The organism is Streptomyces sp. NBC_01176 (assembly GCF_045039825.1).
Taxonomy (GTDB): domain Bacteria; phylum Actinomycetota; class Actinomycetes; order Streptomycetales; family Streptomycetaceae; genus Streptomyces.
In genome coordinates this window covers 2174736-2232406 of the sequence record NZ_CP108600.1, presented here as the reverse complement: position 1 = coordinate 2232406, position 57671 = coordinate 2174736, and the positions used below count along the sequence as shown (strand labels likewise).

General features: G+C 71.7%; 45 protein-coding genes and 2 pseudogenes (1 of these 47 only partly in view). 17 read left to right on the top strand and 30 right to left on the bottom strand.

From position 1 onward, the window contains the following. Both OG199_RS09410 and OG199_RS09405 read left to right on the top strand, forming a co-directional pair. Positions 1-152, top strand: partial view of a class I SAM-dependent methyltransferase gene (locus tag OG199_RS09410; protein ID WP_401806048.1) — the end only. The gene continues 838 nt to the left of window position 1, outside the view; 152 of the gene's 990 nt are visible here — the last part of the coding sequence; its start codon lies off the left edge, out of view; the stop codon is at positions 150-152. Further along, positions 149-1432: pseudogene (locus OG199_RS09405) on the top strand (lysylphosphatidylglycerol synthase domain-containing protein); the annotation flags it as partial. The gene OG199_RS09410 and the pseudogene OG199_RS09405, both read left to right, overlap by 4 nt. 137 nt (positions 1433-1569) lie before the next feature. Here the strand turns inward: OG199_RS09405 and OG199_RS09400 are convergent. Further along, a complete protein-coding gene (locus OG199_RS09400) occupies positions 1570-2373 on the bottom strand; it encodes a creatininase family protein (RefSeq protein ID WP_356799462.1) in 804 nt (267 codons plus the stop codon). Positions 2374-2422: 49 nt separating this feature from the next. Here OG199_RS09400 and ribA point away from each other — a divergent pair, with 49 nt between their 5' ends. The 5 genes and pseudogenes from ribA (at position 2423) to OG199_RS09375 (ending at position 7473) form a co-directional block, all read left to right on the top strand. After that, positions 2423-3151, top strand: a complete 729-nt coding sequence (ribA, locus tag OG199_RS09395; protein ID WP_356799464.1) for a GTP cyclohydrolase II — start codon at positions 2423-2425, stop codon at positions 3149-3151. Then, positions 3148-4134, top strand: coding sequence for an ornithine cyclodeaminase family protein (locus tag OG199_RS09390; protein ID WP_401806049.1), 987 nt, complete (start codon positions 3148-3150; stop codon positions 4132-4134). Before ribA ends, OG199_RS09390 begins: the two co-directional genes overlap by 4 nt. Then, positions 4131-5277: pseudogene (locus tag OG199_RS09385) on the top strand (NAD(P)/FAD-dependent oxidoreductase). Before OG199_RS09390 ends, OG199_RS09385 begins: the two are co-directional and overlap by 4 nt. Next, a complete protein-coding gene (locus OG199_RS09380) occupies positions 5274-6329 on the top strand; it encodes a saccharopine dehydrogenase (protein ID WP_405829016.1) in 1056 nt (351 codons plus the stop codon). The pseudogene OG199_RS09385 and the gene OG199_RS09380 overlap by 4 nt, the downstream one beginning before the upstream one ends. Then, entirely contained in the window at positions 6319-7473 is a 1155-nt protein-coding gene (locus OG199_RS09375) for a saccharopine dehydrogenase family protein (protein ID WP_405829015.1), read from the top strand. The genes OG199_RS09380 and OG199_RS09375 overlap by 11 nt, the downstream gene beginning before the upstream one ends. Positions 7474-7479: 6 nt before the next feature. Here the strand turns inward: OG199_RS09375 and OG199_RS09370 are convergent, their stop codons facing one another. The 3 genes from OG199_RS09370 to OG199_RS09360 are packed head-to-tail and all read right to left on the bottom strand — an operon-like array spanning position 7480 to position 10731. After that, complete coding sequence (locus OG199_RS09370) at positions 7480-8706, bottom strand: serine hydrolase domain-containing protein (protein WP_405829013.1); 1227 nt, start codon at positions 8704-8706, stop codon at positions 7480-7482. Next, complete coding sequence (locus OG199_RS09365) at positions 8672-10156, bottom strand: MFS transporter (protein ID WP_405829011.1); 1485 nt, start codon at positions 10154-10156, stop codon at positions 8672-8674. Before OG199_RS09365 ends, OG199_RS09370 begins: the two co-directional genes overlap by 35 nt. Beyond that, positions 10153-10731 carry a TetR/AcrR family transcriptional regulator gene (locus OG199_RS09360; RefSeq protein ID WP_356799481.1) on the bottom strand — a complete coding sequence of 193 codons (579 nt, stop codon included), beginning with the start codon at positions 10729-10731 and terminating at the stop codon, positions 10153-10155. The genes OG199_RS09365 and OG199_RS09360 overlap by 4 nt, the downstream gene beginning before the upstream one ends. 86 nt (positions 10732-10817) lie before the next feature. Between OG199_RS09360 and OG199_RS09355 the strand changes: the two genes are divergently transcribed. Next, positions 10818-11258, top strand: coding sequence for a PPOX class F420-dependent oxidoreductase (locus tag OG199_RS09355; RefSeq protein ID WP_356799483.1), 441 nt, complete (start codon positions 10818-10820; stop codon positions 11256-11258). A 689-nt stretch (positions 11259-11947) separates the two neighbouring features. Next, complete coding sequence (locus OG199_RS09350; protein WP_405829008.1) at positions 11948-12910, top strand: hypothetical protein; 963 nt, start codon at positions 11948-11950, stop codon at positions 12908-12910. A 161-nt stretch (positions 12911-13071) separates the two neighbouring features. Here OG199_RS09350 and OG199_RS09345 read toward each other — a convergent pair whose 3' ends face one another. From OG199_RS09345 to tkt, 8 genes are all read right to left on the bottom strand, one after another. Continuing rightward, positions 13072-13527 (bottom strand): tellurite resistance TerB family protein, encoded by a 456-nt coding sequence (locus OG199_RS09345; protein ID WP_401806059.1) that lies wholly within the window; start codon positions 13525-13527, stop codon positions 13072-13074. A gap of 81 nt (positions 13528-13608) precedes the next feature. Then, entirely contained in the window at positions 13609-14220 is a 612-nt protein-coding gene (locus tag OG199_RS09340) for a histidine phosphatase family protein (RefSeq protein WP_405829006.1), read from the bottom strand. Between the two features lie 8 nt (positions 14221-14228). Then, positions 14229-15107: a phosphogluconate dehydrogenase (NAD(+)-dependent, decarboxylating) gene (gene gnd, locus OG199_RS09335; protein WP_405834480.1), complete on the bottom strand. Its 879-nt coding sequence runs from the start codon at positions 15105-15107 to the stop codon at positions 14229-14231. Between the two features lie 15 nt (positions 15108-15122). Further along, positions 15123-16772 (bottom strand): glucose-6-phosphate isomerase, encoded by a 1650-nt coding sequence (gene pgi / locus OG199_RS09330; protein ID WP_405829005.1) that lies wholly within the window; start codon positions 16770-16772, stop codon positions 15123-15125. Then, entirely contained in the window at positions 16765-17700 is a 936-nt protein-coding gene (gene opcA / locus OG199_RS09325; RefSeq protein ID WP_401805066.1) for a glucose-6-phosphate dehydrogenase assembly protein OpcA, read from the bottom strand. The genes pgi and opcA overlap by 8 nt, the downstream gene beginning before the upstream one ends. Beyond that, the gene (gene zwf / locus OG199_RS09320; RefSeq protein ID WP_401805069.1) at positions 17697-19358 is read right to left on the bottom strand and encodes a glucose-6-phosphate dehydrogenase; all 1662 of its coding nucleotides are present in this window, start codon (positions 19356-19358) and stop codon (positions 17697-17699) included. Before zwf ends, opcA begins: the two co-directional genes overlap by 4 nt. Beyond that, positions 19355-20500, bottom strand: coding sequence for a transaldolase (gene tal / locus OG199_RS09315; protein WP_356809107.1), 1146 nt, complete (start codon positions 20498-20500; stop codon positions 19355-19357). The genes zwf and tal overlap by 4 nt, the downstream gene beginning before the upstream one ends. Positions 20501-20519: 19 nt before the next feature. Beyond that, positions 20520-22619, bottom strand: a complete 2100-nt coding sequence (tkt, locus tag OG199_RS09310) for a transketolase (RefSeq protein WP_405829003.1) — start codon at positions 22617-22619, stop codon at positions 20520-20522. A gap of 146 nt (positions 22620-22765) precedes the next feature. On the opposite strand from tkt, the gene OG199_RS09305 reads away from it, so the two are divergent. Then, complete coding sequence (locus OG199_RS09305; RefSeq protein ID WP_405829001.1) at positions 22766-23674, top strand: helix-turn-helix domain-containing protein; 909 nt, start codon at positions 22766-22768, stop codon at positions 23672-23674. A 68-nt stretch (positions 23675-23742) separates the two neighbouring features. Here the strand turns inward: OG199_RS09305 and OG199_RS09300 are convergent, their stop codons facing one another. The 10 genes from OG199_RS09300 to OG199_RS09255 form a co-directional block, all read right to left on the bottom strand. Then, complete coding sequence (locus tag OG199_RS09300; RefSeq protein ID WP_356809110.1) at positions 23743-25143, bottom strand: glycoside hydrolase family 16 protein; 1401 nt, start codon at positions 25141-25143, stop codon at positions 23743-23745. 177 nt (positions 25144-25320) lie between these two features. Further along, complete coding sequence (locus OG199_RS09295; protein ID WP_405834478.1) at positions 25321-26628, bottom strand: Ig-like domain-containing protein; 1308 nt, start codon at positions 26626-26628, stop codon at positions 25321-25323. Positions 26629-26873: 245 nt separating this feature from the next. Next, entirely contained in the window at positions 26874-27656 is a 783-nt protein-coding gene (locus OG199_RS09290) for an IclR family transcriptional regulator (protein ID WP_356805790.1), read from the bottom strand. A gap of 422 nt (positions 27657-28078) precedes the next feature. Next, a complete protein-coding gene (locus OG199_RS09285; RefSeq protein WP_405828999.1) occupies positions 28079-29749 on the bottom strand; it encodes a histidinol-phosphatase in 1671 nt (556 codons plus the stop codon). A gap of 20 nt (positions 29750-29769) precedes the next feature. Next, positions 29770-31629: a LamG-like jellyroll fold domain-containing protein gene (locus OG199_RS09280; RefSeq protein WP_405828997.1), complete on the bottom strand. Its 1860-nt coding sequence runs from the start codon at positions 31627-31629 to the stop codon at positions 29770-29772. Positions 31630-31673: 44 nt separating this feature from the next. After that, on the bottom strand, positions 31674-34592 hold the full coding sequence (locus OG199_RS09275) for a glycoside hydrolase family 2 TIM barrel-domain containing protein (RefSeq protein WP_405828995.1): 2919 nt from the start codon (positions 34590-34592) through the stop codon (positions 31674-31676). After that, positions 34592-35428, bottom strand: a complete 837-nt coding sequence (locus tag OG199_RS09270) for a carbohydrate ABC transporter permease (RefSeq protein ID WP_356805778.1) — start codon at positions 35426-35428, stop codon at positions 34592-34594. Before OG199_RS09270 ends, OG199_RS09275 begins: the two co-directional genes overlap by 1 nt. Before the next feature lie 12 nt (positions 35429-35440). After that, positions 35441-36406 carry a carbohydrate ABC transporter permease gene (locus OG199_RS09265; protein ID WP_401805086.1) on the bottom strand — a complete coding sequence of 322 codons (966 nt, stop codon included), beginning with the start codon at positions 36404-36406 and terminating at the stop codon, positions 35441-35443. Then, positions 36406-37692 carry an ABC transporter substrate-binding protein gene (locus OG199_RS09260; protein ID WP_405828993.1) on the bottom strand — a complete coding sequence of 429 codons (1287 nt, stop codon included), beginning with the start codon at positions 37690-37692 and terminating at the stop codon, positions 36406-36408. Before OG199_RS09260 ends, OG199_RS09265 begins: the two co-directional genes overlap by 1 nt. A 91-nt stretch (positions 37693-37783) precedes the next feature. Beyond that, positions 37784-38821, bottom strand: coding sequence for a carbohydrate kinase family protein (locus tag OG199_RS09255; RefSeq protein ID WP_405828991.1), 1038 nt, complete (start codon positions 38819-38821; stop codon positions 37784-37786). A 126-nt stretch (positions 38822-38947) separates the two neighbouring features. Between OG199_RS09255 and OG199_RS09250 the strand changes: the two genes are divergently transcribed. The 3 genes from OG199_RS09250 to OG199_RS09240 are packed head-to-tail and all read left to right on the top strand — an operon-like array spanning position 38948 to position 44125. Next, positions 38948-39715, top strand: coding sequence for a DeoR/GlpR family DNA-binding transcription regulator (locus tag OG199_RS09250; RefSeq protein ID WP_405834476.1), 768 nt, complete (start codon positions 38948-38950; stop codon positions 39713-39715). Then, the gene (locus OG199_RS09245; RefSeq protein WP_356805786.1) at positions 39712-41049 is read left to right on the top strand and encodes a 6-phospho-beta-glucosidase; all 1338 of its coding nucleotides are present in this window, start codon (positions 39712-39714) and stop codon (positions 41047-41049) included. Before OG199_RS09250 ends, OG199_RS09245 begins: the two co-directional genes overlap by 4 nt. 28 nt (positions 41050-41077) lie before the next feature. Next, positions 41078-44125, top strand: a complete 3048-nt coding sequence (locus OG199_RS09240; RefSeq protein ID WP_405828989.1) for an alpha-mannosidase — start codon at positions 41078-41080, stop codon at positions 44123-44125. Between the two features lie 78 nt (positions 44126-44203). Here OG199_RS09240 and OG199_RS09235 read toward each other — a convergent pair whose 3' ends face one another. Beyond that, the gene (locus OG199_RS09235; protein WP_405828988.1) at positions 44204-45892 is read right to left on the bottom strand and encodes a carbohydrate binding domain-containing protein; all 1689 of its coding nucleotides are present in this window, start codon (positions 45890-45892) and stop codon (positions 44204-44206) included. A gap of 243 nt (positions 45893-46135) precedes the next feature. Then, a complete protein-coding gene (locus OG199_RS09230; protein ID WP_356807147.1) occupies positions 46136-47326 on the bottom strand; it encodes an ATP-grasp domain-containing protein in 1191 nt (396 codons plus the stop codon). A gap of 289 nt (positions 47327-47615) precedes the next feature. Here OG199_RS09230 and OG199_RS09225 point away from each other — a divergent pair, with 289 nt between their 5' ends. Then, positions 47616-48524, top strand: coding sequence for a metallophosphoesterase family protein (locus tag OG199_RS09225; protein WP_401805101.1), 909 nt, complete (start codon positions 47616-47618; stop codon positions 48522-48524). Then, on the top strand, positions 48472-49359 hold the full coding sequence (locus OG199_RS09220) for a 4'-phosphopantetheinyl transferase (protein ID WP_405828985.1): 888 nt from the start codon (positions 48472-48474) through the stop codon (positions 49357-49359). Before OG199_RS09225 ends, OG199_RS09220 begins: the two co-directional genes overlap by 53 nt. Positions 49360-49520: 161 nt before the next feature. Here OG199_RS09220 and OG199_RS09215 read toward each other — a convergent pair whose 3' ends face one another. Further along, positions 49521-49763, bottom strand: coding sequence for a hypothetical protein (locus OG199_RS09215; RefSeq protein WP_356807141.1), 243 nt, complete (start codon positions 49761-49763; stop codon positions 49521-49523). 218 nt (positions 49764-49981) lie between these two features. On the opposite strand from OG199_RS09215, the gene OG199_RS09210 reads away from it, so the two are divergent. Beyond that, positions 49982-51028, top strand: a complete 1047-nt coding sequence (locus tag OG199_RS09210) for an alpha/beta hydrolase (RefSeq protein ID WP_356807139.1) — start codon at positions 49982-49984, stop codon at positions 51026-51028. Positions 51029-51268: 240 nt separating this feature from the next. Here the strand turns inward: OG199_RS09210 and OG199_RS09205 are convergent, their stop codons facing one another. From OG199_RS09205 to OG199_RS09190, 4 genes are read right to left on the bottom strand one after another with little or no spacing between them, the layout of a single operon-like run. Continuing rightward, positions 51269-52729, bottom strand: a complete 1461-nt coding sequence (locus tag OG199_RS09205; RefSeq protein ID WP_405828983.1) for an FAD-dependent monooxygenase — start codon at positions 52727-52729, stop codon at positions 51269-51271. Next, the gene (locus OG199_RS09200; protein WP_266703708.1) at positions 52713-53939 is read right to left on the bottom strand and encodes an MAB_1171c family putative transporter; all 1227 of its coding nucleotides are present in this window, start codon (positions 53937-53939) and stop codon (positions 52713-52715) included. Before OG199_RS09200 ends, OG199_RS09205 begins: the two co-directional genes overlap by 17 nt. A gap of 15 nt (positions 53940-53954) precedes the next feature. Continuing rightward, positions 53955-54485: a toxin-antitoxin system, toxin component gene (locus OG199_RS09195; protein ID WP_356807152.1), complete on the bottom strand. Its 531-nt coding sequence runs from the start codon at positions 54483-54485 to the stop codon at positions 53955-53957. 32 nt (positions 54486-54517) lie between these two features. After that, a complete protein-coding gene (locus tag OG199_RS09190) occupies positions 54518-55174 on the bottom strand; it encodes a helix-turn-helix transcriptional regulator (RefSeq protein WP_266703710.1) in 657 nt (218 codons plus the stop codon). 219 nt (positions 55175-55393) lie between these two features. Between OG199_RS09190 and OG199_RS09185 the strand changes: the two genes are divergently transcribed. Then, positions 55394-56050, top strand: a complete 657-nt coding sequence (locus OG199_RS09185) for a hypothetical protein (RefSeq protein WP_405828981.1) — start codon at positions 55394-55396, stop codon at positions 56048-56050. A 200-nt stretch (positions 56051-56250) separates the two neighbouring features. Here the strand turns inward: OG199_RS09185 and OG199_RS09180 are convergent, their stop codons facing one another. Then, positions 56251-57660 (bottom strand): aminopeptidase P family protein, encoded by a 1410-nt coding sequence (locus tag OG199_RS09180; RefSeq protein ID WP_405828979.1) that lies wholly within the window; start codon positions 57658-57660, stop codon positions 56251-56253. Between the last annotated feature and the right edge of the window lie 11 nt (positions 57661-57671).

The following is a 57671-nucleotide window of genomic DNA, read 5'->3' as shown; positions in this document are numbered from 1 at the left end:
GGGTCGGTGCGGCCGTCGAGCAGCGGCCCGAACTGGCGGAGCGTGCGGAATCGTACCTGCGGTCCCGTCTGGCGGCCTGCGCGGCGGGCGAGTTGCGGGTGGTCGTGCACCACAGCGACGTCCTGGCGCTGCCGACGGGCGGTGCGAAGTGAGCACGGGCGTGGAAGCGGTCGGCGTGGACGCCGCCACGGTCCCCGCCCTCGGCAGGCGCCTCGCCCTGCGGATCCGCGGTGGAGCCGCCCCCGCCCAGCGGCGCCCCGGCACGGATGTGCCCGGGGCCCAGGGGCAGGCGGCGGACGCGGTCCGCACCGAGGCCGGGGCGGACGCGACACGCTCCACCGCCGTCGACGCCCCGGCCCCCACGGCCGACGCCGCGCGTTTGCGCACCGCCGACGCCCCGGCGCGCCCGCTCGCCGCCGAAACGATCGTGCGCCCGCGCACCGCCGACGTCACGGCACGTCCGCCCGCCGCCCGAGCCACCGCCCTCCCGTCCACCGCGGGCGCGGCGGGCGACCGGACACCGGCCGCCCCCGGTGCCGCCCGCGCGCCCGAGCAGGGCGACCCGGCCCCGGCGACCCACGGCCGGCGCCGCGCGGGCGCCCTGCGCGCGCTGCTCGACTCCCGCCGGCTGCGCACCCACTTCGGCACCGTCGCCGGCGCCGCCATCCTCGGCGTACTGCTCTGGCGGCTCGGCACCGGCGTCTTCCTGGACGGGCTGCGGAAGATCGACGCCACGACCCTGCTGGCCGGGGTCGGACTGGGGCTGCTCACCACGGTGTTCAGCGCCTGGCGCTGGTGCCTGGTGGCCCGCGGGCTGCGGATCCGGCTGCCGCTGGCAGGCGCCGTCGCCGACTACTACCGCGCGCTGTTCCTGAACGCGGCGCTGCCCGGTGGAGTCCTCGGCGACGTGCACCGCGCCGTACGGCACGGCCAGAGCGCGGGGGACATCGGGCGCGGTGTGCGCGCGGTGGTCCTCGAACGGACCGCCGGGCAGGCGGTCCTGGTCGCCGTAGGGGCCGTGGTCCTGCTCACCCAGCCGTCACCGGTCCTCACGGACGCCCGTCGACTGGCTCTCGTCCTGGCGATCGTCTCGGTGTGCTCGGCGGTGGCGGTGGCCGCGGTCCGCAGGGCCGGGCCGGCCGCTCCTTCCCGCCGGTACGGAGCCGTCCGCGCCGCGCTCACCGAGGCGCGCGGCGCGCTGCTGGCCCGCGGCAACTGGCCGGGTGTGCTCGTCTCGTCGGTCGTGGTGCTGGCCGGACACCTGGCGATGTTCCTGATCGCCGCCCGCGTCGCCGGATCCACCGCGTCCGTGGCCGAGTTGCTGCCGCTGGCACTGCTGGCCCTGCTCGCCATGGGCCTGCCGCTCAACGTCGGCGGCTGGGGCCCCAGGGAAGGCGTCATGGCCTGGGCCTTCGGTGCCGCCGGACTGGGCGCCGGCATGGGTCTGAGCGTCGCCGTGATCTACGGGGTGCTCAGCTTCGCCGCCGCCCTGCCCGGCGTCGTGGTCCTGTTCGTCCGCTGGTTCGCGGCGCTGCGACGCCCGCGGGAGGAGAACGCAGGAGGGCAGGATCAATGCCGGGATTCAGCGACCGCCGAGGCACCCGTCCCCGTCGAGGGCGGTGTCTTCTCCGTCAGCAACGAGAAGTACGCCCCGAAGGCCTCGGTCAGCCCCGCCAGGAGTTCCTTGCCCTTCTCGGCGGAGGCCCTCGAAGGGCGGCCGATGACGCCGGACTCGGTATAGCCGGACATACCGAGGGTGAGCAGATGACGCCGGTCGTCCGCGACGAAGTCGGAGGTCTCGTAACCGGGCCGGATCAATTCCGGGTGCGTGTGCAGAAGAATGGAGGTCTCGATTTCTCCCGCGTGCATATCGGTGAGCAACGAGGTCTCCACACCGGCCCGTTCGAGCGCGGCCTCCCAGTCCTCGAGGGCCGGGAAAAGCGCCATACGCGTACCGCTGCCCGCGGATTCCTGGACGACATTGCCCAGCACGTAATTCCCGCCGTGTCCGTTGACCAGTACCAGGGTGTCCACACCCGAGCGGCGGAGCGATTCGGCTATGTCCCGCACCACCGCGTACAGCGTGACGGCGGAAATGCTGACGGTCCCCGGCCACGCGGCGTGCTCGTGCGAGCAGGAGATCGTCAACGGAGGAAGGAGATGGACCGGGTGGGCGGCGGCGATCTCACGCGCGACGGCGCAGGCGACCAGCGTGTCCGTCGCCAACGGAAGGAACGCACCGTGCTGTTCGAAGCTCCCCACGGGAAGCACGGCGACCTCACGGGCAATACCGGCCCCCCGCTCGCGCACATCCTCCGTGGTGTCCGCCGGCAACAGACCGGACACCGCCGAGCGCGTTCCCGAACCACTCATGTTTCACGGCCTTTCGACTCTTCTTTCGACTCTGCTTAGGAACCAGATCATGACAGATAACTTTGCAGTACTTGCCGGGACCGCGCGCCGCTCTGGTGTCGAACGAGTCGTGATCGCCCCTCTGCCCACGGTGTACGGCAATTTCCAGGCGGTCGGCTACCTGGACCACGACCGCGGGGAGGAGCAAGTGGTTCTGGTCCACGGGGAAGTCGGTGATCTCGCCGGCGCTGGAGAGGACGCGACGAAGGAAGGCGTCCTCACCCGGCTCCACTCGGAGTGCCTCACCGGGGACGCGTTCGGCTCCACGCACTGCGAGTGCGGCGACCAACTCGGCGCGGCGCTGCGCGCCATCGTCGCGGAGGGCCGCGGCATCCTCGTCTACCTCCGCGGTCACGAGGGCCGCGGCATCGGCCTGCTCGCCAAGCTGCAGGCGATGAAGCTCCAGTCGGAGGGCCTCGACACCGTGGAGGCGAACGTCGCCCTCGGTCTGCCGGTCGACGCCCGCGACTACCGGGTGGCCGCGGACATCCTGCACGACCTCGGCGTACGGTCGGTGCGTCTGCTCTCGAACAACCCGCGCAAGCGCGAGTCGCTGCAGCGCAACGGCATCAAGGTCGCCGAGCAGGTCCCGCTGCTGATACCGCCGTGCGAGGAGAACCTCAGCTACCTGCTCACCAAGCGGGAGCGCCTCGACCACTTCCTCCCTCACCTGGACGGCGGCGACTGGGCGAAGGCGATCTTTTGCGGAACGGCGAAGGCGGCTATCACTGAGGAATGACAGAAGACGACGCCGGACCGCTGTATCTGTCCCGTGAGCAGGTCGTGGAGCTGCTGGACACCGACACGGCGATCGCCTCGCAGCGCGCGGCGTTCACCGCGCTCGGTGACGGCACCGCCGAGCTGCCCGGCAAGATCATGCACCCCAGTCGCTTCGACGACAGCGTCGTCTTCGCTTACCTGGCGCGGCTGTCCGCGGACACCGGGGCCGTCGCCAAGTTCGGCAGCGTCAACCCGGGCAACGCGGCGGCCGGGCTGCCGACCGTCCATGCCGTGATCAACGCGCTCGATCCGGTGACCGGCCGGCTCGCCGCGGTCATGGACGGCACGGCGGTCACCACCCTGCGCACCGCCGCCGCCAGTGCCGTCGCCCTCGACGCGCTGGCCACCGCGGACAGCGCGGAGCTCGGCCTGCTGGGCTCCGGCACCCAGGCGCTCGCCCACGCGCGGGCCGTCGCCCGGGTACGGGAACTGCGGTCCGTACGGGTGTGGAGCCCGCATCCCGGCCGACGGGCGCACGCGGCCCAGCGGCTCGCCGCGGAACTCGGCGTCGCCGTCGAGGCGGCCGGCTCCGCCGAGGAGGCGGTCACCGGAGCGGCGATGGTCGCGGCCTGCACGCTCAGCAGCACACCCGTCGTGCGCGGCGAGTGGCTGGCGCCGGGGTGCACGGTCGTCAGCGTGGGATCCTTCGAGCCCACCCGCAGCGAGGTCGACGCCGAGGTGGTCCGGCGGGCCGCGGCGGTGGTCGTCGACGATCCGGTGACCGCGGCGGAGCACGCGGGACCGGTGGTCGAGGCACTGGCCCGGGGAATCCTCGCACCGGACGACCTGATCCCGCTCGGCGGCGTCCTGACCGGCGTCCGTACGGCCCGCACCGGCCCGGACGACATCGTCCTCTACAACAGCGTCGGGCTCGGCATCCAGGACGCCGCCGCAGCCTGGGCCGTGATCGACGCGGCCCGTGCCCGGCGGGCACGGCGGTGAACGGGACCGCTCAGGTCGTCGTCGTCGGCGGCGGCGTGATCGGCACGAGCATCGCCTACCACCTGGCCCGCGCGGGTGTACGGGACGTCGTCCTGGTCGAGCGCGACGAACTGGCCTCCGGGTCCACCGCGCGGGCCGCCGGCGGCGTCCGGGCGCAGTTCTCCGACGAGCTCAACATCCGGCTGGGCGCCCGCAGTCTGGAGGCGTTCGCCCGTTTCGGGGAGGAACCCGGCCAGGACATCGGCCTGCGCCGGGTCGGCTACCTGTTCCTGCTCTCCACCCCAGAGGAGGTCGCGGCCTTCGAGGACGGGGTGCGGCTGCAGAACGCGCTCGGAGTGCCCAGCCGCCTGATCGACCCGGCCGAGGCACGCCGGCTGTCCCCGCTCATCAGCACCAGACGGTCTGCTGGCCGCCGCCTTCTCCCCGGACGACGGGCACTGCACCCCCGAGGCCGTGGTCCAGGGGTACGCGGCCGGAGCCCGACGGCACGGCGCGACCCTGCTGCGGCACTGCGAGGTCACCGGCATCGAGACCCGCGGGGACACCATCACCGCGGTGGTCACCACCGGCGGCCGGATCGCCACCGGCACGGTCGTCTGCGCCGCCGGCGCCTGGTCGCGGGCGGTCGGCGCGATGGCCGGAGTGGACCTCCCGGTGCAGCCGCTGCGCCGCCAGATCGCCGTCACCGAACCCGTCCCCGGCCTGCCGCCCGGCCTCCCCATGACCATCGACTTCACCACCAGCCTCTACTTCCACGCCGAGGGCCCGGGGCTCCTCGTCGGCATGTCCGACCCCGACGAGACCCCAGGGTTCGCCACCGGGACGCACGACCGCTGGATACCGCGGCTGGCCGAGGCCATGCGGCGACGCGCGCCGGCCCTGCTCGACCTGCGCCGCACGGGTGGCTGGGCGGGCCTCTACGAGATCACCCCGGACCACAACGCGCTGATCGGCGAGGCGCGTTCGTGCGCGCGCTTCCTGTACGCGACCGGGTTCTCGGGCCACGGCTTCCTGCAGGGACCGGCGGTCGGCGAGGTGGTCCGGGATCTGTACCTGGGCCGCGTACCCTTCCTCGACATCAGCCCCCTGAGCGTCGAGCGCTTCGCCGCCGACGCCCCGCGCCCGGAGGTCAACCTCGTATGACCGAGCTCCACTTGTGGCTGCGCCACGAGACCCGTACGTCCGAACGGCGCACGCCCGTCGTGCCCTCGGACGCCCGACGGCTCGTCGACGCCGGCGTGACGCTCACGGTCGAGGACTCGCCGCAGCGGGTCTTCCCGACCGAGGCGTACGAGCGGGTGGGGTGCGGTGTCGCCGAGGCGGGCTCCTGGGTCTCGGCACCGCCGGACGCGGTGGTCGTCGGCCTCAAGGAGCTCCCCGACGCCCCCGCCGAACTGACCCACCAGCACCTCTTCTTCGGTCACGCCTACAAGCGGCAGCCGGGAGCCGAGCCGCTGCTGCGCAGGTTCCTCGCCGGCGGCGGCGCCCTGCTCGACCTGGAATACCTGGTGGACGACGAAGGGCGCAGGCTCGCCGCCTTCGGCTACTGGGCCGGATACCTGGGCGCGGCGCTAGCGGTGCTGCAGCACCGGGGTGCCCTGAAGGCCCCGCTGCGACCCACGTCGAAGGAGGAGCTTGACGCGGAACTCGCCGGGAGCGCGGGGGAGCTGTCGGCACTCGTGATCGGGGCCCTCGGCCGCAGCGGCCGGGGCGCCCGCGCCGCGCTGGGCGTGGCCGGGGTGGAGCCGACCCGCTGGGATCTCGCCGAGACCCGTGATCTGGACCGAGCGGCCCTGCTGGACCACGAGTTGATGGTGAACACCGTGCTCACGACCCGGCCGATCCCGCCCTTCCTCACGGACAAGGACCTCGACGGGCCCGGCCGCAGGCTGCGCACGCTGTGCGACGTGACCTGCGACGTCGGATCGCCGTTCAACGTGCTGCCGGTCTACGACGCCACCACGGACTGGACGCGCCCCGTGCGCCGTCTGCGGGAGCGGCCCGCCCTGGACCTGATCGCCATCGACAACCTGCCGTCCCTGCTGCCGCTGGAGGCGAGCGTCGACTTCTCGGCGGCGCTGCTGCCGCAGCTCCTGGAGTTCGGCGGCGCCGGGCCGTGGGGACGCTGCCTGGACCGGTTCCATCAAGCGTGCCCTGAACTCGGCCTGGAGGAAGGGGAGTCGTATGAGGTCTGAGGCGACGGCCGCGAGCGGCACCGTGCACTGGATCGGCGCGGGTCTGTCCACCGGCAGCGGTCTGGCCGCCGTCTGTGACGCCGCCGACCGTGTGCACCTGTGGCACCGCTCCGAGGAGCGCGCGGCGCGGAGCCTGGAGGCGCTGGGCCTGACCGGCCGCGCGGAGCCCCGCGCCCACACGCTGCCCGCGCTCACCGCCGCGCTCGCGCCCGGGGACGTCGTGGTCTCCATGCTGCCCGCGCCCGAACACGCTCCGCTGCTCGCCGCCTGCGTCGGGAGCGGCGCCCACTTCGCCTGCTCGAGCTATGTGTCGGACGCCGTACTCGCGCAGGTGCCCGCGGCCACGGCGGCCGGCGTGGTGGTGCTGACCGAGTGCGGGCTCGACCCCGGTATCGACCACCTCTTCGCGCACAGCCTGATCGCCCGGGCCCGCCGGGCGATCGGGGACGGCGCGGCCGCCTCGTACAGCCTCACGTCGTACTGCGGCGGCGTCCCGGCGGTGCCCAACGACTTCCGGTACCGCTTCAGCTGGGCGCCGGCGGGCGTGCTGGGCGCCCTGCGCTCACCGGCCCGCTACATCGAGGACGGCAACCGCACCACGGTCCCGCGTCCCTGGGAGGCGACCCGTCCCCATCACGTCGACGGCGAGACCTTCGAGGTCTACCCCAACCGCGACAGCGTGCCCTTCCTCCAGCAGTACGGTCTCCCCGACGCCTGGACACCGGAGACCTTCGTCCGGGGCACCCTCCGCCTCGACGGCTGGCTGCGCGCCTGGGACGCCGTCTTCGCCGAGCTGAAGGCGGGCGACGACGAGCGGATCGCGGCCCTCGCCCAGGAACTCGCGGCGGCCCACCCGACGACGGACGCGGACCGCGACCGCGTCGTGCTCGTGGTGTCCCTGGAGGTACGGAGCGAACCGGGCGCGAGCTGGTCGGGCCGCTACCTCCTCGATCTCGAAGGGACCGGCGAGGAGAGCGCCATGGCGCGCTGTGTCTCCCGCACGCTCGCCCTCGGCGTCCGCCACATCCTCGACGGCTCGCTCCCGCCCGGCCTGTGCCGCGCCGCCGGGACGGCGGCGCGGTCCGAGCAGTGGCTGGCCGAACTCGGCCGGGACGGGATGGAGTTCGGTCTGCGGACCGGGTGAGCCGGGTCAGTCCTGCACGGCTTCGTGCACCATCCGCTTCAGCTCGGGGAAGTGCGCGTGGGACCCCGCCGGGCGGACCTGGGTGAAGAACTGCACGGTCAGGTCCCGGTGCGGGTCGACCCAGAACGTCGTACCGGCCACCCCGCTCCAGCCGAACGCGCCCTCGCTGGAGGGGGACCGGGTGATCTGCGGGTCCACCACGACGGAGACGCCGAGGCCGAAGCCCAGGCCCGCGTTGCCGGGCTCGCGGTGCAGCGGGCTGCCGAAGGTGCGGCGGTCGGCGCCTCCCGGCAGGTGGTTGGACGCCATCGTGTCCACGGTCTCCGGCTTCAGCAGCCGGACGCCGTCGAGTTCGCCGCGGCGGCGGAGCATCTCCATGAAGCGGTGGTAGTCGTGGGCGGTGGCCACCATGCCGCCGCTCCCGGACAGGAAGCGCGGCCGGCCGTGCAGCGGGAGCCCGGCGATCGGGGCGATCCGTCCCTCGGAGTCCTCCCCGTAGAGCTCGGCGAGCCGCCCGGACTGCTCGTCGGTGACACAGAACCCGGCGTCCGTCATCCCGAGCGGGCGGAAGATCCGCTCGGCGAGGAGGACGTCGAGGTCCTGACCGGACACCACCTCGACGAGACGGCCCAGGACGTTGGTGGAGACCGAGTAGTTCCACTCGGTGCCCGGCTCGAACTGGAGCGGCAGACCGGCGTACACCTCACAGGTCCCGGCCAGATCCGTGCCCGGCGCCACCGACGACTCCAGACCGGCGTCGCGGTAGAGCGCGTCGACCGGGTGGGAGTGGTAGAAACCGAACGTCAGGCCGGAGGTGTGGGTCAACAGGTGCCGGATCGTGAGGGGGTGTTCGGCCGGGCGGGTCCGCGTGCCGGCCCCCGACCCGTCGACGTACACCCGCGGTTCGGCGAAGGCCGGCAGGAAACGGGCGACCGGGTCGTCCAGCCGGAAGTGTCCCTCTTCGAGGAGCATCAGCGCGGCCACCGAGGTGACCGGCTTCGTCATCGAGTAGATCCGCCACAGCGTGTCGGTCTCGACCGGAAGCCCGGCCGCGCGGTCGCGCCATCCATGTGTCGCGAGGTGCGCGACCGTGCCGTGCCGGGACACGGCCACCAGACAACCGGGCAGCCGGTGGTCGTCGACCAGGTGGGCGAAGTGCTGGTCCAACCGGGCCAGGGCCTTCGGATCGAGGCCGACCTCATGCGGCTCGACCTCTTGTCGCAGGTGTACCATCGCTCTCCTCCGCACTGCGGCTCATGGACTGCCTCGTGTTCATCGTCTCGTACGGAGTTCCCGCGGATGCTTCGGGGCAGTCCGGCCCGCGGGTCGGCGGATCGTCGCGTCCCGGCAGCCACCGGGCGAGCGGCAGTCCGGCCGCCGCCACGGCCGCCAGAACCGTCAGAGCGGGACCCGTGCGGACATCGCCCGCCAGGGGTACCAGCACGGTCGCCGCGGCAACACCCAGCGTGGGCCCGACGTTCATGGCCGTCTGCTGGAGACCGCCGGCCACCCCCGCCGACTCCGCGCGCACGTGCCGCACGACGACCGTCGTCGCGGTGACCATCACCGCGGCGAAGCCGGCACCCAGCAGGAGGAACCCGGTACCGATGGGCACCGCCGTGGACTCGCGGTCGAGCCGTGACAGCACCAGGACCCCCGCCGCGAGGACGCACAGCCCGGCCGGAGCGGTCCGGCGCGCCCCGAACCGGCGCATGAGGACGGCCGTCACAGGCGCGCCCAGCACCATCATGACCGCCGCGGGCAGGGCGTGCAGACCGGTCTCCAACGGGTCGAGGCCCAGCACCTCCTGGAGGAAGCAACTGCCCGCGAACAGCGTGCCGAACATCGCCGCGGAGGAGGCCACCAGAATGCCCAGCGCCGCGCCGACGGTCCCGGAACCCAGCACCGCGGGCGGCAGCAGCGGGTTCGCGGTACGGCGTTCGTGGCGCACGAACACGGTCGCCGCGAACGCGGCCACGAGCAGCCCCGACGTGCCCGCTGCCGTCCAGCCGGTCCCCGGCACCCCGACCAGCGTGCGGACCAGACAGGCCAGGGCGACCGCGAGCAGACAGGCCCCGGGCAGGTCGAGCCGGACGGCGGGCCCGGGGGAGCGCGCCGGTTCCCGGACGGCGAGCGCCGACAAGCCCAAGACCAGCGCGGGCACGACGTTGAGGAAGAAGACGGCCCGCCAGCCGAACTGGCCGACCAGCGCTCCGCCGAGAACGGGACCGGCGGCGGCCGCGAGACCGATGGCGCTGGTCCGCAGTGCGATGGGCCTGCCGATCCGGTCCGGCGGGTAGACGGCGCGCAGCATCCCGAGCGTGGCGGGCTGCAGCAGCGCGCCGAAGACCCCCTGGGCGACCCGCAGTCCGATCACCCAGCCGATGGCGGGGGCGAGACCGATCCCCGCCGACGTCACGCCGAAGCCCAAGGAGCCCACGGCGAACACCCGCCGGTGGCCGTAGCGGTCCCCGAGCCGTCCCGCGAACACCAACAGGCTGGACACCGCGATGAGATAACCGGTGCTGGTCCACTGGACGAGCACGAGAGAAGCGCCCAGATCCCGGCGCAGAGTGGGCTGGGCGACCGTCAGCACGGTGCCGTCCAGCGCGACGATCACGGCCCCGGCGACGCTGCTCGTGAGCGTGAGGCGGCGGCGGACCGACGGGCCGGGCTCCTTCACGCCGCCTCCGGTCCGAGATGCGCGTCCAGCGCGGCGACCAGGAGGGGTACGAAGTCGTCCGCGCCGGTGGCGAGTTGGAGGCTGCCCCAGCCCCACAGCTGGGCGATGCCGTGCAGGTTCGCCCACAGCGCCCCCGCGGTGACCCGCGCCTCGGTCCCGGGCCTCGCGCGGCCGACGAGATCGACCAGCACCCCGAACAGCGGCAGGCTCGTCTCCCGCAGCCCCAGCCGGCCGCTCTCCAGCAGGTCGTGACGGAACATCAGCTCGTACATGCCGCGTCGGGACGTGGCGAAGTCCAGGTAGACCCGCCCGAGGGCGGTGAGCTGCGCGCGGGGACTCGCGCCGCCGTCGCCGACCGCCTCGGTCACCATGGACCCGAGGTCGGCGAAGCCCCGCCGCGCGATGGCCGACAGCAGATCCAGATGGGTCGGGAAGTGGCGGCGCGGCGCTCCGTGCGAGACCCCCGCCCTGCGGGCGATCTCCCGCAGGGTCAGCGCCTCTGCCCCCTCCTCGGCCACCAGATCGACGCCGACATCGACCAGCCGGGCCTTCAGCCCCGTCTCCCGTTCGTTCATGGGCATGGTCTACCAGGCGGGCGTAGACACTGTCTACTGACTGCCGGCCGGGGAATGACGATCCACGCCGGAGGGTTGATCCGGATATGACTCAGGACGCGACGCAGGACGCACTGCTAAAGCTGCTCTCCGAGTACAAGGGCGGGGTGCTCACCACCCTCAAGAGGGACGGGCGGCCCCAGCTGTCGAACGTTGTTCATGCCTACAGCCCCGACGAGAACATCGTCCGGGTGTCCCTCACGGACGACCGCGCCAAGACGCGGAACCTGCGCCGGGACCCGCGGGCCTCGTACCACGTGACCAGCGACGACCGCTGGGCGTACACGGTCGCCGAAGGCACCGCGGAGCTCACTCCGGTGGCCGGGGACCCGCACGACGAGACCGTCGAGGAGCTCGTCCGTCTCTACCGCGACCTGATGGGCGAGCACCCCGACTGGGACGACTACCGGGCCGCCATGGTCCGCGACCGGCGGCTCGTGCTGCGGCTGCACGTGGAGCGCGCGTACGGCGTCCCCCGCAAACGCTGACGCCGGCCGTCGGGATCCGTGCCCGGCTCCCGGAGCGTCGCCGGCCCGGCCGTCCCCGGGGCGAGGGCCGGCGGGAGCTCCGCGCATCCCGGCCGCCCCTGAATCCGGCCGGGGTGCGCGGAGCGGCTCCGTGCGGCCGCGCCGTCGCGTCGCGCGGCTGTTCCGGCCGGTGTTCCCGCCGTGTCGTCGCGCTCGGCCCCGGCCCGATGTTCTTGCCGTCCGGCGTCGGCTGTCAACCGTATCCAGGCGTGACGTTCACCCGGGAACGCCCAAGTCCCCGGCAGCGGGCGGCTGATGGGGGCCCGGACGACCGGCGCGGACCGCACGGTCGCGCGGCGCTCCGGTGCGCCTCGCCGCGCGGCGCGCGATGCGCGCCCCGGTGGCCCGAGAGGGCCGACACGGCAGGTCACCGCCCCGCGGCGCCTTATACGACGGATATTACCGACGGGTTGACATTGAAACACCAAAGACCACCGCTATCATCACACCACCTGCGGAACACCTCCTGCGGAGCTACCGTCGGCCGACAACAGTGGCCGTCGTGCAACCGAAGCAGCGCATCCATGAACGACGACAGGGGCAGAGGGCTCTCCCATCCGGAGCCCTCGGTTCGTCCGACACGGTGGTGACGGCGGTCGAGCGGTCCTTTCTCCACGAAGGTCTCCCCACCGACTTCTGAGAGAGACCGCATGGCGAGAGACCGCTTCACCCCCGATTTCGACCCCGACGGCGGGGACACGCTCCTCAGCTCCGCACGCCAGGACATCGCCGTCGGCCGCTGGCAGAGCCTGCGCGATCTGTTGAGGGCCACCGGCCCCGCGTGGCCCGTGCGCGGGCACCGGATGCGGCTGCTGGCGGCGGCCTGCGTGGACAACTCCTCGGTCGAGTCCTGGCTCGCCGCCGAACCTCACGGCGGCGACGCCCTCGTGCTGCGGGCCGCCACCGAGGTCGCCAGGGCCTTCCATCTGGCCCGCGCGGCGGGCGAGGGTGCCCCGGTCGAACGCCGTCGCGTCGACCAGGCGGTGATGGCCTGCCTCCAGGGTGCCGAGGCGTACCCGGACGACCCCACGCCCTGGATCTGTCTCATCTCCGTCGCCCGGCTCTATCCCGCCGGGGTGCGCCGTCAGGAACTCGGGCGCTGGTGGGACGAGTTGCACGCCCGCGATCCGTACAGCATGGAGGGGCACCTCCAGGTGCTGCACTACTACTCCGCGCGCTGGCACGGGTCGCACGGCCTCATGTACGACTTCGCGCGGGACGCGGCGGCCGTCGCCCCGCCGGGCTCCGCGCTGCCGGTCCTGCTGCAGGTCGCGCGGGTGGAGGAGTACCGCGCCGTCCTGGAGGAGGCGAACGGCCGGCGGGACACGCCCGCCGGGTTCGACCGGCACTGGAATCACGACGAAGCCGTCAGCGACGTGCGGCGGAGCTGGCAGCGCTGGCTCACCGCCCGCTCCGAGGGGCCGCCCGCCCCCGAGGAGGTGCGGCACTTCAACTACCTTGCGCACGCGGCCTGTTACGCCGGACTCCCGGACCTGGCCGGTTCGCTCTTCCGGATGGTCGGGCCGCGCGCCAGCCGCTCGCCCTGGTCCTGCACCGGCGATCCGGAGAAGGAGTTCGTGAAGTGGCGCAAGCGGTCGTCGCGCGGCGCCTGACCCACTTCACGCGTCCCTGGGGCCTGTCGTCCGGATCATGCGCCGGGACGCCGGGACGCCGGGACGCCGGGACGCCGGGACGCCGCGCGCCGGCGCGACCCGGCCCGAACGACGGACCCCGGCCCACGGCGGGCGACGTGGGCCGGGGGTCCGGCGCGGAACTACAGGTCGAACTCGTGCGGCGGCAGGTCGAGCGCGAAGCACGCCTCCCGCACCACGGCCTGCTCGGTCTTGTCGAAGTCGCCGTCGGCACCGCCGATCACGATGCCGATCTGGATGACGGCACGTGCCTCGGCGGGCTTCTTCTTGGCCTTGGAGATCTCCTGGAGGACGCTGACCTTGCCGAAGGCGAAGTCGGCGGTCAGCTTGTTCAGGTTGTCGTCGAAGCGGCGGCGCAGGTCGTCGGCGTCGAAGTTCTGCAACACCTCGTTCGTGGCGATGAGCTGGGCGACGCGCTGCCGCTCGGACGGATCGACCGACCCGTCCGCCGCGGCGACGAGCGCGCACATCGCCATGCTCGCGTCGCGGAAGGCACCGCTCTTGAGATCGTTCTTCTTCGCCACGAGCTGGGTCTGCATCGTCGACGCGGACTCCTTGATGCGGTCCCACAGGGCCATGAGAACTCCATACGTTGGCAGAGGCCCGGCCCGCCCGGGGGCGGACCGGAAACCTCCTCGGTTTCTACAGCATCGTAGAAACTAGCGGACCGGCGCAGAAGTTCCGGTGGCATTCCACTCGGCGATCACCGGGTGTCCGTGTTCCGTGGACAGCCGGCTGACGGTTCCCGTCGAGAGCTGGAACAGCCGTCCGGCGTCCGCCGGGAGCCCCAGCCGACGGGCCGTCAGCACCCGCAGGAAGTGCGCGTGAGCAACCAGGACCACGTCACCGGGGTGGTTGCAGAGCGCCGCGTCCACGCGGGACAGGACCCGGTCGGCGCGTTCCCCCACCTCCTGCGGCGACTCGCCGGGGTGACCGTCGGGGCCGGGCGGCACCCCGTCCTCCCACAGGACCCAGCCGGGCCGGGTGCGGTGGATGGCGCGGGTGGTGATTCCCTCGTAGCCCCCGTAGTCCCACTCGTGCAGATCGGGGTCGGTCACCGGTCCGGTCAGGCCCGCGAGTTCCGCGGTCCGTACCGCCCGGTCGAGGGGGCTGGTGAACACCTGAGCGAAGGACTGCCCGGCGAAGAACGGCGCGAGGGACTTGGCCTGTTCCTCGCCGTGCTGGCTGAGCGGCAGATCGGTCCAGCTGGTGTGCTGTCCCGTCAAGGTCCACTCGGTCTCGCCGTGGCGGACGAGTATGAGGTCGCCCATGACCCGGCCTACTCCGCGGACTCGACGGCGTGGCCGCCGAACTGGTTGCGCAGTGCCGCGACCATCTTCATCTGCGGCGAGTCGTCCTGGCGCGAGGCGAACCGTGCGAACAGCGACGCGGTGATCGCGGGGAGCGGTACCGCGTTGTCGATGGCGGCCTCGACGGTCCAGCGGCCCTCGCCGGAGTCGTCCGCGTAACCGCGCAGCTTGTCCAGGTGCTCGTCGTCGTCCAGGGCGTTGACGGCCAGGTCCAGCAGCCAGGAACGGATGACCGTGCCCTCCTGCCAGGAACGGAAGACCTCGCGCACGTCGGTGACGGAGTGGACCTTCTCCAGGAGCTCCCAGCCCTCGGCGTAGGCCTGCATCATGGCGTACTCGATGCCGTTGTGGACCATCTTGGAGAAGTGGCCGGCGCCGACCTTGCCGGCGTGCACGAAGCCGGAGTCGCCCTCGGGCTTGAGCGCGTCGAAGACGGGCTGGACCCTGGCGACGTGCTCGGCGTCGCCGCCGACCATCAGCGCGTAGCCGTTCTGCAGGCCCCAGACGCCGCCGGAGACGCCGGCGTCGACGAAGCCGATGCCCTTGGCGGCCAGTTCCCCGGCGTGCTTCTCGTCGTCCGTCCAGCGGGAGTTGCCGCCGTCGACGACGGTGTCACCGGGCTCCAGCAGGTCGCCGAGCTGGTCGATGGTGGACTGGGTCGCGGCACCGGCCGGCACCATCACCCACACCACACGCGGGGCCTCGAGCGCGCCCACCAGCTCTTCGAGGCTGTGGACGTCGGCGAGTTCCGGATTGCGGTCGTATCCGATGACGGTGTGGCCTGCGCGGCGGATGCGCTCGCGCATGTTGCCGCCCATCTTGCCGAGGCCGATGAGCCCCAGTTGCATCGCGGTCATGTCAGTTCACTTCTTCCGGAGAGTGCGGTACGCGGCCACGAGGGAGGCGGTGGAGGGGTCGAGGCCGGGTACCTCGATGCCGTCGGTCAGTGCGGGTTCGATGCGTTTGGCGAGGACCTTGCCGAGTTCGACGCCCCACTGGTCGAAGGAGTCGATGTTCCAGACGGCGCCCTGGACGAACACCTTGTGTTCGTAGAGGGCGATGAGCTGGCCCAGGACGGAGGGGGTCAGTTCGCGGGCGAGGATCGTGGTGGTGGGGTGGTTGCCCTGGAACGTCTTGTGGGCCACCAGGTCCTCGGGCACGCCCTCGGCGCGGACCTCGTCGGGTGTCTTGCCGAAGGCCAGGGCCTGGGTCTGGGCGAAGAAGTTGGCCATCAGCAGGTCGTGCTGGGCGGCCAGGCCCGTCTCCAGCTCGTCGACCGGGTTGGCGAAGCCGATGAAGTCGGCCGGGATGAGCTTGGTGCCCTGGTGGATGAGCTGGTAGTAGGCGTGCTGCCCGTTGGTGCCGGGAGTGCCCCACACCACCGGTCCGGTCTGCCAGTCCACCGGCTCGCCCTGCCGGTCGACGGACTTGCCGTTGGACTCCATGTCCAGCTGCTGGAGGTAGGCGGTGAAACGGCTGAGGTAGTGGGAGTAGGGCAGCACGGCGTGGGACTGCGCGTCGTGGAAGTTGCCGTACCAGATGCCCAGCAGGCCCAGCAGCAAAGGCACGTTGGACTCGGGCGGCGCGGTGCGGAAGTGCTCGTCGACGAGGTGGAAACCCTCCAGCATCTCCCGGAACCGGTCCGGGCCGATCGCGATCATCAACGACAGGCCGATCGCCGAGTCGAAGGAGTAGCGTCCGCCGACCCAGTCCCAGAACTCGAACATGTTGTTCGTGTCGATACCGAAGTCGGCGACCTTCCCGGCGTTGGTCGACAGTGCCACGAAGTGCCGGGCGACCGCCTCCGGACCGGCCTTCAGCCCCGACAGCAGCCAGGACCGCGCCGACGTCGCGTTCGTGATCGTCTCGATCGTGGTGAACGTCTTCGACGCGATGATGAAGAGTGTCTCAGCCGGATCCAGGTCACGCACCGCCTCGTGGAGGTCGGCGCCGTCCACGTTCGACACGAACCGCACCACCAGACCGCGGTCGGTGAAGGACCGCAGCGCGTCATAAGCCATCGCGGGACCGAGGTCGGAGCCGCCGATCCCGATGTTCACGACGTTCTTGATCCGCTGGCCGGTATGGCCGGTCCACTCACCCGAACGCACCCGCTCGGAGAAGGCCGCCATCCTGTCGAGGACCGCGTGGACCCCCGGGACCACGTTCTCCCCGTCCACCTCGATCACCGCGTCCCGCGGCGCACGCAACGCGGTGTGCAGGACCGCCCGCCCCTCGGTCACATTGATCTTCTCACCACGGAACATCGCATCCCGCAGCCCGAACACATCAGTGGCCACGGCCAGTTCCTGGAGCAGGGCGAGGGTCTCGTCCGTGATCAGGTGCTTGGAGTAGTCGATCCGCAGATCGCCCACCTGTACGACGTAGCGCTCCGCTCGGTCGGGGTCGGTGGCGAACAGCTCACGCAGCTGCGTGCGAAGCATGCCGTCCGCGCGGTGGTCCTCCAGGGCCACCCACTCCGGACGCCGCGTGAGCTTGGGGGAGTCAGACATGACGGGAGGTCTCCTTGGTGCCCTCGCCCCGCAGGGCGACGGCGTACATCTCGTCCGCGTCGAGGCGGCGCAGTTCCTCGGCGATCAGTTCGGAAGTGCTGCGCACCTTCAGGGCGAGGGTGCGCGGGGGCTGTCCGGGCAGGGTCAGCGTGGCCAGCGGACCTTCGGGGCGGTCGATGACGATCTCGCCGGCCGCCGTGCCGAGCCGGACCGCGGTGACCACCGGACCGGCGGTGACGACCCGCTCGACCGGGACCTCGAGCCGGGCGCCCAGCCAGCGGGCCAGCAGCTCGGCGCTCGGGTTGTCGGCCTCGCTCTCGACGGCGGCCGAGGTCACCTTCGTACGGGCCTGGTCGAGCGCGGCGGCCAGCATCGAACGCCACGGGGTCAGCCGCGTCCAGGCCAGGTCGGTGTCGCCCGGCGCGTAGGAGGAGACCCGGGCCTCCAGGGCCACCAGCGGGGACTCGACGGCGTACATGTCGGTGATGCGGCGCTGCGCGAGGGCGCCCAGCGGGTCCTTGGCGGGCACGCCGGGCGCGTCCACCGGCCACCAGACGACGACGGGCGCGTCGGGCAGCAGCAGCGGCAGCACCACGGAGTCGGCGTGGTCGGACACCTCGCCGTAGGTCCGCAGCACCACCGTCTCACCGGTGCCGGCGTCGGCGCCCACCCGGATCTCGGCGTCGAGGTGCGAGTTGGTGCGGTCGCGCGGGGTGCGGGCGTGCCGCTTGATGACGACCAGGGTGCGCGAGGGGTGTTCGCGCGAGGCCTCCTCGGCGGCCTTGATCGAGTCGTAGGCGTTCTCCTCGTCCGTGACGATGACCATCGTCAGGACCATGCCCACGGCGGGGGTGCCGATGGCCCGGCGTCCCCGCACGAGCGCCTTGTTGATCTTGCTTGCCGTGGTGTCGGTCAGGTCGATCTTCATGGCCTGCGCCAGCTCCGTCCGTCTCGTGCGAGCATCTCGTCGGCTTCCTTCGGACCCCAGCTGCCCGAGGGGTACTGCGCGGGCTTGCCGTGCGTCTCCCAGTGCTCCTCGATGGGGTCGAGGATCTTCCAGGACTCTTCCACCTCCTGGTGACGGGGGAAGAGATTGGCGTCGCCGAGCAGGACATCCAGGATCAGCCGTTCGTACGCCTCCGGGCTGGACTCGGTGAACGACTCGCCGTAGGCGAAGTCCATCGAGACGTCCCGGATCTCCATGGAGGTACCCGGCACCTTCGAACCGAAGCGGACCGTCATGCCCTCGTCGGGCTGGACGCGGATGACGATCGCGTTCTGGCCCAGTTCCTCGGTGGCCGTCGAGTCGAAGGGGGAGTGCGGCGCGCGCTGGAAGACCACCGCGATCTCGGTCACCCGCCGGCCCAGCCGCTTGCCGGTCCTCAGGTAGAACGGGACACCCGCCCAGCGGCGGTTGTCGATCTCCACCTTGACGGCCGCGTAGGTGTCGGTCGTCGACGCGGGGTCGATGCCGTCCTCCTGCAGATAGCCGCGCACCCGCTCGCCGCCCTGCCAGGCCGCCGCGTACTGCCCGCGCACGGTGTGCTCGCCCAGGTTCTCCGGGAGCCTGACCGACTTCAGGACCTTCAGCTTCTCCGTCAGCAACGACTCGACGTCGAAGGCGATGGGCTCCTCCATCGCCGTCAGCGCCATCAGCTGGAGCAGGTGGTTCTGGATGACGTCACGGGCCGAGCCGATGCCGTCGTAGTAGCCGGCCCGGCCGCCGATGCCGATGTCCTCGGCCATGGTGATCTGTACGTGGTCGACGTACGACCGGTTCCAGATGGGCTCGTACATCTGATTGGCGAAGCGGAGCGCCAGAATGTTCTGGACGGTCTCCTTGCCGAGGTAGTGGTCGATGCGGAACACCTGCTCCGGGTCGAACACCTCGTGCACGATCGCGTTCAGCTCCCGCGCGCTGGCCAGGTCGTGACCGAACGGCTTTTCGATGATCGCGCGCCGCCAGGAACCCTCCGGCGCGTCCGCCAGCCCGTGCTTCTTCAGCTGCTGGACGACCTTGGGGAAGAACTTCGGCGGGACCGAGAGGTAGAAGGCGTAGTTGCCGCTGGTGCCCCGGGAGGAGTCCAGCTCCTGCACGGCCTCGCGCAGCTGCTTGAACGCGGTGTCGTCGTCGAAGTCGCCCGGGATGAACCGCATGCCCTCGGCGAGCTGCTGCCAGACCTCCTCACGGAACTCGGTCCGCGCGTGCTCACGCACCGAGTCGTGCACCACCTGGGCGAAGTCCTGGTCCTCCCACTCGCGCCGGGCGAACCCGAGGAGCGAGAAGCCGGGCGGCAGCAGACCCCGGTTGGCGAGGTCGTACACGGCCGGCATCAGCTTCTTGCGGGAGAGGTCGCCGGTGACACCGAAGATGACGAGACCGGAGGGGCCCGCGATACGCGGCAGACGGCGGTCGCGCGGGTCGCGCAGCGGGTTGTCCCAGTCCGAGCCGGTCTCGGGCGCGGTCCTCGCCGCGGCGGACGCGGCCTTCACAGCTCCCGGTTCCACGGCCTGGTCACCGGATCCCTCCGGCGTGGTGGACGCATCCTGCGGGTCACCGTCGGGAAGCGCTTCACTGTTGGTCATTCCCCCTCGACTCCCTTGCCGCTCAGCGAGACCTTCACCGCGTCGAGCAGATCGCCCCACGCGGCCTCGAACTTGGAGACGCCCTCGTCCTCCAGCTGCTTGACGACCTCGTCGTACGAGATCCCGAGCCGCTCGACGGCCGCGAGGTCGGCGCGTGCCTGGGCGTAACCACCGCTCACCGCGTCGCCGTGGATGTCGCCGTGGTCGGCGGTGGCGTCGAGCGTCGCCTCCGGCATGGTGTTGACCGTGCCCGGCGCGACCAGCTCGTCGACGTACAGCGTGTCCTTGTACGCCGGGTCCTTGACGCCGGTCGAAGCCCACAGGGGGCGCTGCTTGTTGGCGCCCGCCGTGGCGAGGGCGGTCCAGCGGGACGCGCCGAACACGTCCTCGTAGGCCTCGTACGCGAGACGCGCGTTGGCCAGCGCCGCCCTGCCCTTGAGGGCCAGCGCCTCGTCCGTGCCGACCTTCGCCAGCCGCTTGTCGATCTCGCTGTCGACGCGGGAGACGAAGAAGGAGGCGACGGAGTGGACGGTGGCGAGGTCGACGCCGGCGGCCCGGGCCTTCTCCAGCCCGGCCAGGTAGGCGTCCATGACCGCGCGGTAGCGCTCCAGCGAGAAGATCAGCGTGACGTTGACGCTGATACCGAGGCCGACGACCTCGGTGATCGCCGGGAGACCCGCCTCGGTCGCCGGGATCTTGATCATCACGTTCGGGCGGTCCACCAGCCAGGCCAGCTGCTTGGCCTCGGCGACGGTCGCGGCGGTGTGGTGGGCCAGGCGCGGGTCGACCTCGATGGAGACCCGGCCGTCACGGCCGGCGGTCGCGTCGTACACCGGGCGCAGGATGTCGGCGGCGGCGCGGACGTCGGCCGTGGTCATCATCCGGACGGCCTCGTCGACCGTCACACCGCGCACGGCGAGTTCGGCCAGCTGCTCCTCGTATCCCTCGCCCGAGCCGATGGCGGCCTGGAAGATGGAGGGGTTGGTGGTGACGCCCACCACGTGCTTGGTCTCGACGAGTTCGGCGAGGTTCCCGGACGCGATGCGCTTGCGGGAGAGGTCGTCCAGCCAGATGGAGACGCCTTCGTCGGAGAGGCGCTTGAGGTTTACCGCGGTCGCGGCTGCTTCGGTCACAGTGATCATCTTCCTTGATGCGATCGGATCAACCGCGGGCGGCGGCGAGAGATTCCCGCGCGGCGGCGGCGACGTTCTCGGCGGTGAAGCCGAACTCGGCGAACAGGGTCTTGGCGTCGGCGGAGGCACCGAAGTGCTCCAGCGAGACAATGCGTCCGTGGTCACCGACGTACCGGTACCAGGTCAGGCCGATGCCCGCCTCGACCGCCACGCGGGCCTTCACGGACGGCGGAAGCACGCTCCGCCGGTACTCGGCGGACTGCTCCTCGAACCACTCGACGGACGGCATCGACACCACCCGGGTACCCACACCCTCGGCCTCCAGCAGGTCGCGTGCCTCCACCGCGAGGTGCACCTCGGAGCCGGTGGCGACGAGAACCACGTCCGGCGTCCCGGTGGACGCCTCACGCAGCACGTAACCACCCTTCGCGGCCTCGGAGTTGACCTCGTAGGTGGGCACGCCCTGACGGGTGAGCGCCAGACCGTGCGGGGCCGGGTTCGTGGCGTGCCGCCGCAGGATCTCGGCCCAGGCGACCGTCGTCTCGTTGGCGTCGGCCGGGCGTACGACGTTCAGACCCGGGATCGCGCGCAGCGAGGCGAGGTGCTCGACCGGCTGGTGGGTGGGACCGTCCTCGCCGAGACCGATCGAGTCGTGGGTCCAGACGTAGGTGACGGGGAGCTGCATCAGCGCGGACAGCCGGACGGCGTTGCGCATGTAGTCGGAGAAGACCAGGAAGGTGCCGCCGTAGATGCGGGTGTTGCCGTGCAGCGCGATGCCGTTCATCTCCGCGGCCATCGAGTGCTCACGGATACCGAAGTGGACGGTACGGCCGTACGGGTCGGCCTCCGGCAGCGGGTTGCCCGCCGGCAGGAAGGAGGAGGTCTTGTCGATGGTGGTGTTGTTCGAGCCCGCCAGGTCGGCCGAGCCGCCCCACAGCTCGGGGAGCACCCCACCGAGCGCCTGCAGGACCTTGCCGGAGGCGGCCCGCGTCGCGACGGAGGTACCGGGCTCGAACACCGGCAGCGCTTCCTCCCAGCCCTCGGGCAGCTGGCCGGCCACGACGCGGTCGAAGAGCTTCGCGCGCTCGGGCTGCGCCGTGCGCCACTCCGCGATCCGCTTGTCCCAGGCGGCGTGCGCCTCGGCACCCCGGTCGAGGGCGGTCCGCGCGTGCGCCAGCACGTCGGCGTCCACCTGGAAGGACCGCTCGGGGTCGAAGCCGAGCACCCGCTTGGTGGCGGCGATCTCATCGGCGCCGAGCGCGGAGCCGTGGGAGGCCTCGGTGTTCTGCGCGTTCGGGGCCGGCCACGCGATGATCGTGCGCATCGCGATGATCGAGGGGCGCCCGGTCTCGGCCTGCGCCGTCCGCAGCGCCGTGTGGAGCGCGTGGACGTCGATGTCGCCGCCCGGAGCGGGCTCGATCCGCTGCACGTGCCAGCCGTACGCCTCGTACCGCTTCAGGACGTCCTCGGAGAAGGCCGTCGCGGTGTCGCCCTCGATGGAGATGTGGTTGTCGTCGTAGAGGAAGACGAGGTTGCCGAGCTTCTGGTGGCCCGCGAGCGAGGAGGCCTCGGCGGAGATGCCCTCCTCCAGGTCACCGTCCGAGACGATCGCCCAGATGGTGTGGTCGAAGGGGGACTCGCCCTGAGGGGTCTCGGGGTCGAACAGACCGCGCTCGTAGCGAGCGGCCATCGCCATGCCCACGGCGTTGGCGACACCCTGGCCGAGCGGACCGGTCGTCGTCTCGACACCCGCGGTGTGCCCGTACTCGGGGTGGCCCGGCGTCTTCGAGCCGTGGGTCCGGAACGCCTTGAGGTCATCCAGTTCCAGTTCGTAACCGGAGAGGAAGAGCTGCGTGTAAAGGGTCAGCGACGTGTGGCCGGGGGAGAGGACGAAGCGGTCACGGCCGGTCCACTCCGGGTCGGCGGGGTCGTGCCTCATCACCTTCTGAAAGATCGTGTACGCGGCCGGGGCCAGGCTCATCGCGGTGCCGGGGTGGCCGTTCCCGACCTGCTGCACGGCGTCCGCCGCCAGGAGACGAGCGGTGTCGACGGCACGACGGTCGAGTTCGGTCCACTCGAGACCGGCAGGCGAAGGGTCCGGTGTCTGGGTGCTCTGCTGCGTGCTCATCTTCAAGAAGTCCTCGTTGGAAGCGTCTTAACTGCTCGGACGCGTTCAAACTTAAAAGTCTGACTTTTGCCGGGAAAGGTGCCCCTGTGTCAGCCTTCGGTGAAAGTGGGACACGCAGTGCCGCACCGAGCCGACGCGAGAGGGACATGGCAGACAGAACCACCCAAGGCGGTGTCGGGGGTGAAGAGGCCCAGGACGGGATCAAGACCTTCCCCTTCCCCACCGACCTGAGCCTCTCCGGCGTCGGCATGCAGATCGGCGCGATGGGGACGGGCCGCACCTGGCATGTGGACGCGCCCCTGGAGCGGGTGCACCGCATCGACTTCCATATCGTGATGCTGTTCCACGAGGGCCCGGTCCGGCACATGATCGACTTCGCCGAGTACGAGGTCGCCGCGGGTGACATCCTGTGGATCCGCCCCGGTCAAGTGCACCGCTTCTCCCGCACCGACCGCTACCGCGGCACCGTCCTGACCATGCAGCCCGGCTTCCTGCCGCGGGCGACCGTCGAGGCGACCGGCCTCTACCGCTACGACCTGCCCCCCGTGCTGCGCCCCGACCCCGAGCGCTTCGCCGCCCTGGAACACGCGCTCACGCAGCTGGAGCGCGAGTACGTCGACACGACCACCCTGCCGCTCAGCCTGCACACCGCGGTGCTGCGGCACTCCCTCACCGCCTTCCTGCTCCGCCTCTCCCACCTCGCGGCCAGCTCCGCCGAGGGCGACCGCGAGCGCACCGACACCACGTTCACCCGCTTCCGGGACGCGGTCGAGAAGGGCTTCGCCACCAACCACAGCGTCAGCGCGTACGCCGACTCCCTCGGTTACTCGCGCCGCACCCTGGTGCGCGCGGTGCGCGCCGCCACCGGACAGACCCCGAAGGGCTTCATCGACAAGCGGGTGATCCTGGAGGCCAAGCGGCTGCTGGCGCACACCGAGATGCCGATCGGCCGCATCGGCGTCGCCGTGGGTTTCCCGGACTCCGCGAACTTCTCGAAGTTCTTCCACCAGCACACGGGGACGACCCCGGTGGTGTTCCGGGCGGAGCTGAGCTGACCGAAGGGGCGGGCCGCGCGGGCCCGCCCCTTCATCGCTCGTTCACCGTACGCGGCTCATCTCCCCGGTCAGTGACCGAAGTCGAACCAGTTGACGTTCACGAAGTCGGCGGGCTGGCCGCTGGTGAAGGTCAGATAGACGTCGTGGGTGCCGGTGACGCCGGCGATGTTGGCCGGGACCGTCCGCCAGCTCTGCCAGCCCCCGGTGCCGCCCACCGCGAAGCTGCCGACGGGCGTGCTCGTGCGGCTGTCGAGGCGCACCTCGACCAGACCGCTGACGCCGCTCGCCGCACCGCTCGCGACCCGGGCGTAGAACTGCCTGGCCGCGGAGGAGCCGAAGTTGACGCCCTTGTAGAGCGCCCAGTCGCCGTTCGCCAGCGAGCCGATGTCCTGGCCGCCGCCGCTGTCCGTGGTGGCCTCGGTGATGGTGCCGGACTGGCTGTCGTACGACTCGGCCTGGACGGCGCTGTAGGCGTCACGGTTGCCGGTCGGCGGTGGCGGTGTGGTACCGCTCCCACCGGCCTGCAGCACCTGGACGTAGTCCACCACCAGCGGGTGACCCGGCACCGTGCCGCTGTCGGGACCGCCGCCGAACGCGCCCGGGAAGCCGCCGCCCATCGCCACGTTCAGGATGACGAAGTAGCCGTGGTTGGTGGCGTTCGCCCAGGTCGCCGCGTCCACCTGGTTCGCCTTCACCGTGTGGAAGTTGACGCCGTCGAGGTAGAAGCGGATCTCCTCGGGGCTCGTCGACCTGTCCCACTCCATCGCGTACGTGTGGAAGCCGGCCTGGCAGGTCGTGCCGGCGCAGGGGGTGTTGCCGCCGATGCCGCTCGTCTCGTTGCACGGGCCGCCCGGGTTGGTGCCGCAGTGCATCGTGGCCCACTCCGTGTTGAGGCCCTGGACGTTCTCCATGATGTCCAGCTCGCCGACGCTCGGCCAGTTCTGGTAGTTGCCGCGGTAGGGCGCGCCCAGCGCCCAGAAGGCGGGCCAGTAGCCCTTGGCCGCGGCGCCGGTCACGTTCGGCATCTGGAGCCGTGACTCGACGCGCAGTTTGCCGCCGGCCGGCGGCTGGAAGTCGGTGCGGGTGGTCTCGATGCGGCCCGAGGTCCAGTTGCCCGAGGCGTCGCGGCGCGGGGTGATCAGCAGATTGCCGTTGCCGTCCAGAGCGACGTTGTTGGTGCTGGAGGTCATCGTCTCGACCTCGCCGGTGCCCCAGTTGGCCGCACCACCGGGATAGCTGGTGCCGGTGTCGTACTGCCAGTTGGAGGTGTTGACGCCGGTTCCGGCCGCTCCGTTGAAGTCGTCGACGAAGACCTGGGACCAGCCGGAGGGGGGAGTGGGCGCGGACGCGTTCGCGGGGAGGGTGGCGGCCGCGGCGGCGGCGGCCACCAGGCTCAGGGTGCCGAGGACGGCCACCAGGGTGCGCCGCAGGGGGCCGCGTCTGACGAGGGTGCCGGAGGGTTCACGCATGGGTGCCTCTCAGGTACGGGGTGGGGGTGCGCGGGTATTGCCGACGCACTCTGAGAGCGCTCTCAGAGTGCGTCGGCCAATGTGCTCCCCGGCACTCCCGCCGTCAAGAGGTGGAACCGAGAATCTCCTTGCGCCGCAAGGGAGTTCACGCCATGAAGGGGGGATTACGGGACATCCTCAGAGGGCGCTCCCCGCCTTCCAGTCCGACCAGGACAGGTTCCAGCCGTTGAGACCGTTCGACGGCTCGACGGTCCGTTCACCCGAGTTCCGCACGACCACCACGTCGCCGAGCATCGAACTCGCGTAGAACTCGTAGCCCGGCACGGAGGTGTCGGCGGCGCCCTTGGCGTCGTGCAGACCGACGCAGCCGTGGCTGGTGTTGGTGGTGCCGAAGACCGAGGGCGAGGCCCAGTAGTTGCCGTGGATGAAGGTGCCGGAGGTGGTCAGGCGCTGGGCGTGCGGGACGTCCGCGATGTCGTACTCGTCGCCGAGCCCGACGGTCGAGGACTCCATCCGGGTCTGCTCGAACCGCTCGCTGATCACCATGATCCCGGCCCAGGTGGTGTGGGCGGCGTCGCCGCCGCTCACCGGGTAGGCGGCGCGGGGCGCGCCGTCACGTTCGACGGTCATGGTCTTCTTCGCCAGGTCCACCGTGCTCACCTGGCGGCGGCCTATGCGGAAGGTGACGTCCTTGGACTGGGTGCCGTACACACCCGCCGCGCCCTCGACGTCCCTGAGACGCAGACCGAGCGTGATCGTCGTACCCGCGGCCCAGTACTCCTCGGGCCGGAAGTCGAGACGGGTGTCGCTGAACCAGTGGCCGACCACCTCGACCGGGGGCTCTGCCGACACCGTGATCGCCTTCTCGACGGCGGCCCGGTCCCGGACCGCCTCGGTGAAGTCGATCGACACGGGCATGCCGACGCCGGAGGTGGAGTTCGCCTCGGGGGTGAAGCGGCCGACGAAGGTGTCCGAGGGCCGTCTCGTGACGAAGCTCGCGGTCTGCGCGGTGCCACCCCGCGGCGTCGCCGTGACCGTGTACTCGGTCCCCGAGTACGGGTTCCGGGACGAGGTCCATTTCGTACGGGCTTCGTCGAAGGTCCCGGCCAGCGTCGAACCGTCGTTGCCGGTGACCAGGACCGTGGTGAGCGTGCCGCCGCTCACGCTGACCTCGACCGGGCTGGTGAAACCGGCCTTCCTGGTGCCGTCGGCGGGGACGACGGTGACGGTCGGGGCCTTGACCTCGGCCTTCGTCCCGGCCACCGGTGGGGCACCCGCCTTCGCGTGCGCACCCGCCTTCTCGTCCGTGCCCGTCCTCGCGTCCGCGCCCGCCGAGGCGTCGGCCGAGCCGCCGCAGCCCGCGAGGGCCCCCGCGACCGGCACGGCACCGAGGGCCGCCAGCAACCCGCGACGGGACCACGGCTGCCGCTCGGACCGGTCCGCGGCCCGCTGCTGGGACCGGTTCGAAATCTTCGGGAAGCCCACGGCACGCCTTTCCTGGATGTCCACCCCCGCTGGTGCATCCTGCGTCGGCTTCCTGGGGCGATTCTTTGAAACCGGGGGCACCCACCTGAGATTCCTCTGAAGAGGCGCCCCCGCGTCGCGACGGGCGTACCGCGGAATCCTCACCTGCGCGGGGGGATCCGGCGCCGCCCCGGGAGTCATGGCTCGGCGCGTGCCGATGTCGTCGTCCTTGGGGGCCGGGCTCGGCGTGTGCCCGTACGGCCGTGCTACGAGCCCGGCTCGGCCCGCGCCGGTACGGCCGCCCTCGTCCCCGCAGGGGCCGGAGGCTCCGGCGGGGGCTGCCACCCCAGGGCGCGCGAGATCCCGCGCGCCGCCAGCCGGACCGCCGGGACCAGCGCCGGTACCTGACCGTCGTACCAGGGCACCACGACCGACACCGCCGCGGCCACGGCCCCGTCCGCCCGGCGCACCGGAGCGGCGACCGACAGGGCGTCGTCGGTGACCTGACGGCTGCTCACCGCCACGCCGGTACGGCGCACCTCGGCGAGCTCGCGGCGCAGCCGTACCCCGTCGGTGATCGTGTACGAGGTGAACGCGGTCAACGGCCCGCGGCAGTAGGCCTCCTGGAACGCCGGATCACCGTGGGCGAGCAGCGCGAGGCCGACGCCCGTCGCGTGCAGCGGCCAGCGGGCGCCGACCTGGATACGGACGCCCACCGCGGAACGCCCCGAGAGCCACTCGATGTACACGACCTCGGGGCCGTCGCGGACCGCCATCTGCACGTTCTCGTGCGTGGCCTCGTACAGGTCCTCCAGGTACGGCAGCGCGGCCTGCCGCAGCGCGAGGCCCCGGGGGGCCAGCGCCGCGATCTCCCACAGGCGCAGCCCCACGTGGTAGGCGCCGTCCTCGTCCCGTTCCAGCGCGCCCCACTCGGTGAGCGCGCCCACCAGTCGGTGCGCGGTGGTGAGGGTGAGCCCGGCCCGGCGGCTGATGTCCGTGAGGCACAGCGCCGGGTGCTCGTGGTCGAAGGCGGCGAGCACGGCGAGCAGCCGGTCGGGCGCGGAGAGCGGGGTCGGGCGCGCGGTCCGGCCTTCGCGATCCGCCGCCGGGGTGGGCGCGGGACGGTCCGCCCGGCCGGTGCCGGGGGGCAGGTGCGGATCGCCGGCCGCACCGGGACCCGCCTCGTCGGTGGCACGCTGCCGGCCTGCGATGGCGGGCTCCCTGGGCCGGGCCCCGGGCGGGGGCGGTTGGTCCGTGCTTCGCACTTCGCACAGCATGCCGCGCCGACGGGCCGGCAACAACCGCGGGCGCAGGCAATGGTCGAACCCGGCCCCCGCCCTGATCGACCGCTACCGGTGACCCGGTGACCCGGTGACCCGGTGACCCGGTGACCCGGTGACCACCGGGAGCACCGGGAGCACCGGCCGCCCCCCACTGATCGTCGCTCACCACGGGCGCGGGCACGCTGCTCCTAGCGGCCGCCCACCACATCGACGAAGACGGGGTTCGCGTAGAACCAGGTGTCGGCCCAGGGGTCACCGTCTCCGGGCACGTGCGGTATCGGGCCGTGCGGGTCGACCGAGGCGCCGAGGTACCCCGTGCCGTGGCGGTTGCCGTCGCTGCCGCGCAGCCGGACGTAGAAGGACTCGTCGCCGGCGACCAGCGGAATGCGCAGGGTGTAGGTCCCCTTCCGGCCGCCCACGTCCACCGTCCGCACCACCCTGGTGTCCGGCGCCCGCCAGTCGTCGCGGTCGGCCACCGGGCCGCGCACCGCGCCACGGATGACGTCGACATGGGCCACCTTCGGCAGGATGCCGTGGGGGTTGGGGCGCGAGGCGGTGGTCACGGTGACCGTGAGGGTGAGCCTCTCGCCCGCGCGGGCTCGCAGCCGGCCGCCCATCGTCACACCGCGTCCGTGGTCGCAGTCCCGCTTCAGCCGGACGTCCAGGCCGTCCAGCAGATGCCCGTGGTCGAGCCAGACCCGGCCCGCACGCAGTCCCGCCATCACGGCGCGGTAGCCGTAGCGGGTCACGCCCACGTGGGTGCGGCTGAACTGGCCGGGCCAGAAGTCGCCGCCCGGCTGCGGGGTGCCGGTGTCGACAGGGTCGGGGAGGCGCCCGGTGTTGTCGAAGTTCTGACCGGGTGCCCAGTCGCCGTTCTTCCAGGTGTCGAAGACCACGCGGTGCACGTCGGAGTTGGTGGTGACGGTGAAGAGCCTGCCCTCGGCGAGCATCGCGTCCCACATGCCGCCCACGGTCGCGGTCATCCAGTCGAAACCGCCGTACAGGACGTAGGCGTCCTCCGCGTAGCCCGGCCAGGAGCTCCCGGACGGCTTGTTGGTGTACTCGCCGCGCTGCTGCCCCGAGCCGATCCAGCCCGGGATGCCGCCGCCCTGGGCGCCCGGCGCGCCCTCCATGCCGATCATGACCTCGGGTGCCGCGTCCCGCCAGCCGCGCATCTCGTGCGGTGAGTCGATGCCCAGACGCAGCGGGTGGTTGGCCAGGACGAGCACGTCGTCGACGTATCCGGTGCGGCGCTGTTCGGCGAGCCACTGGACGGCCTTGACCGCGTGTGCCTCGTTGCGCGCCGTGTCCGGATGGGAGACGGCGCCTTCCGTGTAGCCCAGCAGCTTGCCGTCGTAGGCGAGTTCGAAGCGGGTGAGCAGGTCCACCTCGTGCGGCCCGGGTGCCGCGAAGACGGTGGCGTGCTCGGCGGCCGGGATGTACCACTCCAGGCCCTGGAAGATCAGCTGGCGCGGGTTCTCGGCGCGCGCCCGGACGATCTCCTGATGTTCCGACCGTGCGCCGTAGGCGGCGTGGCCGAAGTTGGAGTGCTCGTTGAAGACCATCCAGTCCAGGCCGTACCGGGCGCCTGCGCGGGCCAGCTGGGAGAACGTGTACTTGGCGTCGTGGCTGTACACGGAGTGGACGTGGTGGTCGCCGACGAGGTACGCGAGGCGCGGGTCGTCGCCGCCGAGGCCCCGGCCGTGGGCGGCGGCCGGAACGGCCGGCGGCCCGGCCGCCAGGGCGGCACCGAACAGGCCCGCGCGGCACAGGAGTCGGCGTCGGGAGACACCCTGCGGGTCGAGACGTGCGGGGGAGACGGACGGGTCGGCCCAGGAGGGCAGTCGCTGCTCGGTCATGGTCGGGTGGCTCCCTCGGGTCAGTGGTTCATGAACGACGTGACGGGAAGGGCGCGTTCGACGATCCGTACGTCGCCGAGCAGGCCGTGCAGAATCTGGTCGGTCTTCCCCGCGTACTCGTAGCCGCCGAGCAGCCAGGGCAGCCCGAGCGAGGTGAGCCCGACGGCGGAGGTGTGCGGATTGCGTGCCACCGGGCAGCCCTGGACGTACATCGTGGTGTGCCGGCCGTCGTTGACGACGGCGACGTGCCACCACCGCTCGCGTGCCGTCTCGTCGCCCCAGTTGGTGACGATGCCCTGCTGGTCGAGCGGCCGCGCCGCCCACTGCGGTCCCGGCCCGTCGGACAGGGAGAGCGTGGCGAGCGGCTCGTCGGGGTCGTCCGCGGTCTTGCCCGCGTCGCCGCCCGTACCGGTGCGGCTGACCAGCGCGGCCCACGCGTGGTGCGAGGCGTCCCAGTCGGCGGGGAGCCGGTAGAACGCCTCGATGGTGTAACCGCGCTCGAAGGTCGCGGAGTTGAGAGGAGCGCTCCCGACCGTCCGCAGAAAGGCGCCGGCCAGCGGTGGCTTGCCGCCATGGAAGGCGAGGCTGCCGTGTCCCGGCTGGTCGGGGTGGTGCGCCGACGACCAGGTGAGCGTGCCACCGCCGACCGCCACCACGGACAGGTCGTTGCCGTGTCCGGACAGGTCGCGGACGGTGCCCTCGACCGCCGCGCCGTCCGCGTGTCCGTCGAAGCGCCAGTACGCGACCGTCCCCCGGACGAGCATCCGCGCGGCGGGCCGGGACGGGCGCGCCGGCACCGGTGCGAAGCCCGCGAACCGCCGCTCGAAGTCGATGGGGACCGAGAACCGGTCGGCGTCACCGCTGAGTTCGATCTCCTGCCGCTCCAGCTCGTTGAGCCCCTCGGCCGCCCGGCCCAGGATCCACGGCGAGATCGTCTCGACGTCGATGGTGTTCCGGTCGAGGTCGAAGCGGTAGAGACGGATCATCGCCGCCCCGCCGTAGTAGCGGTTCTGATAGTTGGTCAGGTGCAGGTGCACGTCGTGGCCGGCCGCGTTCGTGCGGGTGGCGCGGGCGGCGGGCCAGTAGTGCCCGTTCAGGGTCAGGAAGATCTGGTCCTGGTCGCGGACCAGTTCGTCCCAGAGCTGTTGGCCGTACGGGGAAAGGGTGTCGTCCTCGACGACGAGTTCGTGCGTGGTGAGGATGACGGGGGTCCCCGGGTGCCGGGCGATGACGTCCTTCGCCCACGCGTGACCCCGTTCCGAGAGCCGCCAGTCCAGGGCGAGGACGAGCCACTCGCGGCCCCCCGCCTCGAAGACGTGAAAGGTGTTGTAGCCGTCCGGGGACGCGCCGCCGAACGTACGGCTCCCGCGGAAACGCCGCGGTCCGAAGGTCGTGAGATACGGGGTGGAGCCGCGCTGGTCGTCGGTGGAGGACTCGATGTCGTGGTTGCCCGCGAGCACGCTGTAGCCCACACCGCGCCGGTCGAGCAGCTCGAACGCCTTGCCCGCCGCGTCGAATTCGGTCTGCGCGCCGTGCTCGGTGAGGTCGCCCAGGTGTGTGAGGAAGACGATGTTCTCGTCCTTCCCGTGCTCCAGCAGGTACCGCAACGAGGCCTCGATCGGTGCGGGGTTGATGCTCGGCCCGTCGAACAGGTACTGGGTGTCCGGCATGACGGCGAGGGTGAAGCGCCGGCTCTGAGGGTCGGGCCGATGACCCGCGCCCGCCGAGTCGCTCGCGGCCCGCGCGGTGGCCGCCGGCAGGGCGGTGGCCGCGGCTGCGGCACCGATCAGAGCCGTGGCCCGCAGGAACCCGCGTCTGCCGGCCTCGGCCTGCTCGGCCTCGGCCCGCTCGGTCTGCGTCCGGGCATGCGAAGTACACACGTTCGCTCCATCGGGAAGAAGGGGGGGTGCGAGGGGGGCGGGGGTCAGAGCAGGCGCAGCGTCCAGGACCAGCGGTGGGTACCGGCCCGGACCAGATGGCCGGGCGAGGTGTCGGGCCCGCAGGAGGCCGTGCCGAGGCCGCGGTGGGCGGCGTCGAGGTGGACCACGCAGCCGGGCCGCGCCACCAGCTCGTCGTGGTGGGTGGCGGCGGCCAGGTCCCCGGCGCGGTACCGGGTCACGGACACCTGACGCGGCTCGTCCAGCGTGACGGTGAGCCCCGTGGCGTCCGGCGCGGAGAGTGTGAACCGGCGTACGCCGTGCCGTCCGCCGCTCTCCTGCGGCCGCAGGTACGGCGTGAACAGCTCGTCCACGGTGAGCGAGTGATGGCCCACGGGCGCGCCCGCGCTGCGGTCCGGATAGGACTCCCAGGGACCCTGTCCGTACCACTCCAGGACCTCGAGTCCGGGGACCGTCTCGAAGACGGAGCCGACGCGTGGCACGTCGGCGAGCCCCTCCGGCAGCTCGGCCGTCTCCTCGATCCGTATCCCGCCCCGGACGCGGGTGAACACCTGCTCGTGGCGCACGGTGCCGGCGAGGGTCGCGTACCCGGCGGTCACCGTGACGCCCGTGCTCTCGCGCCGTACGTCGAGCACCTCGCGTTCCGGCGCGTCCAGCCCCCAGGCCCGCCAGCGCAGGGCCATGCCGCCCAGTTCGTCGTTGTCGGTCGGTGTCCGCCACAGCGAGAGCACGGGGGCGGCGGTGAGCAGCGGATGGACGAGCAGACCGTCCTCGTCGACCTCGACGGGCGGGCCCGGCAGGGGGGCCGACGCCTTGGGCGCGGCCGCCCGCAACCGCACCTGCGGCACGCACACCTCGGTGCCCCGCGGCGCCCACGCCTCGTCGCCGGCCGTCGTCACGCGCAGCGTCAGCCAGGCCTCGCCGCCCTCCTCCGGCAGGGTGAACGGCATCGGCAGCACGGCCGAGCCACCCGCCGGCACGCGGGGCAGTTCGGCCGGCGCGGTCCGGGTGCCGCCGTCCGCGAGGGACAGCAGCCACTCGGCGGCGAGCCACTCCAGCCCGCGGAAGTGCTGGTGATTGGTCACCCGCAGCTCGCTCCCGGCGTACGCGAGGCGTACCGGCGCGGCGATCTCGCGGTGTTCGAACATCACCGGCTTGGGGGTGCGGTCGGGGAAGACCACCCCGTCGGCGACGAAGGCACCGTCGTGGATCGCCTCGCCGAAGTCGCCGCCGTAGGCCCAGCGATGGCCCGGGGCGGTGACACCGTGGTCGTACAGCCCGGCGCCACCGCGCCCGGCCGGTCTCCCGTCGCTCACGCGTTGAAGAATGCCGTGGTCCCAGAACTCCCAGATGAAACCGCCCTGAAGCCCCGGGGTGGACTCGATGGCCTCCCAGTGGTCGGCGAGCGTGCCGTTGCTGTTGCCCATGGCGTGCGAGTACTCGCACTGGATGAGCGGCTTGGTCTGCCGCCCGGAGAGGGCGTGCGCGACGCAGTCCTCCAGCGGTGCGTACATGGGGCAGGCGATGTCGGACGCGAGCGTCGGACCGGCCCAGTCGAGCTTGGCCGCGCCCTCGTACTGGAGGGGGCGCGTGGGGTCGTGGCGGCGGACCCAGCCCGCGGCGGCGTCGTGGTTGGCGCCGTGGTCGGACTCGTTTCCCAGCGACCAGATGACGACACAGGGGTGGTTCTTGTCGCGCAGCACCATCCGGGAGACGCGGTCCACGAAGGCGGCGAGATAGCGCGGGTCGTCGGCGATCTCGTGGGCGTGGTCGTGCGCCTCGATGTTCGCCTCGTCGACCACGTAGAAGCCGAGTTCGTCGGCGAGGTCGAGCAGGGTGGGGTCGTTGGGATAGTGGGCGGTGCGGATCGCGTTGAAGCCGAAGCGCTTGAGGGTGACGAGGTCCGCGCGCATGTCCTCGGACGACACCGTGCGGCCCGTCAGGGGATGGAAGTCGTGCCGGTTGACGCCCCGGATGTAGACCCGCTCACCGTTGAGAAGCAGGTCCCGGCCACGGATCTCGACGTCGCGGAATCCCACGCGGTGGTGCGAGGTGTCGGCGACCGAGCCGTCGGCGCGGTGCAGCCGTACGGTCAGGGGGTACAGCGCGGGCGTCTCCGCGGTCCAGGGGCGCGCGCCGGCGACGACCGTGCTGAGGCGGGCCTCGCCGAGGAAGTCGGAGACCCGCCCGTCCTCCTCCTTGAACCGCTCGAACTCCTCGTCCTGGGTGAGGAGACGCCCGTCCAGGTCGCCGGTGACGTACCAGCCGGCGGGCAGCGCGCCCCCCGCGTCGCGTACCTGGCAGTCGACGCGCAGCGTGCCGTCGCACCGCGTCCGCACGGTCACGTCGGCCAGCCGCAGCGGATCGGTCGCGTACAGCAGGACAGGGCGGGTGATCCCGGCGTGCCACCACTGGTCCTGGTCCTCCAGGTGCGAGGCGTCCGACCACTTGACGACGGTGAGCCGCAACACCGCTCGTCCGCCGGGCCGTACGACGCCCGCGAGGTCGAACTCGGCCGCGAGATGGGAGTCCTTGGAGACGCCGACCGGCCGCCCGTCCACGTGGACCAGCAGGACGCTCCCGGCGGCACCGACCTGGAGCACGATCCGGCGTCCGGCCCACTCGGCGGGGACGTCCACCTCACGCTCGTACACCCCGGTGGGATTGGCGGCGGGGGAGGCGGGCGGGAACTCGCCCCAGGGCATGGCGAAGTTGGTGTACTGCGGCAGGTCGTCGGTGCCCTGCACGGTCCAGGCGCCCGGGACCCGCTGGGAGGACCAGACGTCGTGGACCGGGGCGTCCGGCGCGGGCAGCAACTGGAAGCGCCAGTCGCCGTCCAGGGACAGGGCCCCTGGTCGACGGTCCAGCGCGTTCATCGGCAACCGCCCCCAGGAGGTCACCTCGGGTGACTCCCAGGGGCGGAGCGTGCGGAGCGGGTCGCCCATCAGCGGATGGCCCCCTTGCCGAGGTCCGCGATGATCTGCTTGGCGCCGATGGCGAAGACGATCAGCAGGGGGACGAGGGCGAGGAGCGCGCCGGTCATGACCATTCCGTAGTCGGTGGTGCCGTGGACACCGTTGAGCTGGGACAGCGCGACCTGGAGTGTCACGTTGTCGGGGTTGGTGAGGGCGATCAGGGGCCAGGCGTAGTCGTTCCACTGGCCCATGAAGGTGAAGATGCCGAGGAAGGCGAGGCCCGGCCGGACGACCGGGAGCGCCACGTGCCAGTACTGGCGCAGGAAGCCGGCCCCGTCGAGCTTCGAGGCGTCGATCAGCTCGTCGTGGATGGCGCTCCTCATGTACTGGCGCATCCAGAAGATGCCGAACGCGTTGGCCGCCGCGGGGACGATCAGCGCGGTCATCGAGCCGATCCAGCCCAGCTTCGCCATGATGACGAACTGCGGGATGGCCTGGAGCTGCGCCGGGACCATGAAGATGGCCATCATCAGGGCGAAGAGCACCCGGCGGCCGGGGAAGTGGAACTTGGCGAAGACGAACGCGGCCAGCGAGTCGAAGAACAGGACCAGGACGGTCACCGAGCCTGCCACCAGCAGCGAGTTGAGCATCGACCCGAAGAAGTCGACGTTGTCGAAGAGGTGGCGGGCGTTCTCCAGGAAGTGCGAGCCGGGCAGCAGCTTCGGCGGGTAGGAGAAGATCTCGGTCGACGAGTGCGTCGACATGATCACGGCCCAGTAGAACGGCAGGACCGAGAGCAGCAGACCGGCGATCAGGACGACATGGAGGCCGACGCCCCGACGCCGTGAACCCTTGAGGGATGCCATGGTGGGGACCTCCTAGTCTTCGCCCCGGCGCTGTACCAGCCGCCAGTTGACGATCGAGAAGATGATGACGACGAGGAAGATGCCCCAGGCCACGGCGGCGCCGTAGCCGAAGTCGTTGTTGTCGAAGGTCTGCTGGAAGAAGTAGAGGACCATGGTCTGGCCCGAGTGGCCCGGACCGCCCGCGAACGACGAGTTGTTGTCCGTGGACTGCAGCAGCACCTGGGGCTCGGAGAACGTCTGCAGACCGGTGACCGTCGAGATGACGAGCACGAAGAGCAGCACCGGTCGCATCAGCGGAAGCGTGATCCGGAAGAAGGTCTGCACGGGCCCGGCGCCGTCCATCCGCGCCGCCTCGTACAGCTCGCCGGGGATCGTCTGGAGTCCGGCGAGGAAGATGATCGCGTTGTACCCGGTCCACTGCCAGGTCATCAGCGTCGCGACGGCGACCTTGATGCCCCACGGGGTGTTCAGCCAGGCCACCTGGTCCAGTCCGACCGCCTGCAACAGGGCGTTGACCAGGCCGAAGTTGGTGGAGAAGACCGAGCCGAAGATGATCGCGACCGCCACGATCGAGGTGACGTTCGGCAGGAAGTAGGCGAAGCGGTAGACGTTCTTGAAGCGCACCGCGGAGTTGAGCAGCACGGCCGTGACCATCGACAGGAAGATCATCGGGAAGGTGGCCAGCGCCCAGATGACGAGCGTGTTCCCGATCGAGCTCCAGAACTGGGCATCCGTCAGGAGATAGCGGTACTGGGACAGTCCGGCGTACTCCATGGGCCCGAGGCCGTCCCAGCGGTGGAACGAGAGATAGAGGGAGAACCCGACCGGGATCAGGCCGAAGGCGAGAAAGAGCAGGTAGAAGGGGGAGATCGCGGCGTACAGCCGCCAGTGGCTGAGGACGCCCTTCCTGGGACGGGTGGGGAGTGGCCGGGTGGTCGGCGGCGGAGGCGTCGTCTCCAGCACGGGCGCGGTGGCCATCAGTAGCTCACCCCCAGGTGGTCCGCGATGCGCCGGCACTTGCTCATGGCGTCCCTCCAGGCCTTCTCCGGGTTCTTGCCGAGGACGTAGAAGTTCCGCATCTCGTCGTTGATCGGGGTGCTGAGCGCCACGTCGTAGGGGCTGTTGAAGGCGACCGGGACCTTCCGCGCCGCCGGGCCGAAGACGTCCATCGTGATCTGGTCACCGAAGAACGGGTCGGGCTCGCGCAGCTGCTTCATGGCGTACGAGGCGGGGGTCGAGGGGAAGAGCACGGAGTCGACGAACCCCTGCGCCTGGTTGCCGGCGTCGAGCATCCAGGTGATCATCTCGAAGGCCTTCTCCGGCTCCCGGCACGCCTTCGTGATCGCCAGGAACGAGCCGCCGATGTTGGACGGTCCGCCGGGACAGTCGGCGACCCGCCATTTCCCCTTGGTCCTCGGCACGTTGAGCTTGATGTCGCCGGCCGCCCAGGAGGCGTTCAGCTGGCTGGGCAGCAGACCTCGCTCGGTGGCGGAGGTGTTGTCCGGCGTCCCGTTGACGATCTTCGAGACCAGACCGCGGTGGGTGGCCTCGACGGCACGGTCCCAGGCGGTGCGCACATGCTCCTGGTCGCCGATGAAGTGCCGGTCCTTGTCGACGAACCGCTTGGTCGACTGGTTGACCGAGATGCTGAGGACGCTCAGCGCGTCGGTCAGGATGAAGGAGCCCGGGACACGCTTCCTGAGCTGCTCGCCGGCCGCGAAGAACTGGTCCCAGGTGGCCAGCTCCCGGGAGACATCGGCCGGCTCGTACGGCAGTCCCGCCTTCTCGAAGACGGCCGGCTGGTAGTAGTGGGCGACCGGCCCGCAGTCGATGGGGAAGCCCACCATCGAGCCGTCCTCGGCGACGGCCTGATCCCACTTCCAGGCCAGGTACTGGTCCTTGAGCTTGTCGGCGCCCAGCGTCCGCAGGTCCACGAACTGGTCGGAGTTCGGCAGGTACGAGGCCATGTCCTCGCCCTTGAGACCGGCGATGTCAGGTATGTGAGCACGCCCGGTCAGGGTCGTCAGGAGCTTCGAGCGGTAGTAGCCGCCGATCTGGATGGCCTGGAGGTTCACCGCGCTGTCGTAGCGGGCCCTGGCGTCCTGGACGACCTTCGGGCTCAGCCCTCCGCTCCAGTACCAGAGCACCATGTTCCGTCCGGTCGAGCCGGTCGGGACGCCGCAGCCGGTCGTCAGGCCGCCGAGCGCCGTGGCGGCCGCTCCGGCCAGGCCGGCGCGGAGCAGGCCCCTTCGTGAGAGCCGCACTGCTCCCACCGCCTTTCGGATCTTTTCGGTCTTCGTGTACGAGGGGTCGAACCATGTGAAGGAGAAGTCGTACGAGGTGTCGTGTCGGGGGTCATCGGGGGGTGCCCGGCCGACGTGTGGTGTCGGGAGGAGTCACCGGTGCGTGGCGGACGGGCGGGCCGGGGTCCGCGGGGATGCGTTCGGCCAGGAAGCCGTACGTGCGGCGCGGGCCGGGGTCCCGCAGCGACTGCCACCAGCGGTGCACGCCGTACCAGCCGGGCGCGGCCAGGGCGCCGCCGTGCCGGCGCACGGAGAGTCCGGCGGCCAGTACCGCGAAGCGCAGCCGTTCCTCCAGCGGCCAGCCACCGAGCGAGGCGGCGACGAAGCTCGCGCCGAAGACGTCTCCGGCCCCCGTCGCGTCCAGGACATCGATGTCGAGGGCCGGGACCTCGGCGTACTCGCCCGTCGTCTGGTCGACGGCCATCGCACCGTCGCCGCCGCGGGTGACCACGGCGACCGGTACGAGCTCCGTCAGCCTGCCGAGCGCCGCGCCCGCGCTGTCGGTGCGCGTGTACGCCATCGCCTCCGCCTCGTTCGGGAGGAAGGCGTGGCACAGGGAGAGCTGGTCGAGGAGGTCGCGGGACCACCGCTGGGTGGGGTCCCAGCCGACGTCGGCGTAGATCCGGGTTCCGTTCGCGGCCGCCTTGCCGAGCCAGGCGCGCGGCTCGGCCTCGAGGTGCACGAGGGCGGTGCGCGCCGCGGGCGGGTCGCCCATCAGTTCGTCCTGCGTGTACGGCGGCTCCTGGCCGTGGGTGACGAGGGCCCGGTCGTCGCCGTGGGCCAGGGAGACGGTGACCGGGGTGTGCCAGCCGTCCGCGGTGCGGGACAGGGAGAGGTCGATGCCCTCCTGGCCGGCGAGCACTTCGTGGCAGTACGCCCCGTAGTGGTCGTCGCCGAAGACCGTGGCCAGGGACGTGCGCAGACCGTAACGGGACGCCGCCACGGCCAGGTTCGCGATGCCGCCCGGGCTCACGCCCATGCCCTCGGTCCAGATCTCCTCGCCCGGGGTCGGCGGCTTCCCCAGTCCGGTCAGGACGAGGTCGTAGAAGAGCAGCCCGGTCAGCAGGACATCGGGCCGTTCGTCACCCACGAGCACATCCTCTCGTCAAAAGTCTGCAAGCGGTGACCAGGATCGTGCGCGCATCGCGTCAATTTGGCAAGAGTCGAGCAGAACCGAGCATAGAAATGATTGAAGATGACGAGTACTGTTCACAGGGTGCTGGCAGAGCGACGACATCAACTCATCCTGCGGGCCCTGCGCTCCGGCGGGCCCGCGGCCGTGACCGACCTCTCCGAACAGCTGGGCGTGAGCCCGGCCACGGTCCGCCGTGACCTGTTGAGACTTGAGGAGGAAGGCCTGCTCACGCGGGTGCACGGCGGCGCGGTCGTCGACGAGGGCGACCAGCCCTTCGCCGAGGTCGCCGAGGTCCGGGTGGCCGAGAAGGACGCCATCGCGGCGTGCGCCGCGTCGCTGGTCGAGGACGGCCAGTCCGTCCTGCTGGACATCGGCACGACCGCGTACCGGCTGGCCCGGCAGCTTCACGGCCGCCGGATCACCGTGATCACCAGCAACCTGGTGGTCTACGAGGAGCTCGTGGACGACGAGAACATCGAGCTGGTGCTGCTCGGCGGCATGGTCCGCCGCGAGTACCGCTCCCTGGTCGGCTTCCTCACCGAGGACAACCTGCGACAACTGCACGCCGACTGGCTCTTCCTCGGCACCAGCGGGGTACGCCCGGGCGGACAGGTCATGGACACCACCGTGGTCGAGGTACCGGTCAAGCGCGCCATGATCCAGGCCGGTGACAAGGTCGTGCTGCTCGCCGACCGCGCGAAGTTCCCGGGTACGGGAATGGCGCGGGTCTGCGGGCCGGAGGAGCTGGACATGGTGGTGACGAACGGTCCGCCGGACCCGGCGACGCGGTCCTCGTTGGAAGAAGCGGGCGTGCAGGTGGTCGTGACAGGAAAGGCGGAGACGGCGTGAAGCTGACGATTCTGGGGGGCGGCGGGTTCCGGGTGCCGCTCGTGTACGGGGCACTCCTCGGGGACCGCGCCGAGGGCCGCGTCACACGCGTCGTACTGCACGACGTGGACGCGGAGCGACTGACGGCCGTCGCCCGCGTGCTGAGCGAGCAGGCCGCGGGGGACCCCGACGCCCCCGAGGTGTCCTTCACGACCGACCTCGACGACGCCCTGCGCGGCGCCGACTTCGTCTTCTCGGCGATCCGGGTCGGCGGCCTGGAGGGCCGGGCGGCGGACGAGCGGGTCGCCCTCGACGAGGGTGTCCTCGGCCAGGAGACGGTCGGTGCCGGCGGCATCGCGTACGGCCTGCGCACGGTGCCGGTCGCCGTCGACATCGCCCGCCGGGTGGCGCGGCTCGCCCCCGACGCCTGGGTCATCAACTTCACCAACCCGGCCGGTCTGGTCACCGAGGCCATGTCCCGCCACCTCGGCGACCGCGTGATCGGCATCTGCGACTCGCCCGTCGGCCTCGGCCGCCGGATCGCCACCGTCCTGGGCGCGAACCCCCGCGAGGCCTTCATCGACTACGTCGGCCTCAACCACCTCGGCTGGGTGCGCGGACTGCGCGTCGAGGGCCGGGACGAGCTGCCCCGGCTGCTCGCCGACCCCGAACTGCTCGGCTCCTTCGAGGAGGGCAAGCTCTTCGGTGCCGACTGGCTGCGCTCCCTGGGCGCCGTCCCGAACGAGTACCTGCACTACTACTACTTCAACCGGGAGGCCGTCAGCGCCTACCAGCGCGCGGAGAAGACGCGCGGCGCGTTCCTGCGCGACCAGCAGAAGCGGTTCTACGACGGGATGAAGCGCCCGGACACCGCCGCGCTCACCGCCTGGGACCGCACCCGCGCCGAGCGCGAGGCCACCTACATGGCCGAGAACCGGGACGCGGCCGGCGCGGGCGAGCGCGCCGCCGACGACCTCTCCGGCGGGTACGAGAAGGTGGCGCTCGCGCTGATGCGCGCCATCGCCCGCGACGAGCGCACCACCCTGATCCTCAACGTCCGCAACCGCGGCACCCTCGCGGTGCTCGACACGGACGCCGTCATCGAGGTGCCCTGCCTCGTCGACGCCAACGGCGCGCACCCCGTCTCCGTCGCCCCGCTGCCCGGCCACGCCACCGGACTGGTGTGCTCGGTCAAGGCGGTGGAGCGCGAGGTGCTGTCCGCGGCCGAGTCCGGCTCGCGCACGACCGCCGTCAAGGCCTTCGCCCTGCACCCGCTCGTGGACTCGGTGAACGTGGCCCGGCGGCTGGTCGACGGATACACCTCGGTCCACCCCGGTCTGGCGTACCTCAAGTAGCGCTTCCCGTTCCGCTTGGAGACTTCTCATGCACGACGAACGCCGCCGGATCGAGGAGCGCGTCCAGCGCGTCCACGACCAGCGCATCAAGCCCGCCGTCCACGCCGCCTCCGTACCCCTCGAGGTCGAGGCCTGGCAGGCGCCCGGTGAACCGGTCCCCTTCGACGAGGCCGCCGCGGCGCCGTACGAGCCCTTCGCGATGGGCACCCCCTGGGGGCCGCCGTGGGGCACCACCTGGTTCCGGATGCGCGGGGCCGTCCCCGAGGACTGGGCGGGCAGGCGTGTCGAGGCCGTCTTCGACCTCGGCTTCGTGGGGGACTGGCCCGGCAACCAGGCCGAGGCGCTGGTCCACCTCCCCGACGGGGTCCCGCTGAAGGCGGTCAACCCGCAGAACCAGTACGTGCCCATCGCCCGTCCGGCCGCGGGCGGGGAACGCGTCGACTACCTCGTCGAGGCGGCCTCGAACCCCGACATCCTGGCGGACGACTTCGCGCGCCCGACCCCGCTCGGCGACCGGCTCACGGCGGGCTCCGAACCGCTCTACACCTTCCGGCGCGCGGACATCGCCGTTCTCGACGAGGACGTCTGGCACCTCGACCTCGACGTCCAGGTGCTGCGCGAGCTGATGACGGAGCTCGCGGAGGCCGACCCGCGCCGCCACGAGATCATGATCGCGCTCGACCGGGCGCTGGACGCGCTGGACCTGGACGACATCTCCGGGACCGCCGGCGCGGCGCGCGCCGTCCTGGCGCCCACCCTGGCCAAGCCCGCGCACGCCAGCGCCCACACCCTCTCCGCCGTGGGCCACGCGCACATCGACTCCGCCTGGCTCTGGCCGATCCGCGAGACCAAGCGCAAGACCGCCCGCACCTTCTCGAACGTGACCGCGCTCGCCGAGGAGTACGAGGAGCTGGTCTTCGCCTGCTCACAGGCCCAGCAGTACGAGTGGGTGCGCGACCACCACCCGCACGTGTGGGAGCGCATCAAGAAGGCGGTCGCCGACGGGAACTGGGCGCCGGTCGGCGGCATGTGGGTGGAGGCCGACGGCAACCTGCCCGGCGGTGAGGCGCTGGCCCGCCAGCTCATCCACGGCAAGCGGTTCTTCATCGAGCACTTCGGCATCGAGACCAAGGGCGTGTGGCTGCCGGACTCCTTCGGCTACAACGCGGCCTACCCGCAGCTCGCCAGACTCGCCGGCAACGACTGGTTCCTGACCCAGAAGCTCTCCTGGAACCAGACCAACAAGCTGCCGCACCACAGCTTCTGGTGGGAGGGCCTCGACGGCACGCGCATCTTCACGCACTTCCCGCCCGTCGACACCTACAACGTGGAGTTCTCCGGCAAGGAGATGGCGCACGCCGTCCGCAACTACCAGGACAAGGGCCGCGGTTCGACATCACTGGCACCCTTCGGTCACGGCGACGGCGGTGGCGGCCCCACCCGCGAGATGATGGAGCGGGCCCGTCGGCTGGCGAACCTGGAGGGTTCGGCGAAGGTACGCGTCGAGCACCCGGACGCCTTCTTCGCCACCGCGCGCGAGGAGATCCCGGCGGACCAGGTCTGGTCGGGCGAGCTCTACCTGGAGCTGCACCGCGCCACCTACACCTCGCAGGCCCGTACCAAGCAGGGCAACCGGCGCAGCGAACACCTCCTGCGCGAGGCCGAGTTGTGGGCGACGACGGCCGCGCTGCGGGCGCCGGCGTACGCCTACCCGTACGAGCGGCTCGACCGGCTCTGGAAGACGGTCCTGCTCCACCAGTTCCACGACATCCTGCCCGGCTCGTCCATCGCCTGGGTGCACCGCGAGGCCGAGGCGGAGTACGCGCGGGTGGCGCGGGAGGTGGAGGCGATCACGGAGGAGGCCGTGGCCGCGCTGGGCAGCGGCGGCGCCAGGGTGTTCAACGCCGCCCCGGTCGACCGCGCCGAAGTGGTGCGTACCCCCGCGGGCGTCCCGGTCCACGTCGAGGTCCCGGCGAACGGCAGCGCGCCGCTGGGCACGGCCGGGCCCGCGCGGCCGGTGACCGTCGACGGCCGTGTCCTCGACAACGGTCTGGTCCGCGTCGAACTGGCCGACGACGGCACCCTGGCGTCCGTGCGGGACCTGACGGCCGACCGCGAGGTCCTCGCCGACAAGGGGAACCTCCTGCGTCTGCACAGCGACCTCCCGAACCACTGGGACGCCTGGGACATCGACAAGCACTACCGGAACCGCTACACGGATCTGCTCGACACCGAATCCGTGACCGTGGCCGAGGACGGACCGCTGCTCGGCGCCCTGCGGGTGGAACGCGCCTTCGGGAAGGGCTCGCGGATCGTCCAGACGATCACCGTACGGGCGGGCAGCCGCCGGATCGACGTCGAGACCGAGATCGACTGGCACGAGACGGAGAAGATCCTCAAGGCCGCCTTCCCGGTGGACATCAGGGCCCCGTACTCCTCCGCGGAGATCCAGTTCGGCCACGTCCAGCGCCCCACCCACACCAACACCAGCTGGGAGTCGGCCCGTTTCGAGGTCTACGGCCACCGCTGGGTGCACATCGCCGAGCCCGGCTACGGCGTCGCTCTCATCAACGACTCGACCTACGGCCACGACGTCTCCCGCACGGTCCGCGAGGACGGCGGGACGACGACGACCGTGCGGCTCTCCCTGGTGCGTGCCCCGCGGGTGCCCGATCCCGACGCCGACCAGGGCAGGCACCGCTTCACCTACGCGCTGCTGCCGGGGGCGAGCGTCGAGGACGCGGTCGCGGCGGGCTACGCGCTCAACCTGCCGCTGCGCGTGGCCGATTCGGCCGGCAGCGACGTGCCCGTCGTCTCCGTCGACGGCGAGGGCGTCACCGTCGAGGCGGTCAAGCTCGCCGACGACACCTCGGGCGATGTCGTCGTACGCCTCTACGAGTCACGCGGCGGCCGGGCCACCGGCACCCTGCGCACGGGCTTCCCGCTCGCGGGGGCGCAGGTGACCGACCTGCTGGAACGCCCGCTGAGCGAGGCGGAGACCGACGGGGACGCGGTGGCGGTGTCCTTGCGGCCGTTCGAGGTGCGGACACTGCGGCTCGCCGTGCGGAGGCACTGACCGTCCGGGACCGCCGTGCCGAAGCGAGTACGGGGGTACCCGGCCGGGTGACGGCCGGGTACCCCCGCGCGGGAGGTGTCAGCCGGTGAACCCGGCGGTGATGGAGGTGAACTGCCAGGTGCTCTGGCTGATGCCGGAGCAGTTGCTCACCACACCGCCCCCGGGGCAGGACCGGTCACGGTTGACCGCCCAGTAGGCGAGCCGGGCGATGTGGTGCGCGTTCGCCCAGTCACGGATCTGGCCCCAGATCGCCGGGGTCGTGTTCTCCTGCTGGTCGCTCAGCCCGTTCATGCCGGAGATGCCGATGTGGGAGTACGCGGTGGCGTCGTCCCATCCGAAGGTCGACTTCAGCTTGGCCTTCAGCCCCTCGGCGGCGTTGACGGTGTTGCCGTACATGTCGGAGCCGCCGCCGAAGTCGAACGGCATGATGGTGAAGACGTCGATGCCCGCGTTGAGCGACTGCGCCTGCTCGATGAGCCGGTTGCCGTAGTACGTCGGACCGGTCGTCGAGGTGCCGAAGGTGACGATCGTACGCAGGCCGGGGTTGTTGGCCTTCACGGTCTTCAGCGCGGTCAGGATCTTCGCCTGGACGGCCTCGTTCTCGAACTCGTCGGTGTTCTCGATGTCCATGTCGATCGCCTTGAGACCGTAGGCGTCGATCACCTTCTGCAGCGCACCCGCCAGCGCACCGGCGGAGGAGCAGTTGGCGCCGAGCTTGCTGCCCTGCCAGCCGCCGAAGGACGGGACGACGTCACCGCCCGCGGAACGGATCTGGTTGATGACGGTCTGGTCGGTGCCGCCGGTCAGCGGCCGGCTGCTGTCCCAGGCGGGGTTGCAGCCGCCCGAGTCGAGCATGAACGCCATCGTGAACCACTTGATCCCGGTCGAGCTCATCACCGAGGTCGCGCTCGGCGGGTCGCCCCAGCCGAGGTAGAGGTAGGGCGCCGCCTGCTTGAAGCCGGTGGGGCCGCCACCGCCCGCGCTCGTGGTCACGCTCACGGAGTTCGAGGCCGCGGAGGTGTTCCCGGCCGCGTCCCGTGCCTTCACCGTGAAGGTGTACGCCGTGCTCGGCGACAGCCCGCCGACCGTCGCGCTGGTGCCGGAGACGCTGAGCACCTGGTTCGAGCCGCTGTAGACGTCGTACGCGCTGACGCCGACGTTGTCGCTCGACGCGCCCCACGACAGCGACACGCTCGACGAGGTCTTGCCGGTGGAGGTCAGGTTCGTCGGCGTGGTCGGCGCCTGGGTGTCGGAGCCCCCGCCGCCGCCCGGACCGTCGAGGCTGATGTCGTCGGCGTAGTAGGTGCCCTGCGCGTACCAGCCGTGGACGTAGATCTTGGCACTGGTCTGCGAGGCGCCGGTGGTGAAGGAAACGGAGAGCCGGCTGTACGCCGACGGGGACGTGGTCCAGGTCGAGGCACCGCCGTCCACGCCGAGGTAGACATAGTTGCCGCGCACCCAGCCCGAGAGGCTGTACGTGGTGTTCGGCTGCACCGGGACGGTCTGGCTGCACTGGGCGTTGTCACTCGAACTCACCGCGCCCGCGAGGGCCTTGGAGCCTGCGTGCACGGGGCTGGAGACCACCGAGCCGAGGTTCCCGGTGCAGGACCAGGGGGAGAGACTGCCCGACTCGAAGCCGGGATTGGAGAGGATGTTGGCCGCCTGGGCCGTGGTGGGGAGGGCGACCGCCCCGGCCAGGGCCAGGGCGGCGGTGCCGAGCAGAGCGAAGAAGCGACGTCTGGAACGTCCGAGGTCGGTGATGCGCACGCGATCTCCCTGAAGAAATGGGGGTGTTCGGGAGTGCTGAGAGGTGCGCCACCAAGTTGGTATGGACCAATCACGCTGTCAAGACGCTGGGCGAGAACTGGTCCGGACCGGTGGACCGACAAGGGTGGCAAGGGGAGTGAAGCACCGAGGCAGGGGGAGCGAGGGACACGTGGGAACGCGGCGCGGACGGCGGAGGAAAGGGGGGAGTGGGCCGGGCTCGGGGGCGGGCGGGCTCGTCGGCGGTCAGGCGGGAGCGATGGCGGCGCTGCTCGCACCCGCGGACGCGGGCGTGGCGGCGGACGAGGCTGCGGACGCCGCGGCCGGTGCCGTGGTGACCTCCGCCGCCGGGGCCGGGACGGCCGGCAGCGTGGGCGCGGGGGCGTGGGCGTCGGTGCGCTGGTGCGGCAGCGACACCGGGCGCACCGGACGCGGCCCCGCCACCACGGTGTAGTCCGGTGCGAGCGTCGGCGGCAGCAGTTCGCCCGTCTCCTCGCCGAGGGCCAACTGCACTGCTGCCCAGGGGGCGTTGACGCCACACTGGGCGAGCTGGTGCAGACCGCCCGCCGGACGGGTGTTGACGTCCATGAGAACCGGCTCGTCGCCGAAATCACGGAACTGGATGTTCGTCAGATAGTGCAGCCCGAACGCCTCCGCGAGCAGCCGCGCCGGCTCGATCCACGAAGGGTGGAGCGTGAAGCCCCGGCGACGACCGTTCTTGGTCCGGCCCACCGCCATACGGACCCGGCCGTCCGGACCGGTCAGGCAGTCCACGGACACCTCCGGCTCCGCCAGACGCGGCATGACGAGCCAGTCGACGGGTTCGTCGGCCTGCCGCATCGCCTCCACCACCAGGTCGAGCGGCACGTACGGGCTCGGGAACCCGTTGAGGTGCATCATCGAGAAGGGGGTCCGCGTCAGGACGCGGAAACCCACCCCGCCCGCGCCCGCCGCGGGCTTGAAGCAGGCCCGGTGGCCATCGGCCTCCAGCGCCTCGACCGCCGCCACCAGCTCCTCCGGGGTACGCACCCGCCACCACGGGGGCACCGGCACGCCCACGGCCTGTACCGCCTGGTACGCGGTCGCCTTGTCCTGGAAGACGGCCACGGCCTCGACGGTCGGCGCCAGCAGGGCCGTACCGAGCGCGGCGAACTCCGCGCGGTGCGCCACGATGGCCGGCTGGTGCAGGACGGGCACGAACACGTCGATGGCGTGCCGTGCGCACTGGTCGAGCGCGTACTCGACGTAGGCGGCGGGGGAGAGACCCTCCGGCTCCATGGCGGCGGTGTCGGCGGCCGCCAGCACGGGGGAGTCGGGATCACCGTGCGTGGCATGGATCTCGACCGCGCGGCGCTGCGGATTACTTCGCAGCTGGTCCATGAAGAACACGTTCTCCGCGTACGTGCGGTTGAGCCAGACGCGTACGCGAGAGACCATGCAGGCCGCCTTTCACGGTTCCCGGGCACGGCGGAGCGGGCCGTGCCCGGCCAAGGGGGAGGGAGGAACACCAAGCCGCCGTACGCCAAGGAAGGTCCAAGGCGGCCGTGTTGGGGCGATCATAAGGGGAGCGGGACCGCAGTGGTGCTACGGGCCTGTTACGGAATTTCCGGGACACGGCACCGAACGCCCCGGGCCGGAACGGGCCCCCGCCGCGCGCGGTCCGTTCTTGTCCCGCGAGGGTGAATGTGTTCTTGTGTTTCCAGTCCTTTTCTCGGAGGTGGCGAGGGTGCGGTCGACGGCCGGCGGACACGGAAACCTGCTGGCCATCAGCGACCTGCACATCGGGTATCCGGAGAACCGCGCCCTGGTCGAGGAGATGCGTCCCTCGACGGACGACGACTGGCTCCTGGTGGCCGGTGACGTCTCGGAGACCGTGGCCGACATCCACTGGGCCCTCGAAACACTCGCCGGACGCTTCCGCAAGGTCGTCTGGGTGCCGGGCAACCACGAGCTGTGGACCCATCCGAAGGACACCGTGACGCTGCGCGGTGTGGAGCGCTACGAGCATCTCGTGACCCTGTGCCGGGAGCTGGGCGTCACGACCCCCGAGGACCCCTACCCGATCTGGGACGGGCCGGGCGGCCCCGTCGTCGTCGCGCCGCTCTTCCTGCTCTACGACTACTCGTTCCTGCCGCCGGGCTGCGCGACCAAGGAAGAGGGCATGGCGTACGCGGAGAAGACCGGGGTGATCTGCACCGACGAGTACACCCTGCACCCCGACCCCTATCCGAGCCGTGAGGCCTGGTGCCGGGCCCGGGTCGCCGAGACCGGGCGCAGGCTCGCCGAGCTGCCCGAGGACCTGCCCACGGTGCTGGTCAACCACTATCCGCTGGACCGCCACCCGACCGACGTCCTGCGCTATCCCGAGTTCGCGATGTGGTGCGGCACCGGGCTGACGGCCGACTGGCACCGACGGTTCCGCGTCGAGGTCATGGTCTACGGTCATCTCCACATCCCGCGGACCACCCACCACGAGGGGGTCCGCTTCGAAGAGGTCTCGGTGGGCTATCCCCGCGAGTGGCGCCCACGCCCCGGGCCGCCGGGAAGGCTGCGCCGCATACTGCCGATGGAGGTCGGAACCGGTGATCGAGGAGCTGCTCCCGGACTCGGTCGTGAGCGTGGAGGCGCTCGGTGACGACGCGGCCGGGGGCGCGCGGCTGTATCCCGAGGAAGAGGCGCTCGCGGCGTCGTTCGTACACAAACGGCGCAGTGAGTTCGCCGCCGTACGCGGCTGTGCCCGGCAGGCCATGGAGAAGCTCGGGGTGGCGCCGCGCGCCATTCCGCGCGGGGACAGCGGAGCGCCGATCTGGCCTGCGGGGCTGATCGGCAGCATGACGCACTGCGAGGGCTACTGTGCCGCGTCCCTCGCCCGCGCCGGTGACCTGGCCTCCCTGGGCATCGACGCCGAACCCCACCAGGAGCTCCCCGAGGACGTGATCGTCTCGGTGGCGCTGCCCACCGAGAACGACCGCCTGCGCCGGCTGGCGGAGCGGGACCCGTCCGTGCACTGGGACCGGCTGCTCTTCAGCGCCAAGGAGTCGGTCTACAAGGCGTGGTTCCCGCTCATGGGCCGGTGGCTCGACTTCCTGGAGGCGGACATCGACCTCTTCGAGGACGGCGGCCCCGCTGCGCACGGCGCCGGAGCGGGGGTTTCCGCGTCCGGGGGTTCCACGTCGGGGTCTGCGGTGAGCGGGTCTGCGGTGAGCAGAGGTCCGGTGAGCAGGGGGCCACTGAGCAGGGGCGCCGTGACCGGGCACGCCGTGTCCGGGAATTCCGTGTCCGGGGACTCCCTGAGGGGTCCCGTCACCGGCGGTCCCGAACGGTCCGGCGGATTCCGGGCCACGCTCCTCGTACCGGGACCGCTGGTGGGCGGGTGCCGGATCCAGTGCTTCGACGGGCGCTGGACCGTCCGGCAGGGCCTGCTGGCCACGGCCGTCGTCGTGCCCCACGGCGGAACGGGCGCGGTCTAGGAACAGGACCGGCCTCCCTGCGGCCGGGACGGCCCTCCCCACCGCCGGGGCCGCCCACCTCCTGGCCGGGTCCGCCGTCCCGCGGTCGGCCTCCGCTGCCGCGGGCCCCGCACGAGTCCTGCCGCGGCGCCGCGCCGGTACGCCGTCCGGGGCGCGGGGCTTCAGGGCAGCCGCCCGCCGGGCTCCGGACACCAGCGGCGCAGCAGCCGGAAGAACTCCTCCTCGTTGCCCGCGAGTCCGGCCGCCGCCAGCGCCCGCTCCGCCTCCGCGAGCGCGGACGGCGCCACCACAGGCGGCCGGTGCGTGTCCGGCGTACCGTCGAAAGCGGCCCGTACGGTCTGGAGGAGACGCAGATAGGCCTGCACGGCGGCGCGTTCGTGGTCGGTCAGTACGGCGGTCGGCATCGGACGGCTCTCCCCGGGTCGGCTGGTCGTGAGCGGTGCGTGGCACTACGTGACCCCAGCTTGCCGTCCACCACTGACAATGCCGTTTCGATGTGCGGGGGTTCGCCCGCTTAGCGGAGGCGAAACCTCACGGAAATCCCTGGTGGGACAGGAGCCCTAGGCTGGGAGGAGGAGCTGGAGGCCGTCCGCTCGGCGGCCCGGGAACAGGAGGTGAGCCCGTGGCCGACGTACCGCCTCGGCGTCCGAGGCGAAACCTGCGACTGCGCTCGGTGGGCGGCGGCGCGGAACTGCGCCTGCAGCATCGCGTTGTGCACGGCTACCGGCGTGCCTACCGCGTGGCGGGCGAGGGCCCCGCGCTGGTCCTCATCCACGGCATCGGCGACTCCTCGGCGACCTGGGCGGACCTGATCCCCGACCTGGCCCGCACCCACACCGTGATCGCGCCCGACCTGCTGGGCCACGGCGCCTCCGACAAGCCGCGTGCCGACTACTCGGTGGCCGCGTACGCCAACGGCGTCCGCGACCTGCTGACCACGCTCGACATCGAGTCCGCGACCCTGGTCGGTCACTCGCTCGGCGGAGGCGTCGCGATGCAGTTCGCCTACCAGTTCCCCGACCGTACGGAACGGCTGATCCTGGTCAGCGCCGGCGGCGTCGGCGGCGAGGTCAACCCGGTGCTGCGGGCCGTCTCGCTGCCGGGTGCCCACCTCCTGCTGTCCACCCTGCGACTGCCCGGCATGAGACTCCAAGTAGGCCTGTTCTTACGCCTGATGACGCTCCTGGACACCGACCTGGGCCAGGACGCGCCGGAACTGCTGAACCTCGTGGACGCCCTGCCCGACGCGACCTCCCGCAGCGCGTTCATCCGCACCCTGCGCGCCGTGGTCGACTGGCGCGGCCAGTCGGTGACCATGCTCGACCGCTGCTATCTGACCGAGGGCATGCCCACGATGCTGCTCTGGGGCGACCGGGACAGCGTGGTGCCGGTGCGGCACGCGTACGGGGCGCACCGGGCGATGCCCGGCAGCAGGCTGGAGATCTTCGAGGGCGCGGGTCACTTCCCCTTCCACAGCGACCCGGCGCGCTTCCTCAACCTCGTCGAGGAGTTCACCAGCACCACCAGCCCGGCCGACTGGAGCCGCGAGCACTGGCGGGAACTGCTGCGCGCCGGCCGCCCCGGCACGACGGTGGGGCAGCCGGACACGGCGCACAACCGGGCCGTCGAACGCGACCTGCGGGAGGCGAGCGAACGCAGCGCGACCTGATGCCTGACACCCGACGCTTGCCGCTGCCGCCTCCGGGGCGGCGCACGCCGTCCCGGAGACGGCGCACGCTCCGGACGGGCCGGCTCCCGCCCCCACCGCGGGAGGCCCCGGACCCGCGAGCGCCGCTCCGATCCGAGTCGGCGCCGCTCGCGCCGGGCGACGCCGCCACCCGTTCGGCCGAGTCCGGTCACGCCGGATCGGAACCGGTCCGGTAGGGGGCGCGGCGCCGTCCCGCGCGGGTCAGCCCGCGGCCGGTGCCACCGAGGGCTCCGGCGCGCCGAGCACCGCCGCGCGCTCGTCGGGCGTGAGCGGCGGCTCGGTCAGCGGGGAACGCCGCGGACCGCGCAGCACCTCGAAGAGCACCCGGGGTCTGACGAGCACGGTCAGCGGCGCGGAGAGGGTGATCACGGAGAGGAAGGCCTCGGCGACCAGTGGGCGTCCTGCCGCGGTCCGCGTCAGCCGTTCCACGTAGCGGCCGAGCAGCTTCCGCGCCACGCCGGGCTGCTCGCCGATCGCGTCGGGGTAACGGATGTCGGTTCCCGTGGCCAGTTCCCAGGCGATCGTCACCGGGAGCCCCACCGCTCGCTGTACCCGCCGCGCGAGCCCGGGAGCCGCGGTCCCGTGCTCGGCCACCTGCCCGCGCAGCGCCACCGCACCCTGGGCGGCCACCGACATGCCGTGCCCGTAGACCGGGTTGTACGTGGCGACGGAGTCGCCCAGCGCGACGAACCCCTCGGGCCAGTCCCGCACCTTCTCGAAGAAGCGCCGCCGGTTGATCGTGCTGCGGGTGAGCACGACGTCCGTCAGCGGCTCCGCGTGCGCGATCAGCTCGCCCACCACGGGATGCCGGACAGCGCGCGCGAACAGCTCGAACTCCTCGGCCGAGGCGGTGGGTTGTCCGCCGCGGGTGCCCGAGAGCGTCACCAGCCAGCGGTCGCCCTCCAGCGGCACGATGGTCGCGGACCGCGCGGGCACGGGCTGCGCCGGGTCGGGCTGCACATTGACCACCGGGTACTCCGCGGTGCCCGCCGGCGCCCGGAAGACCCGGCTGGCGTAGGCGAGTCCGGAGTCGACCTCGTCCATCGGAGCCTGCGGGACGCCCAGCGCGTCGAGCCACGCGGTCGACCGCGAGCCGCGTCCCGAGGCGTCCACCACCAGATCGGCCTCCAGAACACGCTCGGCGCCGTCGGACGTCCGTACGCGCACACCGGTCACCCGGGAGGCGTCCCCCTCGAGCCCGAGCAGCTCCGTACCGTCCAGGACGGTCACCCGCTCCATGCCCGCGACCTGCTCGCGCAGCACCGAGTCGAGCAGATCACGGCTGCACGAGATCATGAACTCCATCTCGGGCCAGCGCCGCAGCCAGCCCCGCGCCGACAGGGTGACCAGTCCGGTCGGCAGCGGGATCCGGCGGGCGCCCGCGGCGAGCCAGGCGGCGGTCACACCGGGAAGCAGCTCCTCCATCGCGCGGGCGCCGCCGGACCACAGCAGATGGGCGTGCCGGGCCTGGGGCAGACCCTTGCGCGGTTCGGGCCCGGCGGGCAGGACGTCACGCTCGACGACGGTGACGTCGGCGTACGCGTGCAGGGCCGCGGCGGCCAGCAGGCCGGCCAGCCCGGCGCCGATGACGACGGCCCGACCGGAGGCCGGGGCGCGGTCGTCTGCTGCCGCGCCCCGGGGGGCGCTAGCGGGATTGCTCATGGAAGTCGCTCTCTGACCTGGTGGCGGCGCGCCCTCGGGCGGCCGCGACGACGGGTGACTGACGCAGGGCCATCGACATCCGCACGAGGTCGCGTGGCCCGTCGGGGTAGGCGTGTGCGGACCCGGGTCCGACGGGGGCGGTGGCCGCCTCCGCCGCGCTGATGACCCGGCCCTCGGGGTCGGCCGCCCTGGCCCGTACCGCCGCCGTCACCATCGCCGCGTCGGCCTCGGCCTGTGCCTGGACGGGCTCGGAGCCCGCCGCCACGGCAGCGTCGTAGGCGAGGGCGCGCGCCTCGGAGTCGAAGTAGGGGTACAGGCCGAGCATGCCGTCGTGGATGTCGGACTCCCGCTGGGTGACCTGGAGTTCGGCGGGGGACCACCACGAGATCCGCACGGCGCGGTCCTCGTGGGCCGAGACCGACTTCAGTTCGCGCCACAGCGGCCCGAGCCGGCGGTACGTCGACCAGGTGCACCAGCTGTCCCCGATGCGCTGGCAGGCCAGCGGCAGCAGGAAGCCGACCGCGCTGACCTGGGCTCCGACCGAGGCCAGCACCGGTGCCACGTCGGTACTCAGGCTGTCCAGGTCGGTGCCGTTCCAGCGGGCGCCCACGGCGATGAACTTGAGTGCCGAGTAAGGGATGTTGAAGAGGAAGCCGAACGCGATCGTCAGCAGTCCGGCCCGCAGCCAGCCGCTCACCTGCAGTGCCCAGCGCCAGCACATGACGTTCATCGCGACGCCCGCGACGGTCAGCGAGGCGAGGTAGAGCACGATCATCTCGCGGATGAACGGGGTGTTCGCGTAGTAGGTGTCGAGGTCGCGCAGCCGCTCCTCGCGGCAGTCCCCGAGCAGGTACAGCACGACCAGCGCCACGCTCACCACGCCGTACCCGGTGATCCAGCGACGGGAGAGCCGGCGGGTCACCTCGGCGGGTCCGCCGCGCCAGTTGATGATCAGCACCAGACAGGAGGCGCTGAAAGCGGTCAGCAGGCAGTAGACGAGGGGCGCCGAGACGTTGGGGATCCCCGTCAGGTCGTTGACCTCACCGATGGTCGGCGGTGCCGCGAAGAGGAAGACCAGGCAGGCCAGCGCCAGCAGGACGCCCACGGACCTCAGCAGCGGGTCGCGCCAGCCCCGGATCAGGGTGGGCGCCTTCACGGCCAGGGCGACGCCCATGGCGACCGCCGGGACGTAGTAGCTGGATCCGTCCATTCCTGGAGAGTGTCCTCAGCCCTGCGGTCCGCGATAGCCGAGGGACGCCTCGATCCGGCCGGCCAGACCGTCCCGGCTCACCGGCCCGCGCAGCGATGAACCGGCCAGCCACGTACGACACTTGCTGGCGAGCAGCAGACCGAAGCTCTCGGCCTCCTTCTCGTCCGCGAGGTCGAACCGGGTGCGCGCGGCGACCTTCAGGACGGTCGCCTGCAGGTCCGCGTCGTCGCTGAGCAGACGGGCGGCCACGGCCGCGCCCTCGACATGGTGGCCGCGGTGCCCGGCCTTCATGTGCCACAGCTCATGGCCGAGGATCACCAACTGGTGGTCGGGGGCGGTGCGTTCCTCGATGACGACCAGGTCCTGCTCGGCCATGTCGAGCCACAGCCCGCTGGCGGTACCGGGCGGGAACACGGCCGTACGGAACCGGACGGGGCGGCCACGGCGTCTGCTCATGGCGTCGCACAGGGCGGCGTACAGGGTGGCGGGCTCCGCCGGCGCGGGGAGCGAGAGCTCCGCGACCAGCTCGCCGCACAGTCGGCGCATGTCCCTTCCGATGCCCACGGTTCTCCCCCGGCTCATGACTCGGGCCGCTTGACGCTTTCCAAGAGCATGTCCAGCCACTCGGCGACCTTGTCGCGGTGCTGGTCGGTGGGCAACTGGGCGGCCCGCCAGGCGATGCCGCGGACGCCGTGGTCCTGCAGCAGTCTCTCCAGCGGGTCGTCGGCCGCCGCGGCCGCCTCGCGCTCGCGGTCGGCGAGCTGTTGCAGCAGCTCCTGCTCGGAACGCTGCAGGGCACCCACGAGCGCCTCGGAGTCCTCGGCCGTCAGGAATCCCGCGTGCACCCGGAAGAAGCGCTGGATGGCGTCGCAGTGCTCCATGGTGGGGCGCCGGTCGCCGTTGATGAGAGCGCCCGCCTGCTGACGCGACATGCCCGCGCCGTCGGCGATCTCCTGCTGGGTGTATCTGCGCCCGTTGGGCTTGAGCCGGGTGCGGCGCAGCAGGTCGAGACGCTGCAGGAAGCGGGCCTGCAGATCGGGCTCGCCGGCTGGGCGGCCGCCGAGCAGTGCCCGCACCACGGGCTCCGGAACGCCGGACTCCGCCGAAAGGCGCCGTACGTCGAAAACCTCGGTGTGCTGCACACCGAGCCGGTCGGCAAGCGCGGTGACCCGGGCCACGACGGCCGGCAGCAGAACCGTCGCCGTGGCGCCCGGAACTTCGAAGCCATCCGTCACCGACAGATCTCCTACGTCTCTCTCAGGTCTTTCACATGATGCTCAGGACCCCCGGAGACTAGTCGCTCGCTCGAACTCACATCCAGGTCTCGCCACAACTGTGGCGCGAATCAGCCGTCAACAAGCGCCAAATGCCACGATAGTTGACACGACTGAGCTCGGGGCATCAGGATCGGGGCGCCGCGTGAAGGCCGCATAGGCAAGAGGGGTGACCTCCCGATGGCGTACCAGGCAGGAAGGCAGCGGTCCCAGCCGCGACCTGTCCCCGAGAGCCCCGAGGCTCAGGCGTATCTCCAGGACTACGCCAGCCTCCTCGATGCCGTGCCGTTCCCCTCCGTCGTCTTCGACCACCGTTGGGACGTCGTCCTGTCCAACGCCGCGTTCCAGACACTTTTCGGCGGCGTCGGCCCTCATCCGACGGCGATGCCGGGGGACAACTTCCTCCGGTTCGTCCTCTTCCATCCGGACGCGGCCACCGTCCTCGGCGAGCACGAGGCGAGCTGGTGCCTGCCGATGCTGGCCCACTTCGCCGCCGCCGTGGAGCGGGACGGGCAGGACCGCGGGCTGCAGTCGATCCGCCGGGACATCGCCCAGGACCCGATCATGGAGGCGGCCTACCGGCACGGCCTGCCGCACTGGATCCGCGCGGTGGGCCAGGACGCCGTCGAGCACGACGGGGCGGTACGGCCGCTGATCCACCCCGACCCCCGCTGGGGGCGCACGGACTGCCGGATCGTCGACGAGACCCCCAAGAACCTCCAGGACATGGGCTACACGCGGATGACCCTGGTCCTGCGCGAGACGCGCCGCGGCGCGCAGCCCCCGCGCAGGTTCGCCCGGACGCGCCTCGGCGGCACCCACCTCAGGGTCGTCTGACACCCGGTGCCGGGGTCCCGGCACCGGGCGTGTCCGACCAAGGGCTGTCCCGTGATCCCGGGCGGGCGCACGACGACACTTACGGCGCCTCGCCGCGTTGTCGGATCGCCCTAATGCACCCGGTACGAGGACGACCCTCCGCCTTGCGACGCACCGCATCCGACGCCGCGCGCTGATCCACCGGGATTACGGGACCGCCCTTAGCCGGCGAACTCCCGCATCCAGGACTCGACTTCGTCGGCCGAGCGCGGCAGAGCGCCCGACAGGTTCTCGTGGCCGTCGGCGGTGACCAGCAGGTCGTCCTCGATCCGGACGCCGATGCCGCGCCACTCCTCGGGCACGGTCAGGTCGTCGGGCTGGAAGTAGAGGCCCGGCTCGACGGTCAGCACCATGCCCGGCTCCAGCACCCCGTCGACGTAGTCCTCGTTGCGGGCCTGCGCGCAGTCGTGCACGTCGAGGCCGAGCATGTGACCGGTGCCCGCCATGGTGAAGCGGCGCTGCAGGCCGAGCTCGTACGCGCGCTCGGCCGGCCCCTCGACCAGGCCCCAGGACACCAGCCGTTCGGTCAGGGACCGCTGGGCCGCCTCGTGGAAGTCGCGGTACCGGGCGCCCGGCTTCACCGCGGCCATCCCGGCCTCCTGCGCCTCGTGCACCGCGTCGTAGACCTTCCGCTGGAGCGGGCTGAACGTGCCGCTGATCGGGAGGGTGCGGGTGACGTCGGCGGTGTAGAGGGTGCGGGTCTCCACGCCCGCGTCGAGCAGGAGCAGTTCGCCCGGGCGGACCCGACCGTCGTTGTCCGTCCAGTGCATGATCGTGGCGTGCTCGCCCGCGGCGCAGATGGAGCCGTAGCCGACGTCGTTGCCCTCGACCCGGGCGCGGCGGAAGAAGGTGCCCTCGATCCAGCGCTCCGAGGTGGCCACCGCCTGGGACAACTCCCTCACCACGTCGGTGAACCCACGCACCGTGGAGTCCACGGCCCGGCGCATCTCGCCGATCTCCCACGCGTCCTTGACCAGCCGCAGACCGGACAGCGCCTCCTCCAGCTCGGCGTCCCGCTCGTCGTTCGCGCCGGGCGTGGCGTCCAGCGCGGGGTCGTGGCCGCGTACGACACGGGTCGGTGTCCGGGTGTCCCGCAGTTGCTCGGGGAGTGCGCGGATGTCCCGGCAGACCAGGCCGAGTTCGCGCTCCGACTCGGCGAGGGAGCGGCGGCGGCCCGTCCAGAGTTCGGCGGTCATGCCGGTCCAGAACCCGTCGGTGTCCCGGCCGTCACGGGGGAGCCGGTAGCAGTACGCGTCGTGACCGCCCTCGGGCCGGGGTTCCAGGACCAGGGCGCAGTCCCGGGACTGATCGCCCGTCAGGTGGACGTAGCCGGTGTACGGGCGGAACGGGTAGTGGCTGTCGTTCGAGCGGACCCTGAGGGTTCCGGAGGGGATGACGAGTCGCTCGCCGGGGAACAGCGCGCCCAGCGCTGCGCGGCGGCGGGCCGCGTACGGTGCCTGCTCGACGGGTTGCACGTCGCGGCGCTCGGTGTCCGCCCAGCCCGTTCGCATCAAGGCGGACAGTTCCTCGGAGATCTCTCGGTACAGACCGTTCTTCCGGGCCTCGGCCACGGTGGGCACCT

Bases quoted from the DNA above. Each gene is read 5' to 3' on its own strand.
- OG199_RS09185 (WP_405828981.1), top strand. From the start codon at position 55,394: ATGGCGTACCAGGCAGGAAGGCAGCGGTCCCAGCCGCGACCTGTCCCC.
- pgi (WP_405829005.1), bottom strand. From the start codon at position 16,772: ATGTCTGACTCCCCCAAGCTCACGCGGCGTCCGGAGTGGGTGGCCCTG.
- OG199_RS09300 (WP_356809110.1), bottom strand. From the start codon at position 25,143: ATGCGTGAACCCTCCGGCACCCTCGTCAGACGCGGCCCCCTGCGGCGC.
- OG199_RS09360 (WP_356799481.1), bottom strand. From the start codon at position 10,731: ATGAACGAACGGGAGACGGGGCTGAAGGCCCGGCTGGTCGATGTCGGC.
- OG199_RS09375 (WP_405829015.1), top strand. From the start codon at position 6,319: ATGAGGTCTGAGGCGACGGCCGCGAGCGGCACCGTGCACTGGATCGGC.
- tal (WP_356809107.1), bottom strand. From the start codon at position 20,500: ATGATCACTGTGACCGAAGCAGCCGCGACCGCGGTAAACCTCAAGCGC.
- tkt (WP_405829003.1), bottom strand. From the start codon at position 22,619: ATGAGCACGCAGCAGAGCACCCAGACACCGGACCCTTCGCCTGCCGGT.
- OG199_RS09340 (WP_405829006.1), bottom strand. From the start codon at position 14,220: ATGGGCGACCTCATACTCGTCCGCCACGGCGAGACCGAGTGGACCTTG.
- OG199_RS09195 (WP_356807152.1), bottom strand. From the start codon at position 54,485: ATGCGCCGACTGTGCGGCGAGCTGGTCGCGGAGCTCTCGCTCCCCGCG.
- gnd (WP_405834480.1), bottom strand. From the start codon at position 15,107: ATGCAACTGGGGCTCATCGGCCTCGGCAAGATGGGCGGCAACATGCGC.
- OG199_RS09350 (WP_405829008.1), top strand. From the start codon at position 11,948: ATGGCGAGAGACCGCTTCACCCCCGATTTCGACCCCGACGGCGGGGAC.
- OG199_RS09345 (WP_401806059.1), bottom strand. From the start codon at position 13,527: ATGGCCCTGTGGGACCGCATCAAGGAGTCCGCGTCGACGATGCAGACC.
- OG199_RS09305 (WP_405829001.1), top strand. From the start codon at position 22,766: ATGGCAGACAGAACCACCCAAGGCGGTGTCGGGGGTGAAGAGGCCCAG.
- OG199_RS09205 (WP_405828983.1), bottom strand. From the start codon at position 52,729: ATGAGCAATCCCGCTAGCGCCCCCCGGGGCGCGGCAGCAGACGACCGC.
- zwf (WP_401805069.1), bottom strand. From the start codon at position 19,358: ATGACCAACAGTGAAGCGCTTCCCGACGGTGACCCGCAGGATGCGTCC.
- OG199_RS09230 (WP_356807147.1), bottom strand. From the start codon at position 47,326: ATGGTCTCTCGCGTACGCGTCTGGCTCAACCGCACGTACGCGGAGAAC.
- OG199_RS09380 (WP_405829016.1), top strand. From the start codon at position 5,274: ATGACCGAGCTCCACTTGTGGCTGCGCCACGAGACCCGTACGTCCGAA.
- opcA (WP_401805066.1), bottom strand. From the start codon at position 17,700: ATGAAGATCGACCTGACCGACACCACGGCAAGCAAGATCAACAAGGCG.
- OG199_RS09275 (WP_405828995.1), bottom strand. From the start codon at position 34,592: ATGGGCGACCCGCTCCGCACGCTCCGCCCCTGGGAGTCACCCGAGGTG.
- OG199_RS09200 (WP_266703708.1), bottom strand. From the start codon at position 53,939: ATGGACGGATCCAGCTACTACGTCCCGGCGGTCGCCATGGGCGTCGCC.
- OG199_RS09370 (WP_405829013.1), bottom strand. From the start codon at position 8,706: ATGGTACACCTGCGACAAGAGGTCGAGCCGCATGAGGTCGGCCTCGAT.
- OG199_RS09400 (WP_356799462.1), bottom strand. From the start codon at position 2,373: ATGAGTGGTTCGGGAACGCGCTCGGCGGTGTCCGGTCTGTTGCCGGCG.
- OG199_RS09285 (WP_405828999.1), bottom strand. From the start codon at position 29,749: ATGACCGAGCAGCGACTGCCCTCCTGGGCCGACCCGTCCGTCTCCCCC.
- ribA (WP_356799464.1), top strand. From the start codon at position 2,423: ATGACAGATAACTTTGCAGTACTTGCCGGGACCGCGCGCCGCTCTGGT.
- OG199_RS09240 (WP_405828989.1), top strand. From the start codon at position 41,078: ATGCACGACGAACGCCGCCGGATCGAGGAGCGCGTCCAGCGCGTCCAC.
- OG199_RS09390 (WP_401806049.1), top strand. From the start codon at position 3,148: ATGACAGAAGACGACGCCGGACCGCTGTATCTGTCCCGTGAGCAGGTC.
- OG199_RS09270 (WP_356805778.1), bottom strand. From the start codon at position 35,428: ATGGCATCCCTCAAGGGTTCACGGCGTCGGGGCGTCGGCCTCCATGTC.
- OG199_RS09355 (WP_356799483.1), top strand. From the start codon at position 10,818: ATGACTCAGGACGCGACGCAGGACGCACTGCTAAAGCTGCTCTCCGAG.
- OG199_RS09215 (WP_356807141.1), bottom strand. From the start codon at position 49,763: ATGCCGACCGCCGTACTGACCGACCACGAACGCGCCGCCGTGCAGGCC.
- OG199_RS09265 (WP_401805086.1), bottom strand. From the start codon at position 36,406: ATGGCCACCGCGCCCGTGCTGGAGACGACGCCTCCGCCGCCGACCACC.